56 protein-coding genes, 1 tRNA gene and 2 pseudogenes (1 of these 59 cut by a window edge) are annotated in these 55,414 nt (G+C 68.2%); 41 read left to right on the top strand and 18 right to left on the bottom strand.

Going from position 1 to position 55,414, the window contains the following annotated elements:
* The 4 genes from CHC08_RS35295 to CHC08_RS35280 all read right to left on the bottom strand — a co-directional run.
* Positions 1-115: the start of a helix-turn-helix domain-containing protein gene (locus tag CHC08_RS35295; protein WP_089211720.1), read on the bottom strand. The gene continues 413 nt to the left of window position 1, outside the view; the window shows 115 of its 528 coding nt (coding positions 1-115); the start codon lies at positions 113-115; the stop codon falls past the left edge of the window.
* 212 nt (positions 116-327) lie between these two features.
* The gene (locus CHC08_RS35290; protein WP_089211719.1) at positions 328-1,248 is read right to left on the bottom strand and encodes a M56 family metallopeptidase; all 921 of its coding nucleotides are present in this window, start codon (positions 1,246-1,248) and stop codon (positions 328-330) included.
* Positions 1,245-1,613, bottom strand: coding sequence for a BlaI/MecI/CopY family transcriptional regulator (locus CHC08_RS35285; protein ID WP_089211718.1), 369 nt, complete (start codon positions 1,611-1,613; stop codon positions 1,245-1,247). Before CHC08_RS35285 ends, CHC08_RS35290 begins: the two co-directional genes overlap by 4 nt.
* Before the next feature lie 61 nt (positions 1,614-1,674).
* On the bottom strand, positions 1,675-2,193 hold the full coding sequence (locus CHC08_RS35280) for a GNAT family N-acetyltransferase (protein WP_089211717.1): 519 nt from the start codon (positions 2,191-2,193) through the stop codon (positions 1,675-1,677).
* Here CHC08_RS35280 and CHC08_RS35275 point away from each other — a divergent pair.
* On the top strand, positions 2,192-2,416 hold the full coding sequence (locus tag CHC08_RS35275) for a hypothetical protein (RefSeq protein WP_089211716.1): 225 nt from the start codon (positions 2,192-2,194) through the stop codon (positions 2,414-2,416). The genes CHC08_RS35280 and CHC08_RS35275 overlap by 2 nt on opposite strands.
* Here the strand turns inward: CHC08_RS35275 and CHC08_RS35270 are convergent.
* Together CHC08_RS35270 and CHC08_RS35265 are read right to left on the bottom strand one after the other, a co-directional pair.
* Positions 2,403-3,194, bottom strand: a complete 792-nt coding sequence (locus tag CHC08_RS35270; RefSeq protein ID WP_179282389.1) for a class I SAM-dependent methyltransferase — start codon at positions 3,192-3,194, stop codon at positions 2,403-2,405. The genes CHC08_RS35275 and CHC08_RS35270 overlap by 14 nt on opposite strands.
* Positions 3,195-3,196: 2 nt before the next feature.
* Positions 3,197-3,934 (bottom strand): SDR family oxidoreductase, encoded by a 738-nt coding sequence (locus CHC08_RS35265; RefSeq protein ID WP_089211715.1) that lies wholly within the window; start codon positions 3,932-3,934, stop codon positions 3,197-3,199.
* A gap of 98 nt (positions 3,935-4,032) precedes the next feature.
* On the opposite strand from CHC08_RS35265, the gene mshA reads away from it, so the two are divergent.
* The 3 genes from mshA (at position 4,033) to CHC08_RS35250 (ending at position 6,937) form a co-directional block, all read left to right on the top strand.
* Positions 4,033-5,316, top strand: a complete 1,284-nt coding sequence (gene mshA, locus CHC08_RS35260) for a D-inositol-3-phosphate glycosyltransferase (RefSeq protein ID WP_179282388.1) — start codon at positions 4,033-4,035, stop codon at positions 5,314-5,316.
* 260 nt (positions 5,317-5,576) lie between these two features.
* Entirely contained in the window at positions 5,577-6,056 is a 480-nt protein-coding gene (locus CHC08_RS35255; protein ID WP_089211736.1) for a type III secretion system chaperone family protein, read from the top strand.
* Positions 6,057-6,193: 137 nt separating this feature from the next.
* Entirely contained in the window at positions 6,194-6,937 is a 744-nt protein-coding gene (locus CHC08_RS35250; protein ID WP_089211713.1) for a phosphoglyceromutase, read from the top strand.
* Between the two features lie 140 nt (positions 6,938-7,077).
* Here the strand turns inward: CHC08_RS35250 and phoU are convergent, their stop codons facing one another.
* On the bottom strand, positions 7,078-7,737 hold the full coding sequence (gene phoU, locus CHC08_RS35245; RefSeq protein WP_089211712.1) for a phosphate signaling complex protein PhoU: 660 nt from the start codon (positions 7,735-7,737) through the stop codon (positions 7,078-7,080).
* Positions 7,738-7,895: 158 nt separating this feature from the next.
* On the opposite strand from phoU, the gene CHC08_RS35240 reads away from it, so the two are divergent.
* Positions 7,896-9,077 carry a sensor histidine kinase gene (locus tag CHC08_RS35240; protein ID WP_089211735.1) on the top strand — a complete coding sequence of 394 codons (1,182 nt, stop codon included), beginning with the start codon at positions 7,896-7,898 and terminating at the stop codon, positions 9,075-9,077.
* Entirely contained in the window at positions 9,074-9,763 is a 690-nt protein-coding gene (locus CHC08_RS35235; protein WP_089211711.1) for a response regulator transcription factor, read from the top strand. The genes CHC08_RS35240 and CHC08_RS35235 overlap by 4 nt, the downstream gene beginning before the upstream one ends.
* A gap of 229 nt (positions 9,764-9,992) precedes the next feature.
* On the opposite strand, the gene CHC08_RS35230 is transcribed toward CHC08_RS35235, so the two are convergent.
* Positions 9,993-10,610 carry a copper chaperone PCu(A)C domain-containing protein gene (locus CHC08_RS35230; RefSeq protein WP_089211710.1) on the bottom strand — a complete coding sequence of 206 codons (618 nt, stop codon included), beginning with the start codon at positions 10,608-10,610 and terminating at the stop codon, positions 9,993-9,995.
* A gap of 261 nt (positions 10,611-10,871) precedes the next feature.
* Here CHC08_RS35230 and CHC08_RS35225 point away from each other — a divergent pair, with 261 nt between their 5' ends.
* The 4 genes from CHC08_RS35225 to CHC08_RS35210 all read left to right on the top strand — a co-directional run bounded on the left by CHC08_RS35225 (position 10,872) and on the right by CHC08_RS35210 (position 12,644).
* Positions 10,872-11,354 (top strand): CarD family transcriptional regulator, encoded by a 483-nt coding sequence (locus CHC08_RS35225; protein ID WP_030924410.1) that lies wholly within the window; start codon positions 10,872-10,874, stop codon positions 11,352-11,354.
* Between the two features lie 2 nt (positions 11,355-11,356).
* Positions 11,357-11,851, top strand: a complete 495-nt coding sequence (ispF, locus tag CHC08_RS35220) for a 2-C-methyl-D-erythritol 2,4-cyclodiphosphate synthase (protein WP_179282387.1) — start codon at positions 11,357-11,359, stop codon at positions 11,849-11,851.
* Between the two features lie 166 nt (positions 11,852-12,017).
* Positions 12,018-12,284: a GlsB/YeaQ/YmgE family stress response membrane protein gene (locus CHC08_RS35215; protein WP_089211708.1), complete on the top strand. Its 267-nt coding sequence runs from the start codon at positions 12,018-12,020 to the stop codon at positions 12,282-12,284.
* A 93-nt stretch (positions 12,285-12,377) separates the two neighbouring features.
* Positions 12,378-12,644 carry a GlsB/YeaQ/YmgE family stress response membrane protein gene (locus CHC08_RS35210; RefSeq protein WP_089211707.1) on the top strand — a complete coding sequence of 89 codons (267 nt, stop codon included), beginning with the start codon at positions 12,378-12,380 and terminating at the stop codon, positions 12,642-12,644.
* Between the two features lie 539 nt (positions 12,645-13,183).
* Here the strand turns inward: CHC08_RS35210 and CHC08_RS35205 are convergent.
* Positions 13,184-14,752 carry a DUF2637 domain-containing protein gene (locus CHC08_RS35205; protein WP_089211706.1) on the bottom strand — a complete coding sequence of 523 codons (1,569 nt, stop codon included), beginning with the start codon at positions 14,750-14,752 and terminating at the stop codon, positions 13,184-13,186.
* Positions 14,753-15,142: 390 nt separating this feature from the next.
* On the opposite strand from CHC08_RS35205, the gene cysS reads away from it, so the two are divergent.
* From cysS to CHC08_RS35190, 3 genes are all read left to right on the top strand, one after another.
* A complete protein-coding gene (cysS, locus tag CHC08_RS35200; protein WP_089211705.1) occupies positions 15,143-16,537 on the top strand; it encodes a cysteine--tRNA ligase in 1,395 nt (464 codons plus the stop codon).
* A gap of 23 nt (positions 16,538-16,560) precedes the next feature.
* Positions 16,561-17,553, top strand: coding sequence for a 23S rRNA (guanosine(2251)-2'-O)-methyltransferase RlmB (gene rlmB, locus CHC08_RS35195; RefSeq protein WP_089211704.1), 993 nt, complete (start codon positions 16,561-16,563; stop codon positions 17,551-17,553).
* 70 nt (positions 17,554-17,623) lie between these two features.
* Positions 17,624-17,696, top strand: a tRNA-Thr gene (locus CHC08_RS35190).
* Between the two features lie 179 nt (positions 17,697-17,875).
* On the opposite strand, the pseudogene CHC08_RS53045 reads toward CHC08_RS35190, so the two are convergent.
* Positions 17,876-18,124, bottom strand: a pseudogene (locus CHC08_RS53045) (tyrosine-type recombinase/integrase); the annotation flags it as partial.
* A gap of 8 nt (positions 18,125-18,132) precedes the next feature.
* Here CHC08_RS53045 and CHC08_RS48710 point away from each other — a divergent pair.
* The gene (locus tag CHC08_RS48710) at positions 18,133-18,378 is read left to right on the top strand and encodes a hypothetical protein (RefSeq protein WP_143653466.1); all 246 of its coding nucleotides are present in this window, start codon (positions 18,133-18,135) and stop codon (positions 18,376-18,378) included.
* 165 nt (positions 18,379-18,543) lie between these two features.
* Here CHC08_RS48710 and CHC08_RS35175 read toward each other — a convergent pair whose 3' ends face one another.
* On the bottom strand, positions 18,544-18,759 hold the full coding sequence (locus CHC08_RS35175; protein ID WP_089211702.1) for a hypothetical protein: 216 nt from the start codon (positions 18,757-18,759) through the stop codon (positions 18,544-18,546).
* Positions 18,760-19,041: 282 nt separating this feature from the next.
* Positions 19,042-19,605, bottom strand: coding sequence for a GNAT family N-acetyltransferase (locus tag CHC08_RS35170; RefSeq protein ID WP_089211701.1), 564 nt, complete (start codon positions 19,603-19,605; stop codon positions 19,042-19,044).
* A 66-nt stretch (positions 19,606-19,671) separates the two neighbouring features.
* Here CHC08_RS35170 and CHC08_RS35165 point away from each other — a divergent pair, with 66 nt between their 5' ends.
* Positions 19,672-20,451 carry a methylenetetrahydrofolate reductase gene (locus tag CHC08_RS35165; RefSeq protein WP_089211700.1) on the top strand — a complete coding sequence of 260 codons (780 nt, stop codon included), beginning with the start codon at positions 19,672-19,674 and terminating at the stop codon, positions 20,449-20,451.
* 28 nt (positions 20,452-20,479) lie between these two features.
* Here the strand turns inward: CHC08_RS35165 and CHC08_RS35160 are convergent, their stop codons facing one another.
* A complete protein-coding gene (locus CHC08_RS35160) occupies positions 20,480-21,385 on the bottom strand; it encodes an SDR family oxidoreductase (RefSeq protein ID WP_089211699.1) in 906 nt (301 codons plus the stop codon).
* Between the two features lie 192 nt (positions 21,386-21,577).
* Between CHC08_RS35160 and CHC08_RS35155 the strand changes: the two genes are divergently transcribed.
* From CHC08_RS35155 to CHC08_RS35135, 5 genes are all read left to right on the top strand, one after another.
* A complete protein-coding gene (locus CHC08_RS35155) occupies positions 21,578-22,516 on the top strand; it encodes a LysR family transcriptional regulator (protein WP_089211698.1) in 939 nt (312 codons plus the stop codon).
* Positions 22,517-22,689: 173 nt separating this feature from the next.
* Positions 22,690-23,019, top strand: a complete 330-nt coding sequence (locus CHC08_RS35150) for a hypothetical protein (protein WP_143653465.1) — start codon at positions 22,690-22,692, stop codon at positions 23,017-23,019.
* A 91-nt stretch (positions 23,020-23,110) separates the two neighbouring features.
* Positions 23,111-24,049: an aldo/keto reductase gene (locus CHC08_RS35145; protein ID WP_089211696.1), complete on the top strand. Its 939-nt coding sequence runs from the start codon at positions 23,111-23,113 to the stop codon at positions 24,047-24,049.
* Positions 24,050-24,199: 150 nt separating this feature from the next.
* A complete protein-coding gene (locus CHC08_RS35140) occupies positions 24,200-25,039 on the top strand; it encodes a helix-turn-helix transcriptional regulator (RefSeq protein ID WP_089211695.1) in 840 nt (279 codons plus the stop codon).
* 276 nt (positions 25,040-25,315) lie between these two features.
* Positions 25,316-26,143: a helix-turn-helix transcriptional regulator gene (locus CHC08_RS35135; RefSeq protein WP_089211694.1), complete on the top strand. Its 828-nt coding sequence runs from the start codon at positions 25,316-25,318 to the stop codon at positions 26,141-26,143.
* 3 nt (positions 26,144-26,146) lie between these two features.
* On the opposite strand, the gene CHC08_RS35130 is transcribed toward CHC08_RS35135, so the two are convergent.
* Positions 26,147-27,058, bottom strand: coding sequence for a helix-turn-helix transcriptional regulator (locus CHC08_RS35130; RefSeq protein WP_089211693.1), 912 nt, complete (start codon positions 27,056-27,058; stop codon positions 26,147-26,149).
* Between the two features lie 185 nt (positions 27,059-27,243).
* Between CHC08_RS35130 and CHC08_RS35125 the strand changes: the two genes are divergently transcribed.
* From CHC08_RS35125 to CHC08_RS35070, 12 genes are all read left to right on the top strand, one after another.
* Entirely contained in the window at positions 27,244-28,080 is an 837-nt protein-coding gene (locus CHC08_RS35125) for a helix-turn-helix transcriptional regulator (RefSeq protein ID WP_089211692.1), read from the top strand.
* Between the two features lie 484 nt (positions 28,081-28,564).
* Positions 28,565-29,065, top strand: a complete 501-nt coding sequence (locus CHC08_RS35120; RefSeq protein WP_218825645.1) for a hypothetical protein — start codon at positions 28,565-28,567, stop codon at positions 29,063-29,065.
* 57 nt (positions 29,066-29,122) lie between these two features.
* On the top strand, positions 29,123-30,064 hold the full coding sequence (locus tag CHC08_RS35115; RefSeq protein ID WP_143653464.1) for a fimbrial biogenesis chaperone: 942 nt from the start codon (positions 29,123-29,125) through the stop codon (positions 30,062-30,064).
* 209 nt (positions 30,065-30,273) lie between these two features.
* The gene (locus tag CHC08_RS35110; protein ID WP_089211690.1) at positions 30,274-32,190 is read left to right on the top strand and encodes a glycosyltransferase family 2 protein; all 1,917 of its coding nucleotides are present in this window, start codon (positions 30,274-30,276) and stop codon (positions 32,188-32,190) included.
* 91 nt (positions 32,191-32,281) lie between these two features.
* Positions 32,282-33,298, top strand: coding sequence for an energy-coupling factor ABC transporter permease (locus CHC08_RS35105; RefSeq protein WP_089211689.1), 1,017 nt, complete (start codon positions 32,282-32,284; stop codon positions 33,296-33,298).
* The gene (gene cbiQ / locus CHC08_RS35100; protein WP_089211688.1) at positions 33,298-34,065 is read left to right on the top strand and encodes a cobalt ECF transporter T component CbiQ; all 768 of its coding nucleotides are present in this window, start codon (positions 33,298-33,300) and stop codon (positions 34,063-34,065) included. Before CHC08_RS35105 ends, cbiQ begins: the two co-directional genes overlap by 1 nt.
* Positions 34,062-34,793, top strand: a complete 732-nt coding sequence (locus CHC08_RS35095; RefSeq protein ID WP_089211687.1) for an energy-coupling factor ABC transporter ATP-binding protein — start codon at positions 34,062-34,064, stop codon at positions 34,791-34,793. Before cbiQ ends, CHC08_RS35095 begins: the two co-directional genes overlap by 4 nt.
* Before the next feature lie 104 nt (positions 34,794-34,897).
* Entirely contained in the window at positions 34,898-35,251 is a 354-nt protein-coding gene (locus tag CHC08_RS35090) for an STAS domain-containing protein (RefSeq protein ID WP_089211686.1), read from the top strand.
* A gap of 33 nt (positions 35,252-35,284) precedes the next feature.
* Positions 35,285-36,058 carry an SDR family NAD(P)-dependent oxidoreductase gene (locus CHC08_RS35085; RefSeq protein ID WP_089211685.1) on the top strand — a complete coding sequence of 258 codons (774 nt, stop codon included), beginning with the start codon at positions 35,285-35,287 and terminating at the stop codon, positions 36,056-36,058.
* Positions 36,059-36,149: 91 nt separating this feature from the next.
* The gene (locus CHC08_RS35080) at positions 36,150-36,914 is read left to right on the top strand and encodes a crotonase/enoyl-CoA hydratase family protein (protein WP_089211733.1); all 765 of its coding nucleotides are present in this window, start codon (positions 36,150-36,152) and stop codon (positions 36,912-36,914) included.
* A 341-nt stretch (positions 36,915-37,255) separates the two neighbouring features.
* Positions 37,256-37,900 (top strand): rhomboid family intramembrane serine protease, encoded by a 645-nt coding sequence (locus CHC08_RS35075; protein WP_089211684.1) that lies wholly within the window; start codon positions 37,256-37,258, stop codon positions 37,898-37,900.
* Between the two features lie 65 nt (positions 37,901-37,965).
* Complete coding sequence (locus CHC08_RS35070; RefSeq protein ID WP_245878753.1) at positions 37,966-38,619, top strand: GntR family transcriptional regulator; 654 nt, start codon at positions 37,966-37,968, stop codon at positions 38,617-38,619.
* 507 nt (positions 38,620-39,126) lie between these two features.
* Here the strand turns inward: CHC08_RS35070 and CHC08_RS35065 are convergent.
* Positions 39,127-39,387 carry a hypothetical protein gene (locus CHC08_RS35065; protein WP_089211683.1) on the bottom strand — a complete coding sequence of 87 codons (261 nt, stop codon included), beginning with the start codon at positions 39,385-39,387 and terminating at the stop codon, positions 39,127-39,129.
* 560 nt (positions 39,388-39,947) lie between these two features.
* On the opposite strand from CHC08_RS35065, the gene CHC08_RS35060 reads away from it, so the two are divergent.
* Positions 39,948-40,370, top strand: a complete 423-nt coding sequence (locus CHC08_RS35060; RefSeq protein ID WP_143653463.1) for a BlaI/MecI/CopY family transcriptional regulator — start codon at positions 39,948-39,950, stop codon at positions 40,368-40,370.
* A 158-nt stretch (positions 40,371-40,528) separates the two neighbouring features.
* Positions 40,529-41,866, top strand: a complete 1,338-nt coding sequence (locus tag CHC08_RS35055; protein ID WP_089211681.1) for a serine hydroxymethyltransferase — start codon at positions 40,529-40,531, stop codon at positions 41,864-41,866.
* A 205-nt stretch (positions 41,867-42,071) separates the two neighbouring features.
* Here the strand turns inward: CHC08_RS35055 and serC are convergent, their stop codons facing one another.
* On the bottom strand, positions 42,072-43,181 hold the full coding sequence (serC, locus tag CHC08_RS35050; RefSeq protein WP_089211680.1) for a phosphoserine transaminase: 1,110 nt from the start codon (positions 43,179-43,181) through the stop codon (positions 42,072-42,074).
* Positions 43,182-43,461: 280 nt separating this feature from the next.
* On the bottom strand, positions 43,462-44,568 hold the full coding sequence (locus tag CHC08_RS35045) for a citrate synthase 2 (protein ID WP_089211679.1): 1,107 nt from the start codon (positions 44,566-44,568) through the stop codon (positions 43,462-43,464).
* A 169-nt stretch (positions 44,569-44,737) separates the two neighbouring features.
* Between CHC08_RS35045 and pdxH the strand changes: the two genes are divergently transcribed.
* The 7 genes from pdxH (at position 44,738) to CHC08_RS35010 (ending at position 53,894) form a co-directional block, all read left to right on the top strand.
* Positions 44,738-45,391 carry a pyridoxamine 5'-phosphate oxidase gene (pdxH, locus tag CHC08_RS35040; protein WP_089211678.1) on the top strand — a complete coding sequence of 218 codons (654 nt, stop codon included), beginning with the start codon at positions 44,738-44,740 and terminating at the stop codon, positions 45,389-45,391.
* A gap of 96 nt (positions 45,392-45,487) precedes the next feature.
* On the top strand, positions 45,488-46,702 hold the full coding sequence (locus CHC08_RS35035; RefSeq protein ID WP_245878752.1) for an MFS transporter: 1,215 nt from the start codon (positions 45,488-45,490) through the stop codon (positions 46,700-46,702).
* A 159-nt stretch (positions 46,703-46,861) separates the two neighbouring features.
* Positions 46,862-47,566 (top strand): iron-dependent transcriptional repressor DtxR, encoded by a 705-nt coding sequence (locus CHC08_RS35030; RefSeq protein WP_089211676.1) that lies wholly within the window; start codon positions 46,862-46,864, stop codon positions 47,564-47,566.
* A gap of 120 nt (positions 47,567-47,686) precedes the next feature.
* A complete protein-coding gene (locus CHC08_RS35025; protein WP_089211675.1) occupies positions 47,687-49,927 on the top strand; it encodes an ATP-binding SpoIIE family protein phosphatase in 2,241 nt (746 codons plus the stop codon).
* A 274-nt stretch (positions 49,928-50,201) separates the two neighbouring features.
* Positions 50,202-50,975 (top strand): alpha/beta fold hydrolase, encoded by a 774-nt coding sequence (locus CHC08_RS35020; RefSeq protein ID WP_089211674.1) that lies wholly within the window; start codon positions 50,202-50,204, stop codon positions 50,973-50,975.
* 268 nt (positions 50,976-51,243) lie between these two features.
* Positions 51,244-51,834, top strand: a complete 591-nt coding sequence (locus CHC08_RS35015; RefSeq protein ID WP_089211673.1) for a TetR/AcrR family transcriptional regulator — start codon at positions 51,244-51,246, stop codon at positions 51,832-51,834.
* 929 nt (positions 51,835-52,763) lie between these two features.
* Positions 52,764-53,894 (top strand): ice-binding family protein, encoded by a 1,131-nt coding sequence (locus CHC08_RS35010; protein ID WP_218825644.1) that lies wholly within the window; start codon positions 52,764-52,766, stop codon positions 53,892-53,894.
* 600 nt (positions 53,895-54,494) lie between these two features.
* Here CHC08_RS35010 and CHC08_RS52570 read toward each other — a convergent pair.
* Positions 54,495-55,414: pseudogene (locus tag CHC08_RS52570) on the bottom strand (hypothetical protein); the annotation flags it as partial.

Here is a 55,414-nt window from a genome sequence, read left to right as displayed (position 1 = left end):
TGAGGTAGGGGTTGGAGACCCCCGCCGTGGCGGCGAGCTGGCGCAGAGAGATCTTCGCCACCGTGCGCTGCTCGCGGATGTACTCGCCGATCGAGCCGACCTTGGGTAGTGCCATGTCTTCAGTCTGCACGACGGTGCTTGCAATTGCAAACACAATAGCTAACAGTTGCAAGCATTTGGGAGTGAGATTAACGAGGGATCTGCTGGTCAAAGAGGGATTGGTACGGTGACCGTGAAATTTGACCGGGTTTCCGGTCGCTGCCCTGCCGAAGCCGCCGCCGCGAGGCGGCGAAACCGGCGATCGCAGGCGGTCGGCGCGTTGGCCGGCTAGTGAGGGATCAGCCAGAGCAGCGGGGCGGAGGAGGTCAGCGTGATGGAGAAGACGACGATGCTGTAGCGGACGCCGACGGGCAGGGCGGGGCCGGGGGTGATGAGGCGCTCGACCCTGGCCATCACCGCGGAGGAGCCGGTGGCGCCCAGGGCCCCGTGCGGGGCCGGCACGGAGCCCGCCGTACCGAAGCGGAGGAGGGCGGTGGCCAGGCGGCGCGGGGAGCAGTAGCGGCGGGCGACGTCGTCGGCGGCCATCTCCACCAGCAGGCTGACCTCGCTCTGGGCATCCCTGACCACCCGCGACCAGGGCAGAGCCCTGCGCAGCGCGGCGAACGGCAACAGCACCAGGTCGTGCCGCTCGCGGACGTGGGCGGCCTCGTGCGCGAGCACCGCGGTCAGCTCGGCCGAGGAGAGCAGCTTCAGGGTGCCCTCGCTGACCACGACCTGGGACCGCAGGCCGGGCACGCAGTAGGCGGCGGCGCCCGGGTGGTCGAGCACCCGCACACCGGGGACCACGGGATCCTCGCGGGCGATCAGGGCGAGAAGGGCACGGTGGCGGTGCCGGGCGCGGGACGTCTGCGCGCCCGCGGCGAGGAGAACCACGATCAGTACGGCGAGTGCGGCCAGACCGGTGACGAGGGCGAGGATTCTCGGGGGGCCGTACGGCTCGGGCGGGCCGTGCCCGCCGAGCACCGAGGTGACGAATGCGTGGAGCCCGTTCAGCACGCCCAGGCCATAGGGCGAGAGGGCGTAGGCGAGCAGCGCGCCGGTCCCGGCCAGACCCCAGGTCACCCCCAGCGCCTGCCACAGGACGATGGCCACGTGCGGAGCGCGGTAGGGCCAGCGCGCCCGGGTGAGCCGCCAGGCTCCGACCGTGCAGACCAGGGCGAGGGTCGCCAGGGCTGCAGCGGTCATCACTCGTCCTCCAGCTCCGTCTCCAAGCCCGTCAGGGCCTTGCGCAGGATCTCGGCCTCGGTGCCGGTGACGGCCTGGGCGAACCGGGTGAGGGCCGCCGACCGATCACCGGTCAAATCCAGTGCTCCCAGCATAAGCTCCGCGATGTACGCGTCGCGGCTCTCCGCCGGTTCGTACCGCCATGCGCGGCCGTCGCGAGTGCGGACCAGGAAGCCCTTGCGGGTCAGCCGGTCGAGCACCGTCATCACCGTGGTGGGCGCGAGGTCCCGGTCGGCGATCAGGCGCCCGACCTCCCGCGCCGTCACAGGGGATGGCTGTGCCCAGATGACGTCCATAATGCTGCGTTCCAGCTCGCCCAGACCTTTCACACACCCAAGCCTAACTCCCGCACCACGAGGGGTAGTACTACGGGTTGTCGAGTGATATGCGTCACAAATGTTTCACCATGTAGATGCTGTCTCGTTCGTCACCGTCGGCGAGGCGGATCGACCGGGGGATACGGCCGACCTCGATGTAGCCCTGACGAGCGTAGAAACCCTCGGTTCCGGTGCCGCCGCGAACGGTCAGGTGCAGTGCGTCGAGGCCCAGATCGCGGGCGGCGACGTCGGCGGCACGGAGGAGGTCGGCCCCGTAACCCCTGCCCTGGTGCTTGGGGTGGACCATCACACGCAGGAGCCAGCGCCAGTGCGCGTGCAGCCACGACCCGGTGTCGGACAGGATCAGCCAGCAGGCGACCCGGTCCTCCGCGTCGAAACCGACCAGCAGGTGGTCGGGGCCGCCGCAGCGTTCGAACGAGGAGACCGCCGTCTTCCTGATGTCGTCGGCGGTGACCGGTGGCACGAACCCCACGGCTCCACCCGCGTTGGTCACGTCGGCCCAGCAGTCGATGAGTTCGTCGGTCAGCTCGGTGGTGAGTTCGGGGCTCACCACAAAGCGCAGTTCGGCCATGCGGGGGATTTTATCCGGGGGCTCGGAAGAGGCGGCGGCCGGGGACGAGGCGCGGGGAAACGGCGGCTGGGAGCTGGGACGCGAGGGAAACGGCGGCTGCGACCGGGGCACGTCCGAGATGGCGGCCGGGAGATGCCGGGGACGAGGCCTCGAGGAGACGGCGGACGGGGACCGGGGCGTGGTGGAGACGGCGGGGATCGAGGTCCGGATCATCTGGGGGTGATGGCGGACCACGGGAGGGTGATCTCGCCGAGTCGCCACCGGGACCGCCCGCCCGACGGGGGATGCTCCGCCACCGGCCAGGTCCCGGCGAGCGTCTCCGCGGAGGCGATCCAGCGCTGGCGTGAGCCGTAGGAGCCGAGGGGGGCGTTGACCGCCCAGGCGTGGTCGAAATCGCGGAGAAAGGCGTGGATGGGCTCGCCGGGGACGTTGCGGTGGATCAACGTTTTGGGCAGGCGTTCCGCGAGGTCGGACGGGCGGGTGAAACCGTCGAACCGGGCGGAGAGGGTGAGGGTCCGGGGGCCTGAGCGGTCCAGCGCGGCCCAGACCGCGCGATGGCCCACCTCCGAGCAGGTGCCCTCGACGATCACCCCGTCCGGGGCGACCCGCTCCCTGAGCATCGCCCAGTAGCCCCACGCCTCGGCCTCGCCGTACTGCCTGAGCACGTTGAACGCCCTGATCACCAGCGGAGGCCGGTCCACCGGCAGCTCGAAACCGCCCAGCGCGAAGGACAGCCCCGGGCGTTCGTACGGCTTGGCCGCCGCCACCCTGGCCGGGTCGATCTCGATGCCGACGACCTCGACCGACGGGCAGACGCCGCGCAGCCGCAGGAACATCTCCAGCGTCGTGGTGTGTGAGGCGCCGTAGCCGAGGTCGACCACCAGCGGGCGGTTCGCGCCGCGCAGGAGCCGGCCGTGGACGCCCGCGATCCATCGATCGGCGCGCCGCAGCCGGTTGTGTCCCGTCGTCCCCCTGGTGATCTCCCCGATCGGCTTCGGCACGATCAGACGCGGTGGATCTTGTGCTGCGCGGCCTGGGCGCGGGGGCGGATGACCAGGCGGTCGATGTTCACGTGGGCGGGGCGGGTCACGCACCAGGAGATGGCGTCGGCCACGTCGTCGGCGGAGAGCGGGTCGGGAACGCCCTGGTAGACGCGGTCGGCGGCGGAGGAGTCGCCGCGGAAGCGGTTGAGGGAGAACTCCTCGGTGTGGACCATGCCGGGGGCGACCTCGACGATCCGGACCGGCTTGCCGACCAGTTCCAGCCTGAGCACCTCGGTCATCGAGGTCTGGGCGTGCTTGGCCGCGTTGTAGCCGCCGCCGCCCTCGTAGGAGACCAGCCCGGCCACCGAGGTCAGCATCAGCAGCACGCCGTCCCCCGAGTCGATGAGGCGGGGCAGCAGCGCCTGGGTGACCCGCAGCGTGCCGAGCACGTTGACGTCGTACATCTGCTGCCAGTCGGCCACGTCCCCGCTCGCCACCGGCTCCAGGCCGACCGCGCCGCCGGCGTTGTTGATCAGCACGTCGCAGCGGTCCAGCGAGGCGGCGAACGCGTCCACCGACTCCTGGGAGGTCACGTCCAGGGTCGCCGCACGGATTCCTGGCACCTCGGCGGCCAGCCTGTCCAGCCGTTCCCGGCGCCTGGCCGCCGCCACCACGTCGAAACCCTCGGCGGCCAGACGGCGTGCCGTCGCCTCCCCGATGCCACTGCTGGCCCCTGTCACCACTGCTGTCCTGTTCATGGCACCCAATCCTGCCAGGGCCACGGGGTATTAGACCCGTGTGTCCGGATGGCGGGAATGCCGCGAACAAGTGGTTGGTTGTAGCCCGTTCGGAGGTGGTGTCGGTGAGGCGACGGCGGGTCAGCCGAGTCGCGACGATCAGTATGCACACGTCCCCCCTGGATCAACCCGGGACGGGAGACGCGGGCGGCATGAACGTCTATATCGTCGAGGTGGCCAAACGTCTGGCCGAGCTTGGAGTGGAGATCGAGATCTTCACCCGGCAGACCGCACGTGATTTACCACCGGTCGCCGAGATCGTTCCCGGCGTCTGGGTCCGCCACATCACCGCAGGTCCGTACGAGGAGCTCGACAAGGGCGACCTGCCCGGTCAGCTCTGCGGGTTCCTCTCGGGCGTGCTGCGCACCGAGGCCATGTACGAGCCGGGCCGGTACGACGTGATCCACTCTCACTACTGGCTGTCCGGCCAGGTGGGCTGGCTGGCCAAGGAGCGCTGGGGCGTGCCGCTGGTGCACACCATGCACACCATGGCCAAGGTGAAGAACCTCCTGCTGGCCGAGGACGACAAGCCCGAGCCGACCGCCCGCGTGCTGGGCGAGCAGCAGGTCGTGGAGGTCGCCGACAGGCTGGTGGCCAACACCCCGACCGAGGCCCAGGAGCTCGTCGATCTGTACGGCGCCGCCCCCGCCCTCGTCGAGGTCGTCAACCCCGGGGTGAGCCTCAGGGTCTTCCAGCCCGCGTCCAAGGGCGCGGCCCGTCACCGGCTCGATCTGCCGCAGGACGCCCACGTGCTGCTGTTCGTCGGCCGCGTGCAGCCGCTGAAGGCCCCGGACGTGCTGTTGCGCGCCGCGGCCCGGATGCTCATCGACGATCCCTCGCTCCGGTCGAGGCTCGTCGTCGCCTGCGTCGGCGGCCCCAGTGGCAACGGCCTGGCCCGTCCCTCCTACCTCACCGACCTGGCCGCCTCGCTGGGCATCTCGGACGTGGTCAGGATCGTTCCCCCGGCGCCCCAGTACGAGCTGGCCGACTGGTACCGCGCCGCCGACGTGACCGTCGTCCCCTCGCACAGCGAGTCGTTCGGCCTGGTCGCGCTGGAGTCGCAGGCCTGCGGCACCCCGGTCGTCGCGGCCTCCGTGGGCGGGCTGCGCACCGCCGTACGCGACGGGGTGTCCGGCGTGCTCGTCGAGGGGCACGATCCTCAGGACTGGGCACAGGTGCTCACCAATTTCATCCAGCGGCCCGCCTGGCGGGAGACGCTGGCGACGGGGGCGGTGGCCCACGCCGCGGCCTTCGGCTGGTCGGCCACCGCGGCACGGCTCGCCGAGGTCTACGCCGGGGCGATGGCGAACCTGCACCGGGTCCCCATCGCGGTCAACTCGTAAAACGCGTCCCGATCGCGGCCGGTTCGTGAAGCGCGTCCTGGCCGCGGCCGGTCCGTGAAGCGTCCCGATCATGATCGGGACGCGTGGCGCGTCCCGGCCGCGGCCGGCTCGTGATCGGGTTCTTCGTCGCGGCCGACTCGTAAGCTGTGGGCATGGGTGAGGCGGCTGTGGGCATGGGGATGAAGAGCCGGTCCCCGAGCGGCGATCGAGAGCTCGTCCACGAGGAGCGAGAGCCGGTCCACTATCGAGAGGTCGGTCCCGTGAGTGAAGCGATCGAGGCGGCGCTGAAGGGCGCGGAGGTCTCCTTCGAGCAGCCCAGGCCCGGAGCCTTCCTGGTCAAGCTCCCCGGCCAGCACAAACTCGCGACCATGGTCTGGCTGATCGTCGGAGACCAGGTCCTGCACGTGGAGGCGTTCTTCTGCCGCCAGCCCGATGAGAACCACGCGGAGTTCTACCGCTGGCTGCTGACCAAGAACGGCTCCATGTACGGCGTGCACTTCGCCCTCGATCCGGTCGGCGACGTCTACCTCGTGGGCCGGATCCCGCTCGCGGCGATCTCCGAGGAGGAGATCGACCGGCTCCTCGGGTGCGTCCTCACCTACTCGGACGAGGGATTCGACCGCGCTCTGGAGCTGGGCTTCGCCTCCTCGATCCGGCGGGAGTGGGAGTGGCGGGCCAAACGGGGCGAGTCACTCGCCAACCTCCAGGCGTTCGCCCGATTCGCCGACCCCGAGCGTTGAGCCGACCTGAGGGTTGAACCACCCCGGGCGTTGAGGCCGTCCCCGCGGGTTGAACCAACCCTGAGCGTATGAGCCGTCCCGGGGGATTGAGCCGACCCCGGGCGTTGAACGGCCGCGCACTAAGCTAGCTTGCTTCCATGTCGACTTTGGTGCTGTTGCGGCACGGTGAGAGCGAATGGAACGCAAAGGGCCTGTTCACCGGCTGGGTGGATGTGGGGCTCTCGGCCAAGGGCGAGGAGGAGGCGCGGCGCGGCGGGCGGCTGCTGGTCGACGCCGGAGTGCGGCCCGACGTGGTTCACACCTCCGTGATGACCCGGGCGATCCAGACCGCCAATCTCGCACTGGGCGCCGCCGATCTGCTCTGGCTGCCGGTCTCCAGGTCCTGGCGGCTCAACGAACGTCACTACGGTGCGCTCCAGGGCAAGGACAAGGCGCAGACGCGCGCCGAGTTCGGCGACGAGCAGTTCATGCTCTGGCGTCGTTCGTACGACGTCCCCCCGCCCCCGATCGCTGACGACGACGAGTTCTCCCAGGCCGGTGACCCTCGCTACGCGTTGCTGCCGGGCGAGCTGCTGCCGAGGACCGAGTGCCTCAAGGACGTCGTCGGGCGCATGCTGCCGTACTGGTACGACCAGATCGTGCCGGAGCTCGCGGCGGGCAGGACCGTTCTGGTCGTCGCGCACGGCAACTCGCTCCGGGCCCTGGTCAAGCACCTGGACGGAGTCAGCGACGAGGACATCGCCGGGCTCAACATCCCCACGGGCATCCCGCTCCAGTACGAGCTGGACGGCGATTTTTGCCCGACCACCAAGGGCGGCCGGTATCTCGACCCCGACGCCGCCGAGGCCGCCATCGAGGCCGTGGCCAACCAGGGCAAGTAGGTCCCGCCGGCCTCGGGCGGATCCCAGCGGGGAAAACGGAAGCAGAAAAGGAGAAGGGCCCGCCGGCTTGGCGGGCCCTTCTCCTTCGCGACCCCGAGAGGCTCAAGGCTCCAGATGTTCACGGCACCCGAGGGGCCGCTCTAAACGGTGGTGACGTCCTGCGGCCGGGAGCCCGTCACCAGGTAGACCACGTCGTGGGCGACGCGGACCGCGTGGTCGGCGTAACGCTCGTAGTAGCGGCCGATCAGCGTCACATCGATGGCCGGCTCGACGCCGTACTTCCAGTCCTTGGCCATCAGGACCTTGAACAGCCTGCGGTGCAGCTTGTCCATCGCGTCGTCGTCCGCCTCAAGCTCCATGGCCGTGTCCACGTCGCGCGAGGCGATGCAGCTGCCGGTCTTGGTGATGAGGCGCTCGGCGATCTGACCCATCTCCAGGATGGTGTCGCGGATCTCCGGCGGGATCGCCGACTCGGGGTGGCGCAGCCTGGCCACCTTCGCCACGTGCTCGGCGAGGTCGCCCATGCGCTCGAGGTCGGTGCCCATACGCAGGGCGGCGATGACCATTCGGAGGTCCACCGCCACCGGCTGCTGCCTGGCCATCAGTTCGAAGATCGACGTCTCGATCTCCGCGAAGATCCTGTTGACCTCTTCGTCCTGGGAGATGACGCTTTCGGCAAGGTGGAGGTCGGCGTCCAGGAGGGCGGTGGTGGCCCGTGAGATCGCCGACCTGACGAGGCGGGTCATCTCAACCAGTTGTTCGGTGAGGGCATCAAGTTCGTCGTGATAGGCATCGCGCATGAAAGCCACCGTATGTGCGAAACAATGAACGAACCTCGACCATAAAGTGAACTTTATGGGAAAGGCCTTGGTCATAGCCCCTGAGCTGCCCCGAAACTGAAAACACCCACCTACCATCAGGGACGTGAAGCCTACAGGAGGACCACGTGAGTGAGCTGATGGCGAGCCTGGCCGCGCTGGCCGGTTTTGTCGTGGGAGCACTGGCCGTGATGGTCGTCCGCCAGAACGTGGGACAGAGGCAGGTCATGACACCGACAGACGATGTCGAGCCCGGCGCGTTGCCCCAGGGCGTCGCCTCGGTGCTGGCCGTGCTGCCGTCCTCGGCGGTCGTGCTCGACAAGGAGGACCGGGTGCTGCGGGCCAGTTCGGCCGCACGCGCGTTCGGGCTGGTCAAAGGCGACCACCTGATGGCGGCCGAGTTGCTCGCGATGGCCAGGCAGGTACGCAGGGACGGCGAGATCCGCGAGAGCGAGATCGAGGTGGCCGGGCACAAGTTCGGCCAGGAGTCGACCAACTTCGCGGTGCGGGTCGCACCGCTGGGTTCGTACGGCCAGGTGCTCGTGCTCGCCGAGGACCAGACCGAGCACCGGCGGGTCGAGGCGGTCCGCCGCGACTTCGTGGCCAACGTGAGCCACGAGCTCAAGACGCCGGTGGGCGCCCTGTCCCTCCTGGCCGAGACCATTCAGGACGCCGCCGACGACCCCGAGGCGGTCACCCGGTTCGCCGGGCGTATGCAACACGAGGCCGCACGACTCACCTACCTCGTCCAGGACCTCATCACCCTCTCCCGGATCCAGGGAGCCGAGCCCATCCCCACCCCGGGTCCGGTCCCGATCGACGAGGTGGTGCACGAGGCCATCGACCGCTGCAACACCACGGCGGCGGCCAAGGACATCACCCTGGTCGCGGGGGGTGTCGAGGGCCTGCAGATCTGGGGCGACGACGAGCTCCTCGTCACCGCGTTGCGAAACCTCATCGACAACGCGGTCGCCTACAGCCCCGAGCACACCCGGGTCGTGGTCAGCGCACGCGCGGCGGGCGCTCACACCGAATCGGTCGAGATCAGCGTGAGCGATCAGGGGATCGGCATCCCCGAGAGCGCTCAGGAACGGATCTTCGAACGGTTCTTCCGCGTCGACGCCGCCCGTTCGCGGGCGACCGGTGGCACGGGCCTCGGCCTGGCCATCGTCAAACACGTGGCCGCCTCTCACAACGGCGCGGTCACGGTGTGGAGCAAGGAAGGCTCCGGCTCCACTTTCACCCTCCGCCTGCCCGCCTTCGGCGGCATGGCGGTAGCCGCACCTGGCACTACTACGATCCCCCTGGAGGCCGCGCAGTGACTCGCGTGCTTGTTGTCGAGGACGAAGAATCGTTCTCCGACGCCCTGTCATACATGCTGCGCAAGGAGGGCTTCGAGGTCGTGGTGGCCGGCACCGGCCCCGAGGCGCTGGAGACCTTCGACCGTACCGGCGCCGACCTGGTGCTGCTCGACCTGATGCTTCCCGGCCTGCCCGGGACCGAGGTGTGCCGTTCTCTCCGCCAGCGCTCGAACGTGCCGGTCATCATGCTGACCGCCAAGGACAGCGAGATCGACAAGGTCGTCGGGCTGGAGCTCGGCGCGGACGACTACGTGACCAAGCCCTTCTCCTCCAGGGAGCTGGTGGCCCGCATCCGCGCGGTGCTGCGCCGCCAGGGTGACGTGGAGGAGCTGGAGACGGCCGTACTGGCCGCGGGACCGGTCCGGATGGACGTCGACCGGCACATCGTCGCCGTCCGCGGTGAGCAGGTGCAGCTCCCGCTCAAGGAGTTCGAGCTGCTGGAAGTACTGCTGCGCAACGCCGGCCGTGTGCTCACCCGGGGCCAGCTCATCGACCGGGTCTGGGGCGCCGACTACGTGGGCGACACCAAGACCCTGGACGTCCACGTCAAGCGGCTGCGCGCCAAGGTCGAGGCCGATCCCTCCAACCCCCGCTGCATCCTGACCGTCCGGGGCCTGGGCTACAAGTTCGACCCCGCCGAGGCCTGAGACCCGCGGCGGGCCGCGGTCCCGTTACTCGCCACCTTTATCGGGCCCGGCGGCCTTCTGACGACCCCTCAGGCGGGTCCGGCCCCGAAGCAGGCCCGGGCGCGTCCGCGCCCGAGGCCTGAGCCCCGGGCCCGCGGTGGTTCTGACAGACCGAAGTCGGCGACTCTTTTGAAGAGCCGCCGGCTTCGGCGTTTCTGCTCTGGCGGGGTGTGCTCTGGAGGGGTGCGCCCTACCCGTCCGTGCCTTCCGTGGAGTGCCCCATGTCCTCCATGGAGTCCGTGGAGGCAGAGGCGGAGGCGGTGGGCGTGGGCGTCGGCGTGGGAGCCGCACTGACGCCCGGAGCCTGCGGCAGGCTGGTGAACTCGCGGCTACGGGTGATGACCGGAATCGTGAGGGGGACGAGCCCCGCGTTGGCGAACTGCAGCTGCACCTGGATGCTCTCGCCGCCCCTGAGAGGCTTCTTCAGCCCCTCGATCAGGATGGAGGGGGTGGGGTTGCCGATGCTCACCCGCGTCTGAACGGGAAGCGTCACCGGAGAGCTCACCTTCGCGGTGCCCAGGGCGGAGTCGACCCCGACGCCGACGAGCTGGTCCGGGGCTTGGTTGGTGTTCACCACGGACAGGTAGAGCGGCGTCGCCGCGCCCGGGGCGATCGTCGCGCCGGAGTCCGGGCCCAGGAAGAAGGCCTGGGAGATGTTGATCCCGTTCACCTGCTTCGTCAGAGCCTCGGTCGGGGTGTAGGGCTGGTTGGTGATCGCGTCGGATCCGGCACCGCAGCCGGCCAAGGCCGGGGCGGCTGCGAGGAACGCGGCGGCGGCGATCACCCGGTGACGGCTGATGCGGGTCACGGTGCGAGTTCTCCTTGTCACACATGAGGTAGGGCAAGGGCAACCCTATCCGTCGCGATTCCCGGGTTTTCCGGTGGCCCACCTGATCGCCGGAAGACGAGGAACGCAGGTCATAGGTGCTTTTTAGACCTTTGATTCATACTGTTGAGCGCTTGTCAAGCCATAAGATGCGGCTTTGACCTGCAGTTATGGTGATTTCACTGTTCCGGGAGGCTGTGGATACGTGGTACTCTTGAGTACAGCGGAAGGGGTACTTGTCACATGACTTTCCAGGTCGGCGACACTGTCGTCTACCCCCACCACGGGGCTGCTCGGATCGAGGCGATCACGACCCGAACCATCAAGGGTGAGGAAAGGACCTACCTGGTTCTTAAGGTCGACAAGGGCGACCTTACCGTCCAGGTGCCGGCAGACAACGCCGAACTCGTCGGTGTTCGCGATGTCGTCGGACAAGAGGGCCTTGAGCGCGTTTTTGACGTGCTTCGCATGCCTCACACCGAAGAGCCTACGAACTGGTCCCGCCGCTATAAGGCCAACCTTGAGAAGCTGGCGTCCGGTGACGTCAATAAGGTGGCCGAGGTCGTTCGTGACCTATGGCGACGAGACAGGGAACGCGGACTCTCCGCAGGAGAGAAGCGCATGCTGGCAAAAGCACGGCAGATCCTGGTTAGCGAGCTCGCGCTCGCCGAGAAGACCAACGAGGACAAGGCCGAGGCTTTGCTGGATGAGGTTCTCAACTCCTGAACATGACATTTCCACGGGTGGGCGTCGGAGTCGACGTCCACCCGTTCGCATCCGGACGCGAGCTGCATCTCGCGGGCCTTCACTGGCCGGGCGAAATCGGCCTGGACGGTCACTCCGACGGTGACGCGGCCGCTCACGCCGCTTGTGACGCGCTGCTGTCCGCGGCGGGTCTCGGCGATCTGGGCGGGCTGTTCGGCACTTCCGATCCCCGCTGGGCGGGAGCCTCCGGCGTCACCCTGTTGCGGGAGGCCGCCGGCAAGGTGCGCGCCGCAGGCTTTGAGATCGGCAATGTGGCCATCCAGGTGATCGGCAACCGGCCCAAGGTGTCACCCCGCCGTGCGGAGGCCGAGAAGGCGCTCAGTGACGCCGTGGGCGCTCCGGTGAGCGTCATCGCCACCACGACCGACGGGCTGGGGCTCACCGGGCGTGGCGAAGGTGTGGCGGCCGTCGCCACCGCGATCGTGGTGAACCTGAACCCGGAGTCAGGCGTCTCTTAGTACAGAGCGTGAAAACGCTCCGGCGGGCGGTGCGGAATGCTCGTCGTACGTCCGAGGCGGTGGCCCGTTTCCTGGCGCGGTACGGGCCACCCCCTTTTTCCGGATGATCTGTGAATGTCCTGGGTAGCCCCCTATTGACCATGTCTCGTAACAGGGGGAGCTGGACATGATTGGATCGATTATTTCGGCGATCATCATCGGGGCCATCATCGGGGCGTTGGCACGACTCATCGTTCCCGGGCGGCAGAACTTCAGCTGGGGCCTGACACTCGTCGTCGGCATCGTCGCGGCGCTCATCGGCACCCTCATCGCGAGCGCGCTCGGTTTCGCCAACACGCGGGGGATCGACTGGTGGGAACACATCCTCCAGCTCGCGCTCGCGGTGCTGGGAGTGTTGCTCGTGGTCCAGATGGGGGCGAGGAAAACCCGCTGATCAGGAATTTTTCCATCGACAGGAATAACCTTGACCTGGGGGGTATCCACCTTCTTGTGAGAGTGAAGGGATCACGCTCACTGGGAGGTTGTAATGACTATCGCGTCAATCCTTGGGGCCATCGTCATCGGCGCTGTCATCGGCGCCCTCGGGCGGCTGCTGCTTCCCGGTAGGCAGCCGATCGGCTGGATCCTGACCATCGTCGTCGGCATCGTCGCAGCGCTCATCGGTACCGCGATCGCGCAGGTCCTCGGCGTGGCGACCACGAACGGCATCGACTGGATCGAGCTCGTCATGCAGGTCGTCCTCGCCATCGTCGGTGTCGGCCTGGTCGCCGGCCTGAAGCGATCCAGAGTCTAAAAACGGGATGGACCATCCCGGCCACCTCACCGAGGCATAACTGGACACCCTCCGGTCCGGAGGTGCCCGCGGTGACGCGCACGATGTCACCGCTTTCCAGGAGAACCCGCTCGGTCCCATCTGCACCGAGCGGGTCTCGGCCGTTTCATGCAGGTTCGAGGAGTATTCCGAACCGGCTTCCGGCCACTCCTGAAACGGGCACGGAGGTGAGCAATCGCCGGTCCGCAGCGGGGCGCCGCTCACCAACGTGTGAGCGAATAGCTGCGGGCCGGTCCACCATCGCGCGGAAGCCGCCGCCGAGCAGATCCAAAACCGTACGGAAGCCGCGGCCGGGTAAGTCCGACACCGCGTGGAAGCCGTCGGCGGACAGATCCAACATCGCGTGGAAGCCGTAGCCGGATAGATCTCACACCGTGTGAAAGCCGCCCTCGGGCAGGCTCCACGGGGGAGAAGCCGCCCTTGCCCGCGGCCTCTCCCCGGAGGTCACCACGCCCGGCTGTCCCTTCGGATCAGGCCGGGGACGCCGGAGACCGGGGTTTTCATTCGACCGGGGGGATCGGGGTGCTGCGCATCCGCCCGGAAGGCGGAGCCACGGTGTCCTTCTCGCGTGATCCGATTCCGAAGTCATCCTCGGGATCGGCGGCCTCGACACCGTGTGCGGGATCCGGGGACGATCCGTCGGCCGGCTCATCCTCATCGGCCGTCTCGCCCGCCGCGCGATCGGTCGTCTGATCGGGCATCGTGCGGATGGGCTGCGTGTCGGCGTCGCGGTCGTCCACCTGGGCGGCCTCCTCCGGGGCGTCGGTGCCGGAGTCCCAGGTCCTCACCCGCTCGCTGACCCTGCTGTCGGACCCGGACTCTTCTTCCCGCTTCTCCTCCCGTTTCCGTACGGCGTCCTGTGCGGTCTGCTTCCGCCCGGCCTCGGACGCGGCCTGCTCCTGTACGGCCTCCGGCGCGGTGCGGGGCGGATGGACGAGCATGTCGCCCTGGCGGGGCCGTACCAGGTCACCCCAGCGCATGGGCTTGGCCGGCGGGGGGACCTGGGGGGTCGGGAGGTCCGGGGGAAACTCGGTCACCTCGGGCGTCTCCGGGGCAGGGGTGGGGCCGACCACCGGGACGCTCGCCGGAAGATCGTGGTGCGGGGCGGACTCCAGCGGAGGGGCGGCCTGCGGGTCGAGCATGATCTCGGCCGCGGGATGGTGAACCAGCTGGCCGGGGCGGACGGACGGGGCCTGCCGATCGCGCTGGACGGGCAGGTCGTGCTGGTCCCGCTGGACCGGCTGGTCGTGCCGGAGCGGACGGTCCGGCTCGTCGCGGTGGACCGGAGGGACAGGCTCGTCATGCCGGGCCGAATGGACCGGCTGGTCGCGCCGGACCGGCTCGTCGTGCTGAGTCGGATGGACCGGTTCGTCGTGCTGAGCCGGATAGACAGGCTGGTCGCGCCGGACCGGGCGGTCGTGCTGAAGCGGGTCCGGATGGACCTGGAGGTCAGGGCGGCTCGGACGGGTCCTCCACTCCGGCTGGGCCGGGTGTTCCGCGGTCGGCAGGTCCGCGTCGGGGAACGGCACGATGTCGCGCTCGTGGTCGGCCGACGCCTCGTCGACGGCGCTCCGGCGCGCGGCGGCATGCTTGATCAGCAGGAGCCAGAGCCACAGGGCCACGACCAGGATCACCCAGGGGGCGACGGCGACCACGACGGCCGCCTGCCGTACGTCCATCGCCGCCGTGGTCCGCATGGCGGTCGTCACCTCGGCGGTGGCCGCGGCGGCGAACAGCAGCACCAGGATCACGCCTGCCTGAAGGCGGACCAGCCACCGACCGCCTCTCAGCAGGAGCACGCCGATCATCGCGATGACGAGCAGCGCGTCGAAGGCCGCCGGGTAGAGATAGGCGAGGTTGGGGCGGGCCTCGCCGATGATGGCGAGGTCACGCAGATCCTCGAAGGAGAGCACGCAGGCGGCGGCGGTGAGGGCGGCTACGCCGACTCCGGCGACGGCGATCCCGGCGCGGCGCAGGGCAACGGTCACTCGGCTCGGTTCGGCGGGTGCGGACAGGGTTGAGGACGGGCGGGAGATCGAGTCTGCCGCCGCGGGAGATTTCACGTCCATGGCGTCCCGAGCCTACAGAATCAGCACGCGGAGTGATCGACGGAGTCGATCAGGAAGATCGGGAAAGTTGCCCGGGGGAGAAACCGGCCCGGGGACGGGCCGCGGAGCCGTCCGATGGCGTGCGGGTGGGGTGGCCGATCTTCAAGAACGCCGTGCAGGGCGGGGACGGGGGAACTGCCCAGGCGGGGTGCGCTCCGATTCGCGAGAGCCGGCCGTATGGGTGTGGCGACCGGTCTGGTGTGTCATTTCTCAGTGGGTCGATCTATCCGGTGGATCTTTAAGTGGGTATGACCGGCATTCGCCACTTAATGTCCACAAAAGACTCTGCAAGGAGGCTTCAACGTCGCGCAACCCGGCTTGTGAGGGGAGGTGAGGCATTAACCTGGCCTCGTGAGTCTGCACCTATACGACACCAGCGTACGTACGGTCCGTGAATTCGTTCCGGTCGAACCCGGCCGGGCCTCTATCTACCTGTGTGGTGCCACCGTGCAGGCCCCGCCGCATATCGGGCACATCCGCTCCGGCGTCAACTTTGACGTGCTCCGGCGCTGGATGACCCGGTCAGGCTACGAGGTCAACTTCTGCCGGAACGTCACCGACATCGACGACAAGATCATTCGAGTCGCGGCGACCGAGGAGGTGCCGTGGTTCGTCATCGCCGAGCGTAACCAGCGCGCCTTCACCTGGGCCTACGAGGTGCTCGGCTGCCTTCCTCCGACGGTCGAGCCGCGAGCCACCGGCCACGTGCCCGAGATGATCGAGCTGATGGAGCGGTTGATCGCCGCCGGTCACGCCTACGCCGCCGATGGAGACGTCTACTTCGACGTCATGTCCTACGCGGACCAGTACGGCTCGCTGTCCAACCAGAAGCTCGAGAACATGCGGGCGGCGGGTGACACCGAGGCCGACTGCAAGCGTGATTCGCGTGACTTCGCACTCTGGAAGGGCGAGAAGCCGGGCGAGCCGACCTGGCCGACCCCGTGGGGCCGCGGCCGTCCCGGCTGGCACCTGGAGTGCTCCGCCATGGCGACGAAGTATCTCGGGTCGACCTTCGACATTCACGGCGGCGGCGTCGACCTGATCTTCCCGCACCACGAGAACGAGCTGACCCAGTCCCAGGCGGCCGGTGACGGCTTCGCGCGCTACTGGATGCACAACGGCATGCTCAAGATCGGCGCGGAGAAGATGAGCAAGTCGCTCGGCAACTCCCTGCTGATCCCCGAGGTCATCAAGAAGGTCCGCCCGGTCGAGCTCCGCTACTACCTGGCCGCCCCGCACTACCGGTCCCCGATCGAATACTCGGAGGAGGCGCTGTTCGAGGCCGCGACGGCCTACCAGCGCATCGAGGGTTTCGTCACCAGGGCGGCCGAGGTCATCCACGACGTCGACGCGCATGCGCCGCTGCCCCAGGCGTTCTCCGACGCGCTCGACGACGACCTGGCCACCTCACAGGCGCTCGCCGTGGTGCACGAGGTGGTCCGTGAGGGCAACGTCGCACTGGCTCAGGGCAACAAGGAGCAGGTGGCCAGGTTGCTGGCCGAGACACAGAACATGCTCGACGTGCTCGGTCTCGACCCGCGCTCGGAGCAGTGGCGCTCCTCAAGCCGCGACACCGGCATGCGCGCGACCGTTGACGCGCTGGTCACCGTGGCTTTGGAGCAGCGGCAGGCGGCCCGTGCCCGAAAGGACTTCGCGGCGGCGGACAGCATCCGTGACCAGCTTGCCGACGCCGGGATTCACGTGGAGGACACCCCCCAAGGTCCGCGTTGGGAACTGTCGCGGTAAAAGCAGGCCGTACTCTAGTCAGCATGGCTGGTGGGGGTAATAAGGGGTCCGGGCGACCCGCGAAGAAGAAGAGTCCGAGCAAGGGCACCGGCGGCAATGTCCGCCGTGGTCTGGAAGGCAAGGGGGCTACCCCGCCGGCGCACCTGCGGCACTGGCACAAGGACAAGGCGCGCAGCGAGCGGATCGATCGCGAGGAGAAGGGCGGCGGCGGATCTTCCTCCGCCCGCCCCTCGATCTCCTCTCGCACCACGGTCCGCACGAGGCGGAGTGAGGACGCGCCGGAATACATCGGCGGTCGTAACCCCGTCGTCGAGGCGCTCAGGGCGGGTGTGCCCGCGAGCACGCTCTACGTCGCCATGCGCATCGACAACGACGACCGCGTCAGGGAGTCGATCCGGCTCGCCGCCAACAACGGCATCGCCATGTTGGAGGTCGGCAGGGACAAGCTCGACCGCATCACCGAGGGCGCGATCCACCAGGGCATGGCCCTGCAGATCCCGGCGTACGACTACGCCCACCCCGAGGACCTGGTCCGCATCGCCCAGGACGCCGGTGAGGCGCCCCTGATCGTGGCCCTCGACAGTGTGACCGACCCGCGCAACCTCGGCGCCATCGCCCGTTCGGCCACCGCCTTCGGTGCTCACGGCATGGTCATTCCCTCCCGTCGTTCGGCCGGAGTGACGGGAGGCGCCTGGAAGACCTCGGCGGGCACGCTGGCCACCATGACGGTCGCCCGTGCGGCCAACCTCACCGCCGCGCTGCGCGAATACCGCGACGCCGGCCTGTTCGTGATCGGCCTGGACGGCGAGGGCACGGTGGACATCGGCGACAGCGATCTCCTCGACGGCCCGCTGGTCGTCGTCGTGGGCTCGGAGGGCAAGGGCCTGTCCCGCCTGATCCGCGAGTCCTGCGACATGATCGTCCGTATCCCCATGCAGGGTGCGGCCGAGTCCCTCAACGCGGGCGTCGCCGCGGGCATCGCCCTTTACGAGGTGGCCCGCCAGCGTCGTCGCTAGCTTTTCCGGTTCGCCGCCCTGTCCCGGTGACGTGCGGGGCGCGAGCCGACTACACTCGTCTGGCGACCATGCCGACGTAGCTCAATCGGCAGAGCAACAGTCTTGTAAACTGTAGGTCAGGGGTTCGATTCCCCTCGTCGGCTCGCAACAAAGGCCAGGTCAACCGATATTCGGTGACCTGGCCTTTTGCTGTTCGCTGAAACTTTGTGATCTTCCGTGCCCCTTGCGTGCCCGATGGCTTCTCGTGCCCTCCTGCCCGCGCCTTCTTGAATGCCTGCCCGAGTGCCCGAGCGATGACCTTGTCCCGGTCCTGGCTGGCGTGCTGGTAGATCAGCGCCGCCCGTGTAGAGGAGTGCCCCATACGGGACATCAACTCTTTGAGGCTCGCCCCACTGGAGGCCGCCAGGGTGTTGCCGATGTGGCGGAGATCATGAAAATGGAGATCGGGGAGCTCGACAGCCGCACGGACCTTGTCCCATGTCCGGCGGAATCCCGAGTGCTTCAACGGCCCATCGTTGGGACCGGTGAAGACGCGTCCGTCTGGCGGCCTATCGTCGTCATGGCTTACGATCGCTCATCATGTTTGGCCCCCGAATTTTTCTGATACTGGGTTCGCTCGCGCTTCTCATCGGTGGGTGCCAAGCCGCAGGCAGCGCCGCAAGATACGCTCCTGGACGGCCCATCGTTTTCGCCCTGGTCGGCATCGGCCTGATGCTTGGCGCGCTCGCCCTGGCCATCATCGAACAGCAAGAAAAAAAGCAAGAGCCTCCGGCGGGGGCACTCCGGCTCCAGGATGATCGTCAGGAGCAAGAGCCAGGTTCGTAGTGGCTGGAGGCTGGAAGATCCGGCGGGCGGGGTATATGCGTCCGCACGAGGTTCTCAGGGACCGTGACCGCCCTCGATGGAGTGGCGACCACGCCCTGCGCCTGGATCGACGCGCAGGCCGGACCGCCCTTTTGTGGCCGCCGAGCCCAGGACGAGGAGGCCGCGTCAGACGGTCGGCGAAGCGGCGCCGCCTGCACCCTCGACGCGGCGGGTGCGGCCGAGCTGGTAGAGGACCACGACCAGCGCGACGAGGACCAGGCCACCGAGGCCGTAGCGGACGGCGTCGCCGAGGTCACTGGCGATCACCACGGTCTCCGCGCCGATCAGGACGGGGAGGAGCGCGGGGAGCCGGACGGTGGAGCGGGAGGCGGGGGCGGCCATGGTCTTCTCCTTGGCGGGTGGCGGATATCGGTCGTTCGAGGGCTTGGCTGCAGGAGAGCCCGTCCCCGGCCCGCGCGAGATGCCTGTCTGCCGAGAGACGGCGGTTCGTGCGGCGCTGTCTAAAGGTAACGCTACCTAGTTAGGATTACAACCTAGGTAGGTGCGGCTACCTACCCGGCCACACGGAGGCTCCAAGGTCTGCGGGTGCGGAACCTCCCGCATTCGCTCTACAGATACCTGTGGCGTTCGGCAGGCCGTGCCGCTCCACCAAGCGGCGGTTGCTCACAGGGCGAGATCGCGGCGCCACCTGTGCAGAGTGATGTCATGGCCCTTGCGTTCAAAGGTCATCGGTTCCTCGTCGGTCAGGTGAAAGCCGGTAGCCCGCGCTACGGCGACGCTTGCCGCGTTTGCCGGATCAATCCGTAGAACCAGCCCGCGCATCCCGAGCGAGGTGCGGGCGTAGCCGGCCATCAGCTCAACAGCACGAGCCGCCAACCGCTCTCTCCGGTGCTGAGCGCCGATCGCGTAGGCAAGTTCGGCCACCCCGGGCTCATCGGCCGTACGGAAGAGCAGAATCTCCCCTTGTGCTTCACCATCATCCCTAGTGATCGCGAGTTGCATGCCGCGATCGGCGGCACGCGCTCTACGCGACTGAGACAGGTACTCCTGAGCGGCGTCGAAGTCGAACGGCGAACGTAGCGGGGTCCAGCGATCGACCTGCGGTTCGTCGAAAAGGGCGACCATGACAGGAAGGTCTTCGTCGGTCCACTCGCGGAGGTGAATCCCGAGGTCCGACAGCCGGACATCGGGAGGAAACTGACCTTCAGCACTATCTGGCGCCATCATGACGTTGATTATGCTTGGAAACGCTCTGGCGGCTTTACCCTGGCGTGTTTTCGGTAGGGTCCCAGCATGTCTGATCATCGTTTCGAGTTGGTTTGTGAGATCGAACCGCCTACCCGGCCGGACCTGACGCGGGTGCGCCATCAGATCGGCGTGCTGAGCGCGGTGGCCGACTCGTTCCTGATCCCTGACAACCACATCGGGCGGGCGACGGTGTCGAGCGTGGCGGTCGCCCACGAGGTGCAGGCGATGGGTGCCCGCGGCATCGCCTGCCTGAACTCCCGTGACCGCAACCTGCTCGGACTCCGCAGGGACCTGCTGACGGCCTCCGCGTACGGGGTGGAGCGGTTCCTGTTCGTCTACGGCGACAAGCCCACCGTCGGCGGGCGCACCAGCGAGTTGACGGTGCGGGGCATGATCGAGGAAGCGCGGGGCACGGCCGAGGACCCGGCGTTCGCCGGCCGTAGGCCCTTCCAGGTCGGCGTCACGTCCGGCCTGCGCCCGGTTCCGACGTGGAAGAGCGCGGCGGACTTCGTGTTCGTTCAGGTCAGCTACTCGGTCGATGCTCTGCTGCGCTGGCGCGAGAGCGTCTCCCTGCAGGTTCCCGTCTACGCCGGGGTGATGGTGCTGGCCAGCGCGGGTATGGCCCGTAACCTGGCGGCCACCATCCCGGACATCGACATCCCCGACCGGTTGATCGACGACGTCGAGCGTGACCGCAATGCCGGGGTGGACGCGGCGTGCGAGCAGATTCTGGCCATTCGCGACAGCGGCGCCTTCGACGGCGTGCACCTGGTGCCGGTCAGCCGGTATCGGGAGGTCGCGGCGCGTCTCGAACGCGAATTGTGAACGCCTGGCAGCCAACACGGCTCCCGGGCTAGTCGTTGAAGTAGTGGCCTTCGTCGATGTCCGGGATCAGCGCGGACCCCTCCGGCTTCCATCCCAGCCGGTCACGGGTCAGTGCGCTCGACGCCGGGTTGTCGATCGCCACCAGGCGGCTGAGGAAGGCGAAATGGTCGTCGGCGTCCTCGGGGGTGATGCTGACGGCCGGCAGCCTCAGCCGGCGGCCGATCGCCTCCGCGATGTCTCGGAACGGCACGCCCTCCTCGTCGATCGCGTGCAGGCGTGAGCCGGCCGGGGCGGCTTCCACGGCCAGCCGGAACAGGCGCGCCGCGTCGAGCCGGTGCACGGCGGGCCAGCGGTTCGCCCCGTCGCCGACATAGGCGGACACTCCCTTCGCCCGGGCGATGTCGATCAGAGTCGGAACGAAGCCCTTGAGGTCTCCCTCGCCGTGCACCAGCGGCGCGAGCCGTACCGCGGACGAGCGCACGCCGCGCTCGCCCATCGCGATCACCGCGAGTTCGGTCGGAAGCCGTAGCGCCCCCAATCCTTGGAGATCGCCGGTGTCCGCCTCCGTGCTCAGGTGCCCGGGCGTGAGGCCCAAGATTCCCGAGGTGAACGCGAAGGGTTTGCCGGAGCCTTCGAGCGCCGCGCCGATCGCCTCGACCGCGCCGCGTTCTACCTGGGCGCGAGCGGCCGGGTCCGTGGTCTCGGAGATGTGCTTGTTGGCCGCGTGAACGACCCCGTCCGCCGCGGCGGCGCCGGCGCGCAAGCTGCCGAGGTCTTCCAGATCGCCGCGGTGCGCCTCCACGCCGATCGCCGACAGTACGGCGGCGGCCGCGTCTGAGCGGGCCAGGCCGAGAACCTGATGCCCTGCGTCGAGCAGCTCGCGGACGACCGCGGATCCGACGTATCCCGTCGCGCCCGTAACAAAAACACGCACAGTGAGAATCCCTTGGATGATTTCGAGTCGATCCGGCACCGGAAGGCGACGGGCTGGTAGCTCCACGCTAGGAACGACCCGGAACGTGTGTCCAAGGCCTGTTTCGAATCGGGTGATACGCAGAAAACATCACCGCAGGTCACAGCGATCTCCCGAGGGTCGGTCGGCGAGCCACGTAACTACACTGAGGGCATGCCCGACTCGCCGACCCCTCCGGCGGACCTCGACCTGCGCCTGGTGCGGTATTTCACCGTCGTCGCCGACCACCTGCATTTCGGCCGCGCCGCCACCGCCCTCCGCATCGCCCAGCCGTCCCTGAGCCGGCAGATCCGCCGCCTCGAACAGCAACTGGGCGCCCGCCTGCTGGACCGCACCCCGCAGGGCAGCAGGCTCACCGAGGCCGGAGAGATCTTCCTCCCGCTCGCCAGGGCGCTGCTGCGATCCGCTGCCCAGGCCGCGGCCCTCACCCGTGCCGCAGCCGACCCCACTCGGATCACCATCGGCTACACCAGCAACCTCATCGTCACCCCGGCAGTGCGCGAACTGCGCCGTCGGCACCCCGACGCCGACGTGCACACCCTGCATCTGGCCTGGAACGACGCCCGCGCGGCACTGCTCGATCACCGAGTGGACGCGGTGGTGACCCGGCTGCCGATCCGCACCGACCAGCTGCACGTGACGGTCCTTCGCGACGAGCCCCGAGCGCTCCTGATCCCCCTCGGCCACCGCCTGGCCGGCAAGGAGTCCGTCACCCTCGACGACATCGCCGACGAGCCCCTTCCCCGGGTGCCGGACCCGGCCTGGAACGCCTTCTGGCGCGTCGACCCCCGACCCGACGGAAGCCCGGCGCCCGACGGTCCCATCGTCGAAGGCGTCGAGGACAAATTCGAACTCATCGCCAGTGGGCAGGCCATATCCATCATCCCGGCCGGCAGCCTCCACGGCAGCCCCCGCCCCGACCTCACCACGGTCCCCCTGCACGGTGTCGAGCCGTGCCACGTCGTGCTGGCCACCCGTGCAGGCGATCGCGACCGCCTCGTGGCCGCCTTCCGCAAATACGCCCAAGCCCACCTCACCGGTCCCGATCCGGTCGAACCGGCAAGCGCCACTTCCGTACGCGCCGAGGGATGACCGGCCGTATCAGCGGCTTGGATCGGACACGGCCTGGCTGAAGGGTCATAGGAAGGGTCACAGCGGGGCGTTGGGCGCGGCGATCATTGCCCTTCGTGGATGGATCGCTACTTTGTGTATGCAGCCTGTCGATGCGCAAAATCGGAATCGCCCCGACTGACCGGAAGAAGGACATGCACAGTAACCGCCGACCTGGCTCCCTTGTCATGCTCGTCTCGGCATTGGCGATCGCCACCGCCTGCGCCCTCACCTCCGCGGCGGCGGCCGCGGCTCCTCCCATCGACGGCGTCGCCGCGGCCAAGAAGAAGGCCGAACAGTGCTCTTCGGGGGCGAAGCGGTGTGCCGAGAACCCTGACGGCCGTAAGGGCAAGGACGAGGCCAGGCAGGCGCCGGACGACGCCGCGTCGGTCACGGGTGGAACGTGCGAGGTGAAGCTGCCGCCCAAGCCCAAGGCCTCTGACGTCTCCGCCCCGGTGACCGGTATCTGCAAGCTGGGCTCGTGACCTCCCTGAACATCCGTACACGGTGAATCCGGCGCATTCTCGCGTGGCACGACTTGACCTGGAGTGAACTCCAGCCTGCATCGTGGCTTCCATGACACACATCCCCCTCGCCCTGGGCACCATCCCGTTCGGCACCGTCCTCGACGACAGGGCCGTGTTCGCGATCCTCGACCGGTTCGCCGAGGCCGGTGGCGCCCTGCTGGACACCGCGAACAACTATCCGTTCTGGAACGAGGGGGCCACCGGCGACGAGAGCGAGCTGGCCATCGGCCGCTGGCTGGCCGCCCGGGGCAACCGCGACCGGGTGGTGCTGAGCACCAAGTGCGGCGGACGGCCGACCGTTCCCGGCGATCGGACCCTGGACTCCGCCGAGGGTCTGTCCGCCACGGCGATCGCCGCGGCCGCCGAGGGCAGCCTGAGGCGGCTGGGCGTCGATCACGTCGACGTGTACTGGGCTCACATCGAGGACCGCTCCGTCCCCCTGGAGGAGACCCTGGGCGCCTTCGCCGAGCTGGCGCGGGCGGGCAAGGTCCGCGAGATCGGCGCGAGCAACGTGCCGGCCTGGCGCCTGGAGCGCGCCCGTGCCACCTCGCGGGCAGGCGGCTGGCCGCTCTACACCAACGTGCAGCTCCGCCACACCTACCTGCGGCCCCGGCCCGGAGTACGGCTGCCCGAGTCGGGCCACGTCCTGGTCCAGGACGACATGCTCGACTACCTGCGCTCGGAGCCCGGCCTGACCCTGTGGGCGTACAACACGCTCATGTTCGGCGCCTACACCCGCGAGGATCGTCCGATCCAGGAGATCTACGACCACCCGGGCACCACGCGCGGGCTCGCCGTACTGCGAGAGATCGCGGGCGAGCTGGGCGTGACCGTCAACCAGGTGGTGCTGGCCTGGCTGATCGGCGGAGACGTCACGACGGTCCCGATCGTCGGCGTGAGCTCCATCGCCCAGCTGGAGGAGGCCCTGGGCGCCCTGGACCTCAAGCTCGACGGCGAGCATCGCGCCCGTCTGGACGCCGCCCGGTGACGCGGCCCGGCGGGCCGGGCCGCTGAAAGAACGGTTCGATCCCGAACCGTCAGGTCGTTCGAACGCGGAGGGGGACCGGTAGGGGGCAGTTTCTTACCCTGGGTGCGGTACTGCCACCCTCCCAATGGATTCCCGACATACCATTACGAAATGGACAGCGACAAGCTCCTTGGGGAGTTCTTGCGCGCTCGGCGCGAGGCCACCACACCGGTACAGGTGGGGCCGCTGAGCTCTGGTCCCCGTCGGACGGCGGGACTGAGCCGGGAAGAGCTGGCGATGCTGGCCGGCGTCAGCCTCGACTACTACACCTGTCTGGAAGAGGGATACGAAGGCCACCCGTCCAAGCGCGTGCTCGGTGCCCTGGTGCGGGTGCTGGCCCTCGATCCCGAAGCCGCGGCGCACCTGCACGAACTCGCGAACCCGGGAACATCGCAGGGCAGGACGATCGGCCAGTCGCAGCGGGTCAGCCCGGAGCTGCTGCGGCTGATGCGCGGCTGGCCGCGGACCCCGGCGATGGTGTGCGGCCTCCGGATGGAGGTGCTGGCCGTCAACCCGGTGTCCGCCGTGCTCTACCGCGGAATGAAGTACATGGACAACCTGCTGCGGATGATCTTCCTGGATCCTGCCGCGCGCGAGTTCTACCGGGATTGGGAGCAGGTCGCCAACGCCAGGGTGGCCCACCTGCGCACCGCCGTGGGGCCGGACCTCGACGATCCGTACCTGACCGAGCTGATCGGCGAACTCTCGGCGGAAAGCGCGGACTTCCGCCGGATGTGGGCCCGCCCCGACCCACCCGTCGTCCCCTGTGAGACCCGTGAGACCAAGCACTTCTACCGTCATCGCGAGGTCGGCAACCTGACCCTGACCTGCGAGGTGTTCAACGTCAACAGTGCTCCCGGCCAGCAACTGATCACCCTTCACGCCGAGGCCGGCAGTTCTTCCGAGCACGCGCTGTCTCTGCTGGGCAACCTGGCCGCCACGACGCCATGACGGTCGTCTCGGGTGGGACGTTCGAGACGCCGTAGCGGGACCGGCCTGCTCTCCCTGACCGGCCATCGGCGTGACGCCGCGCGGCATCACATGCGTGGTCGCCGCACAAGAGGAGCCTGTCCGCTGTCCCTTTGGGTCTCACCCGTGGCGGGGCCTGGGGCCGCCTCGCCTGCCCTGTCCCCGAGGTCCCCGGGCAGGAATCCAGCGTCTCGACCGGACCGTTCCTGGGAGCGATGCTGCCACCTTTTTGTCTGATACCAGGCGTACGGTGACAAAATGGACAGCGACAAGCTCCTCGGTGAGTTCCTGCGCGCCCGGCGCGAGGTCACCACTCCCGAGCAGGTGGGACTGCTGGACGTCGGTCTCCGCCGTACGCCGGGGTTGCGCCGGGAGGAGGTGGCGATGCTGGCCGGGGTCAGCACCGACTACTACGTCCGCCTGGAACAGGGGCGTGAACGCCGTCCGTCCGAACAGGTGCTGACCGCCCTCGCCCGGGTCCTGTGTCTCGGTCCCGACGCGACCGACTACCTCTACGAACTCGCACACCCCCTGGCACGACCGCACAAGCAGGGAAGCCAGATGGAGCAGGTCAGTCCGGAGCTGCTGCGGCTGATGCGCGGCTGGTCGCACATCCCGGCGTTCGTGACCGGCCGCCGGCTGGACGTGCTGGCCAGGAACCCCCTGGGCAGCGTCCTCCACGATGGACTGGAGTACGCGGACAACCTGCTGCGGCTGGTCTTCCTGGATCCCGCCGCGCGCGAGTTCTACCCGGACTGGGAGCAGGTCGCCAGGGTCAGGGTGGCTCACCTGCGGGGAGTCGCGGGAACGGACCTCGACCACCCGTACCTGATCGAGCTGGTCGGTGAACTCTCCCTCAAAAGCGCGGACTTCCGTCGCCTGTGGGCACGCCATGACGTGTCCGGCATAGTCAGCGAGGACAGGCGCTTCCGCCATCGCAAGGTCGGCGAGCTGGACCTGACCAGCGAGGTGCTCAGCGTCGCCAGTGCCCCCGGTCAGCAACTGGCCATCTTTCATGCCAAGCCCGGCAGCTCCTCCGAACGGGCACTGGCCCTGCTGGCCGACCTCGCCGCCCTGACGCGATGAGGGTCACAACGTGACCGGTGGGCTGTGATCGGCGGCGTCGGACGAGAGCTCGGGTGAAGGTTGTGAAGGCTGAGACGGGGAGTCGAGGCCGGCGTCCTGGGCGGCGATGCGGCCCAGAGCCTTCAGAGCGTGTTCGGAAGAGCTTCCCGGCTCGGCGGACATGATGATGAGTTGCTGACCGGGAGCGCCGTTGACGGTCAACGCCTCCCAGGAAAGAGACAGCTCGCCGACCTCGTCGTGGCGAAGCCGCTTGACCTCGCTGAGTCTGGTCCGCACATCATGGCGTGCCCACAGGCGACGGAAATGCTCGCTGTGAGTGGAGAGTTCCTCGACCAGCCGGGGCAGGAACGGGTCATGGGGGTTCGCTCCCACCGCGATGCGCAGCTGGGCCGTCTTGGCGCAGGCGGCCTTCTCCCAGTCCGCGTAGAAGTCCTTCGCCTGTGGGCTGAGAAAGATCGTCCGCAGGCAGTTGTCCTTGTGGGTCAGCCCCTTGTAGAGGGCCTCGGTCAGGGGATTGGTGGCCAGCACGTCCAGCCGGCGGCCGATCACGAATGCCGGCGTGTGGTTCCAGCTTTTCAGGAGCCGCCGCAGGCCCGGACTGACCTGCTCCATCCGTTTGCCCTGCTTGTGCGGTCGCGCCAGAGGGTGGGTGAGTTCGTAGAGGTAGTCGGTGGCGTCGGAGTCGAGACGCAGGACTCGCGCGAGGGCGGTCAGCACCTGGTCGGACGGACGGCGTTCACGCCCCTGTTCCAGGCGGACGTAGTAGTCGGTGCTGACCCCGGCCAGCATCGCCACCTCTTCACGGCGCAACCCGGGCGTCCGGCGGCGTCCGGAATGCTTCAGACCGACGTCGTCAAGGGTCGTGGCTTCGCGCCGGGCGCGGAAGAAGTCGCCAAGAAACTTGTCACTGTCCATCGCAACACGGTATGGGGGAATCGTGTCAGGAAGGTGGCCGTATTACTCCCACGCAGCGTGCTCCCGTCGAAAGACGGTCCCGTTTGGCACTCCATGACGTGCCAGGACCGGCCTTGAAGGTAGACGGCGGAACCTGGGAGTAGCACGACCACCCTGTTAACGAATAAATGACATACCGTTACGAAATGGGCAGTGACAAGCTTCTGGGCGAGTTCCTGCGCGCTCGGCGCGAGGTCACCTCGCCGGAACGTGTGGGGGTGCTGCGTTCCGGTCCCTCCCGGACGCCGGGACTGCGCCGGCAAGAGGTGGCGATGCTGGCCGGGGTCAGCACCGACTACTACGTCCGCCTGGAACAGGGACGCGAACACCGTCCTTCCGATCGGGTGCTCGACGCCCTGGTACGGGTGTTGGACCTCGGCCCCGACGCGGCGGCGCACCTGTACGAACTCGCCCACCCCGGGTCGCGGCAGCGCGGGACGACCCGCCGGACGGAGCGGGTCGACCCGCACCTGCTGCGACTGATGCACAGCTGGCCGCACACCCCGGCGTTCGTGTTCGACCGCTGGCAGGACGTGCTGGCCAGGAACCCGCTGGCCGCGGCCCTCCACAGCGGGCTGAAATACACGGACAACATGCTCTCGCTGCTCTTCCTGGATCCCGCCGCGCGCGACTTCTACCGGGACTGGGAGCAGATCGCCCGCCTCAGGGTGGCCCAGCTGCGCGCCGCCACGGGAGCGGATCTCGACAATCCGTACCTGACCGAGCTCGTCGGCGAGCTCTCCCGGGGAAGTGCGGATTTCTGCCGGATTTGGGCGCGTCATGACGTATGCGGCGTGTCCCGGGAGCTCAGGCGCTTCCGCCACCACGAGGTCGGCGAGCTGGAGCTTGTCTGCGAGTTGTTCGACATCGCCACCGCCCCCGGCCAGCAGCTGGTCATCTTTCATGCCGAACCCGCCAGCCCTTCCGAGCAGGCCCTGGCCCAGCTGGGCAACCTCGCAACCATGGCGTCGTGCGACCCCTGAACTTCGGGGGCGTGCGACCGGCCGTCGGTGACGGGCCCGGAAAGCCGGTGACGCCTTCACGGTCGAGAGCCGGTGACACCTTTACGGCCGCCTGACGCCGGCTGATCTTTCGCTCCCGGAGAGGGCGGGCAGGCCAGGAGTCGCCGGCCGAGCCTCGTTGCCCAACCGGATCGGTGGAAACGGGGAGATCTCGCCCGTAGGCGCGCTCATATACGCGCGCGGGATGTCCAGGGCGATGCGCGTATGCGCGCGCCGATCGTGACGTCCTGTGCGATGCGCGTATGCGCGCGCCGATCGTGACGTCCTGTGCGATGCGCGTATGCGTTGATCGCGACGTTCTGTGTGATCGGTCGGATTTATGACCTTCAGTGAAGTGGCGACACGACCTCTAGATGCTTGCACGTTTTGTGATTGTCTGACTACTGTGAGCGAAAAGATCTTGGGGGTTTTCATGTCAACGGTATCTAAAGCCCGTTTAATACTTATGAGTCTCATGATGACGGGCGTCACGGTCGGGCAGATGTCCGGCCAGATGACGACGGCCCAGGCGGACACCAGCACCGACACCACCGTCGCGAACGTGGAGGTCGGACTGGCGATCACGCTGACCGAGCTGACCCCCACTTTCACCCTGAGCGGCAATCCCGGTGACACGGTGACCGACGCGGACGCCGTCACCATGAGGGTGACGACGAACAACTTCGCCGGTTACAGCGTCACGGTCCAGCCGACGTCTCCGAATCTCACCCCCTCGATCGGGTCCAACACCGACGTCATCCCGATGAACCTGCTGGAGGTCAGCGGACCGATCCAGGCGGGCGCCTACGTTCCGCTGAATCCCGCCGTCCCGGTGCAGGTGGCACGGAAGGACGAGCGGTCGGTGGACGACGGCGACGTCATCACCAACGGCTACCGGATCACCATCCCGGCCGTCCGTCCGGACACCTACAGCGGCACGCTCCTCTACTCCGCGATCACCCTGTAGAGCACTCGCCAAACGACCGTATTAGGGGGCTGCGCAGTGGTCCGAACGTTTCAGCGCGTGATCGCCGCATTCCTGATGGCAGGCGGCGTCGCGTCGGTGGCGTATCCGGCGGCATCTGGGATGTCGGGCGCGGCCCCTGATCCGGACTTCTCACTGATGGTGAGTCCGACGAGACTCGTCATCGAACCCAAGGCGATCGGCGATCCTCAGTCGTTCATGGTCACGAACAAGGGACGGTTGCCGGTCGACATCATCGTCAACCGGACCGACTTCACCACGGACCGGAACGGAAAGGTGATTTTCCAGCCGAGTTCCCCTCATTCGGCGGCCGACTGGCTGAAGGTCGGGCCCAGCGACTTCCGGCTGGCTCCCGGTGGGCAGCAGCGGGTGGCCGTACGGATCGACCTTCCGGCGAAGCCCGAGAACGGGGAGCACCAGGTCGCCCTGCTCTTCGTGGCGCCTGCCGGTCCCGGCGGCGGCAACATCAAGCTCAATCGGGCGATCGGCACGCCGCTCTACATCACGGTGCCGGGGCCGATCGACACCTCGGTACGGGTCCACGGACTACGCGTGCCGGAGTTCGCGATGGGCGGGCCCGTGGAGTTCGGGGCCACCGTCGACAACCTCGGAACCGTGCACCGGGACTTCTTCGGGAAGAAGAGCCTGAACGTCCGTGTGGACGGGCGCGACATCCCGTTCCCTGACTTCACCGTGCTCCGCGGGACCAGCCGGGAGGTCGCCGTCACGTGGGATGACCCGCCGTTCATGTGCATCTGTCACGTGACGGTGTCGGCCTCCGGCACCGACGGGACGTCCAGCCAGGCCAGAACCCTGATCATTTTCCCGGTCCACCTCCTCGCGCTGCTGGCCGGAACGGCGGTGGCGTTCTATGTCCTCGTGCGGCTGGTACGGCGGCGCTACCGGAGACATCTGCTCGGGGCCGCGCGGGCCCTGCACGAGCAGAACCGCGACGATCTCGACCAGAACGAGAAGGTGTAGGCCCGGGGCCAAGGATGCCCGGGTTGGAGGGGCAAGCCGCACGAACCGGGTGCTTTTCACCAGGTACGGCGACCTCGGCGTGCGAGTGGGAGGACCAACAAAATAGACAGCGGGAAGGACCAACAAAGTAGATCGGCCGCCTGCACGCCACTCTTCGTCACATACTGAGACGCTACATAAGCGCTATGTGACCGACGAGGGGCCCGGCGGTGACGAGAACGATTCTCCAGCGAGTCAGCGTGGGGCGCGGCAGCGAGATCGCGAAGGAAGAGACCGGTCAGTCTGACGTGGACGTCAGCGTGATCGTGCCTGTCCACAACTGCAGGCCCTATCTGGACCGGTGCCTGACGTCCCTGCTGATCCAGCGGGTCAGCCTGGAGGTCGTCGTCGTGGACGACGGTTCCACCGACGGCAGCGCCGAACTGCTCGACCTCTACGCCTCCTGCCACCGCGGCGTCGTCCGCGTCATCCGGCAGGCGCATTCCGGCGGCGCCGGCCGCCCGCGCAACGTCGGGCTCTCCCATGCTCGCGGCAGATACGTGTTCTTCTGCGACGCGGACGACTACCTCGGTTCCGAGGCGCTGGAGCGGATGCTCGCGATGGCCGACCGCAACGGCTCGGACATGGTCCTCGGGAAGATCGTCGGACATGGCCGCAAGGCGCCGATCTCGATGTTCCGCGAGAGCGCGGACCAGGTGCCGCTTGAGGACAGCACGGTCTACAACAGCCTGAGCTGCTTCAAGCTGTTCCGCAGGGAGATGCTGGAGCGGCATGCCATCGCCTTCGACGAGACCATGCTCGTGGGCGAGGACCTCATCTTCACCACCCACGCCTACTGCCACGCGGACGTGATCTCGGTGGTCGCCGACTACGACTGCTACCACTTGGTCGCCCGGCCCGACGGCACCAGCATCATGCAGCGGAAGGAGAGCCGCGACCCGGTCTCCTGGCTACAGATGATCAAGCGGCCGATCGAGCTGATGGTCGATCACATACAGCCCGGCACGCTCCGTGACCACCTCCTGCGGCGCCACTTCCGGATGGACGCCTTCGGCAGCCTCGGCAGGCCCTTCCTGGCGGCGGAGTCCGTCCAGCGCAAGGAGATCGTCGCCGAGGTGACCGACATGTGCGAGCGGTGGCTGACCGACGGGGTCCGCGCCCGGCTCCCCGCGATCGACCGGAGCCGCATCGCCGCGCTCGAGGACATCGACCGGCTGGTACGGCTGGCGCACATCGAGTCGGCGGCGGTCCGCCGGGAGCTCACCGGGCTTCGCTGGGAGCGCGAGGGCCGGCTGACCGTCTCCGGCAGGGTCGCGCTGAGCACGCTGGAGCAGGACGGACGTCCGGAGATCGTCGGGGGCGCCCTCGCCCTGGTGCTGCGGCGCAGACCCGGGGGCGCCGGGCCGCTCGCCGACCTCGTGGTCTCGGTGACCGACATCGTGGTCCCCGTGACGGGCGACTGCGAGGAGTTCACCGGGCTCGTCGATGTCGCGGAGCTGTCCTCCGGCGTCTGGGACGTTTATGTGAGCGTCGAGTTCGAGGGCGTTCCCCGTCTCGCCCGGCTCGGCGCCGACCGGGACGGGCGGATCGCCCAGCCGGTGGCCCACATGGTCGGCGACGTGGTCGCCCTGCCCTACTTCACCCGGCCCTACGGCAATCTCAGCCTCGACATCGGCGGTTACGTGGTCGGCGTCCCCGGGGGCGTGCGGTTGGCGCGCACCCGCTGGACGGCCGGAAACAGGCTGGTGCTCGACGGCAAGGTCACCGTGGGCACCGCCACTCCGGCGACGCGCGCCGTACGGCATCTGGTGTGGCGCGAGCGGGAGTCGGGGCGGGAGCGGCGCGTGCCGGTCACGGTCAGGGCGGGCGGTGCGTTCACCATCCGGCAGGCGATGGGCCGCCTGGGGCCCGGCACCTGGGACGCCTACCTGGAGCTTGACCTGGGAGGGCCGCCCGCGCGCTTCCGGATCGAGGCGACGGCGGAGACGATCGTGCCGCCGCGCACGTGGTGGAGGGGGCTGGCCAGGTGGAGCGTCAGGCCCTATGCCACGGCGGGAAAGGGACGGCTCAGCACGGTGGTCCGCACTTTCGGCCCCAGAACGCTGATCCGGCGGCTGCTCCGTTAACCTTTCGGCCATCGATGCGTTAATGCCAGTCTGTTGCAACTACAACCCCATGGCCTAAAGTAAGGGACGATTCCGCACTTGGGGGCTTGTCGTGCACGTACCAGATGGCTTTTTCAACGTAGCCGTGTCGCTCTCGGCGGGAGTCGTCGCGGCGGCCGGTGTCGCGGTCTGCCTGCGCGGTGCACGACGCGAGCTCGACGATCGGACCGCCCCCATGGCGGGCCTGGTCGCCGCCTTCATCTTCGCCGTCCAGATGCTCAACTTCCCGGTGGCCGCGGGCACGAGCGGCCACCTCCTCGGCGGCACGCTCGCCGCCATACTCGTCGGACCCTATACGGCCGTGTTATGCGTGGCCGTGGTCCTGCTCGTGCAGGGTTTCTTCTTCGCCGACGGCGGTCTGACCGCGCTCGGCATCAACATCACGCTCATGGGCATCGTCGCGATCCTGGTCGGATGGTTCGTCTTCCGCCTGATCACCCGGACCCTGAGCAGCAGGACCGCCGTCGTGGCGGCCTCGTTCGTCGCCGCGCTGATCTCGGTGCCCGCCGCGGCCCTGGCGTTCAGCCTGCTGTTCTGGATCGGCGGCACCGCGCCCATCGACGTCGGCACGGTCGCGATGGCCATGGGCGGCGTGCACGTGCTCATCGGCATCGGCGAGGGGCTGATCACGGCGGTCACCGTCAGCACCGTGCTGGCGATCCGGCCCGACCTCGTGTACGGCGCGCGCGGGCTGGCCGTGCCGCTGGTCCTGCGCGGCGCCGGCGGCGACGTCACGGTGACCCGGGAGTCCCCGGTGCCGGTGTCCTCGCGCCGTCCCGGCTGGTTCCTGCCGGCGGGTCTCGCGGTGGTGGCGCTGCTCGCGGGCATCGTCAGCTTCTACGCCTCCTCCTCACCCGACGGCCTGGAGCGGGTCGCCCAGGACAAGGGCTTCATCGGCCAGGCCACCGATCACTCGCTGGCCGAGCAGCCGCTCGCCGACTACGGCGACGCGGGAGGCATCCCGGTCGGCGTGGCCGGTCTGATCGGTGCCGGGGTGACCCTGGCGGCGGGTGGCGGGTTGTTCTTCGCGGTGCGTCGCCGTACCCGCAAAGAAGAGGTATCCGTCTAGTGGGTGCGGGTCATCATCATCAGCTCTACCGGGCCGGCGACACGCTGATCCACCGGTTGCCGCCCCAGTGCAAGCTGGCGGCGGTGGCCGGGTTCGCCCTGGTGGTGGTGGCCACCCCGCGCGAATGGTTCTGGGCCTTCGGGCTCTACGTCCTGCTCCTGGCCGCCGTGGCGCTGGCCGCGCGGGTCCCGGCCGGCTTCGTGCTGCGGCGGATGGTGGTCGAGATCCCGTTTGTGGTCTTCGCGGTGGCGATCCCCTTCATCGGGCTCGGCGAGCGGGTGTCCTTCATGGGGCTGTCGCTCAGCGTCGCGGGACTGTGGGCCGCCTGGAACATCCTGGCCAAGGCCACCCTGGGCGTGATCGCGAGCGTCCTGCTGGCCGCCACCACCGAGCCCCGGCTGATGTTGCTGGGCGCGCAGCGGCTGAAGCTGCCGCCGCTGCTGGTGCAGATCGCGATGTTCATGCTGCGCTACATGGACGTGATCCTGGAGGAGATGCGCCGGATGCGGGTGGCCAGGGAGTCACGGGGATTCGTGGCCAGGGACGTACGGCACATCCCGGTGATCGCCAGATCGGCCGGGGCGCTGTTCATCCGTTCCTATGAGCGGGGCGAGCGGGTGCACCTGGCGATGCTCAGCCGCGGCTACACCGGCTCGTTACCGATCATCCAGGATCTGTCCGCCTCGTCGCGGCAGTGGCTCATTGCCGGTATGTTGCCGGGCGCGGCGCTCGTGACGCTGCTCGGGACCTGGGGGTTGCTGGCATGACACCTTCTCTGGAGGTGAGCCGTCTCGCGTATGCCTATCCGGACGGCACGCAGGCGTTGTTCGGCGTGGACTTCGCGATCGGGCGCGGGGAGCGGGTCGCGCTGCTCGGCCCGAACGGCGCGGGCAAGACGACGCTGGTGATGCATCTCAACGGCATCCTGACCGCGGGACACGGCACGGTGACCGTGGCCGGGCTGCCGGTCGCCAAGAATTCACTCAAGGAGATCCGCAGGCGGGTCGGGCTCGTCTTCCAGGACCCCGACGACCAGCTCTTCATGCCGACCGTCCGCGAGGACGTGGCCTTCGGCCCGGCCAACCTCGGGATCACGGGCGAGGAGCTGGAACGCCGGGTCAAGGACGCGCTGGATCGCGTGGGCATGCTGGAGACGATCGACCGGCCGCCGCACCACCTGTCCTTCGGCCAGCGCCGCCGGGTGGCGGTGGCGACCGTACTGGCCATGGAACCGGAGATCCTGGTGCTGGACGAGCCGTCGTCGAACCTCGACCCGGCCTCCAGGCGTGAGCTCGCCGAGGTCCTGAGGGGTCTCGACGTGACCGTCCTGATGGTCACCCACGATCTGCCCTACGCGCTGGAGCTGTGTGATCGCGCTCTCATCCTCTCCGGCGGGGTGATCGCCGCAGACGGGCCGACCAGGGAGATCCTCTCCGACGCGGACCTTCTCGCCGCCCACAGGCTCGAACTGCCGTACGGCTTCGCTCCGCCCTGAGGGATTTTCTAGTAAAGGATCATGAATGATCGTAGAGTTGCATGACCTCGCGCGCCGTGTCGGCGAAGTAAAGTAGGTCTGCCCCATGGGCGCGAGGAGGACTGATGAAACTACGGTTGGCTCGCCGCGCTGTTGGTGACGCCGTGGTGGTGGCCATCGAGGGTGAGCTTGACCTCTTCACCGCTCCCTTCCTGCGAGACGAGGTCCGCGACGCCATCAAGCTCGACGGCGCCTGGCTGGTCCTCGATCTCACGGCCCTGTCCTTCATGGACTCCAGTGGCCTGTCCGTGCTGATCGAGGCATGGAGGCTGGCCACGGGGGAGGGCGGCGGGGTCTCCCTAGCCGCGCCCCAGGCGCCGGTCGCGCGGATTCTGCGCACGACAGGGCTTGACCGGCGGATAAAGGTCTATCCCGATGTCGGCAGCGCCATCGGCGGAAATTTAGCCCACCCCGAGTAGAACTTCATTCGGTCTCCGCGTTAAAGTCCGCTCATGGACCTGAACGGAGCAGCAGCAATCATCTCGGGCGGTGCCAGTGGCCTCGGCGAGGCCACGGCCCGCGACCTCGCCGCGCACGGTGTCACCGTCGTCATCGCCGACCTCAACGAGGAGCGCGGCAAGTCCCTCGCCGACGAGCTCGGCGGGGTCTTCGTCAGGACCGACGTGTCCGACGAGAACCAGGTGCAGGCGGCCGTGGACGCGGCGGTGGCGATCGGCAAGCCGCTGCGCGTCGTGGTGAACAGCGCGGGCATCGGCTGGGCCACCCGGACGGTGAACCGCGACGGCTCGCCCCACGACCTGGCCTCCTACCGCAAGGTCATCGAGGTCAACCTGATCGGCACCTTCAACCTCATGCGCATCGGTGCGGCGGCCGTCGCCAAGACCGAGCCGGTCGACGCTGACGGCCAGCGCGGCGTAGTGATCAACACCGCGTCGGTGGCGGCGCTGGAGGGCCAGGTCGGCCAGGTGGCTTACTCGGCGTCCAAGGGCGGCATCGTCGGCATGACCCTGCCGGCCGCGCGTGACCTGGCCGCCGTCGGCATCCGCGTCAACACCATCTGCCCGGGCATCATCGACACCCCGATCTACGGCTTCTCGCCCAACGCCGAGGAGTTCAAGGCCAAGCTCGTGGCCCCGGTGGTCTTCCCCAAGCGCATGGGGCAGGCCGCGGAGTTCGCACAGCTGGTGCGCTCGCTGATCGAGAACGACTACATGAACGCCGAGACGATCCGTTTCGACGGCGGCATCCGCTTCCAGCCCAAGTAGGAGTCATCCGGTGTCTGACGCGTCCGGCAATTCCACGCACCCCTCAGAGGCCACTGACGCCACTGAGGCCACCGCAGCCACCGCGGCCGCCGTGTCCGAAGAAGTCCTGGTCGAGGTAGAGGACGGCGTCGCCGTCATCACGATCAACCGCCCCCGGGCCAGAAACGCGGTCAACGGCGCGGTCGCCCGGGGCATCGCGGCGGCACTGGACGAGCTGGAGGAGCGCAAGGACGTCGCCGCCTACGTCCTCACCGGGGCCGGCGGCACGTTCTCCTCGGGTATGGACCTGAAGGGGTTCATGACCGGGGACTTCCCGGTTCTCGCGGGCAGGGGTTTCGGCGGCATCGTCGAGGCGCCGCCGAAGAAGCCGATCATCGCCGCCATCGAGGGCTACGCCCTGGCCGGCGGCTGCGAGCTGGCCCTGGCCTGCGACATCATCGTCGCCTCCGAGGAGGCCAAGTTCGGGCTGCCCGAGCCCAAGCGAGGCCTGGTCGCGGGGGCCGGTGGCGTGATGCGGCTGCCGCAGCGCATCCCGTACCACATCGCGATGGAGATCGCCCTGACCGGCGACCACTTCCCGGCCTCCCGACTGTACGAGCTCGGCCTGGTCAATCACGTCACGCCCGCGGGCGGGGCGCTGGCCAAGGCGCTCGAACTGGCGAAGAAGATCGCAGGCAACGCTCCGCTGGCCCTCGCCGCCACCAAGCGCGTGATGGTCGAGTCCGCCGACTGGAGCAGGGACGAGATGTTCAAGAGGCAAGGAGAGATCATCAACCCGGTGTTCGGCTCCAAGGACGCGATGGAGGGCGCGGCGGCCTTCGCCGAGAAGCGCGCCCCCCAGTGGAAGGGCGAGTAGCCCTTCGGGTCCGTTCCGTCCGCTCTCCGCGCCGCCGGGCGCGATCCGTGGGACCGTTGGGTCCGTGGGATCGCGCCCGTCGCGTTCATGATCACCTGGACCGAGTGGGTCTGCCGGGTCGCGCCCGGCGCGATTGTGACCATTTGGATCGGTTTAGGGCCGCCGGATTCGCAGGGTTGTGCCCGGTGCGTTCATGGCCTGTTGGGTTGGTTTGGGATCCATCGGGTTCATGAGGTCGTGTCCGGCGCGTTCATGGCCAGGAGTGCGTACGGTAAAGGTGTGGGCGAGCGCGGCAAGGGCATTTGACGTCCACGTGCCGACTCCGAAGGCCAGGAGAGTAAATGAACGATCATGTGACCGGCACGCCCCCCGCAGGCCGGTCCTCCGGCGAGCGCTTCAAGCGCAGGGCCGGCAGCCTGGCCGCGGGCGCCGCGGGAGCCGCGATGCTCATCATCGCGCTGGTCGCCGTCATGTGGGCGGTCGAGGTCGCCGACTACGTGCTGCCCGGAGAGTTCGACGCCTACGGCATCAGGGCCTGGAACCCGGAAGGGCTGGGCGGCATCTTTCTCGCCCCCTTCCTGCACGCGGGCTTCGGCCACCTGATGGCCAACTCCGTGCCCCTCCTCATCCTCGGTTTCCTCGCCGCGCTGCGCGGGATCGCCCGGTTCCTGGGCGCCAGCCTGATCATCATCGTGGTCAGCGGCCTGGGCATCTGGTTCATCAGCACGCCGGGAAGCCTGACGGTCGGCGCGAGCGGGCTGGTGTTCGGCTACTTCGGCTTTGTCGTCGCCCGTGGCCTGTTCGACCACCGCGCCCTCGACATCGTGATCGGCATCGGCGTCGCGATCGCCTACTACTCGATCATCTGGGGCGTGCTCCCCGGTGAGTCCGGCATCTCCTGGCAGGGGCATCTGTTCGGGCTGTTCGGCGGAGTGATCGCGGCCTGGATCGTGCGCCGCAGGCGCAGGGCGGAGCTCCTCGTCTGACCGCTGGGCAGGTCCAGGGATTAGGGTCGGTCTGGAGGATTATTCTCCAGGGGGGACCGATACGCGTGGGCGACGAGATTCTGACTGACGGCACGGCGACCGGCATCGTGGCGGCGAGCACCACGACAGCCTCCGAGGAGGCCGCAGGCGAGCCTTCAGGGCCGCGCAAGGGGCCCCGCGTGGTGGTCAGGCGCACGCTTCCCACCGAGCCGGCCGTACGAGCGTCGGCGTCGCTCTTCATGACCGAGGCGGAGAAACAAGGTGTCCGCCCGGCTCGCCGCATGCTCTACGTCGGCTCCGAACCGGCCACCGACGACGTCGCCTCCGCCCTCCGCGTCGAACCCGGTACGGAGGTCCTCGCCCGCAGGAAGATGCTGCTCGCCGACGACGTGCCCGTGCGGATCGCCACCAGTTACTTCCGCCTCGACATCTTCGGCGGCACCCCGCTCTCCGCCCCGGATTTTGTGAAGCCGAGTCTGCAGGCCGGGATCGAGGCCCTCGGCCACCGCTTCGGTCACGCGGAGGAACACCTCGTCGCCCGCCCTCCCACCGAGTTCGAGGCGGAGACCCTGCTGCTCGATTCCGGCGAGTGGGTCGTGCAGATCCTGCGTGCCGGCTACTCCGACGACGGCACTCCCGTGCACACCCTCGAAACGATCTGCGCCGCCTCCCGCCACATCTTCCCCATCGTCCAGGTCACCGGCGCCGACGAGTTCTGAGAGACCAAGCCCGCGCGCAGGACCGGCCACGGCCACCACCGTGGTGGGTGAGATGCCAGCCGGTGGGTGCGGCATCCGCTCACAGCCCGTTTCTGCCCAGGAAGTCACGGACGGAGGCCGCCGTGCCGAGCGGGCCTTACCGGGTGGAGCGGGTGGCAGGGGTTTCTTTCATCGGTGCGGGGTTGAAGGTCAAGGGCGCGGACGTCTGCCCGGTAGAGGCAGGTGAGAAACCGCTCTTACCGGGCAGGAATAGGGTCGAGTGAATGAGATTTCGCGTCCGCGTGGGAAGTGAAATTTCAGAGATCTTGTTCTGAGTGCCCGTGTTCGCTGCGTGATCGTGATTCTTTCGCGAAGAGTCATGATCTCAGTGAGCGCGGGCACTCTCGCCTCCGTCGTGGGCCGGGAGTTTTCGCAATCCCGGGTTCCGCCGCATGTGGTCGACATACTTCGACCACATGCCGTCCCCAAGCCGGAAGATGACCCTTGGTTGGTGATTAACCGGGAACCTTAGGCGTTGTTGTTGTTATTGGTGTTGTTGGTGCCGCCGCCGTGGTGGCGGTCACGGTCACGGTCACGGTCACGGTCACGGTCACAGTCACGGTCACGGCCGCCGTCACCGTCGCCCCAGGCGGTGAAGCCCGTGCCCGCGGTGACCGTGGTGGCGGCGGTAACGGTGGCGGCGGTGGCCATCGAGCCCAGGCTGACGATTCCGCCGGCCAGGGCCACGCTGATTGCGAGCCCTGCTACGACGCTTTTGACATTGGACATTGCATTTCCCCCTTGAAAGGATCGGCCGTCTTGATTTAGACATTTCCAGCGTGCTTTGGAAGATGTCCGGGATGGCCGCTGGCAGACTATCCCTGTTTGCCATAATTTCCTCATGTATGGTGCGACAAACAGAGATTGACGACTTTTGCCACCTCTCTACCGCTTTGTCGATAACATTCAACGCTTATTGATGGATTTGCTGTGAAATGTCTTTGATGTCAGATTTATCACGTAATTCGTAGAGGGATGTGCGACCGGATCGGAAGGCGGGAATGGGAGGACGGGGAGACGCGAGAGAATCCCGGAGGTAGGCCAACCCGTTTGATCGCTTTCGCCGGATCAATCGGCGTGGCCGGCGGCCCTACGGGAGGGAGATGCGGCGGGATGGTGGGTGCGACGGCGCGGGCGGTGGTTCCCGGACCGAGATCACCTATGGCCGCATCGAGGTATTTAAGTGACAATGTGATCAAAACTGATGGTGTGAACCTGCCTGGCCTCGTGCCCGTACACGTTCCGCAAGGGCCACCACCGCCGGGCGCGACCCTCGAAAGGTGGCGCAGGTGAACCTGGGATCCCTGGAACGCGCGATCATGGACGTCCTGTGGGGTTGTGAGGAGCCGGTGCTGGTCCGCCAGTTGCAGGTCATGCTGAACGAGCGCGTCGAGCGTCCGCTCGCCTACACCACGGTCCAGACGGTCGCCGAGCGACTGGTCAGGAAGGGTCTGCTGAGCAGGGCGTCCTCGAAGAACGCCTTCCGTAACGCCTTCCGCTACACCGCCAGTCACTCCCGTGACGAGCACGTCGCCGGGCTGATGATCGACGCCCTGGCCGGCAGCCCCGATCGGGCTCCCGTGCTCTCCACGTTCGCGCAGAAAGTGGACCTGGACGACGCCCTGCGGCTGCTGCACGAGCTCGCGCGCCGTGCCGGAGAGCAGGCCGTGCCCGACCAGGATCAGGGCAGGCAGCCGCAGCCCCTGTCCTGATTCCTACAGATGTAGGAAAGGGCGCCGGAAGTCTCGTCTCTCACCCGGTGTACCGGGCGTCGTTTGCGACCTAACGTCGTATTGCAGATACCGCCGACGACACACGACGGCGAGCGGGAATCCGACCGCCGCCTGCCCGTCCACCAGGAGATTCACTGATGCCCCGTGCCCTTGCGCCCCGCCCGTGGGTTCCTCCCGTCACCGAAGATCGAATCCGGTTCGTCTCGAAGGCCGTGACCGGTCAGGCCGTTTCCTCGATCGAGACCGAGATCGAACGACTGGTGGTCGAGAACCACCGGATCCACGATGTCGAGTCCATCAACCTGAACCCCGCCACGAACGTCATGAACCCGAGGGCCGAGGCACTGCTGTCGGCGAATCTCGGCTCGCGGCCGTCGCTGGGCTATCCGGGTGAGAAGTACGAGATGGGCCTGGAGGCGATCGAGCAGATCGAGATCATCGCCGCCGAGCTGGCGGGAGAGGTGTTCGGCGCGAGCTACGTCGAGGTACGTGTCGGCTCGGGGGCGCTCGCCAACCTCTACGCGTTCATGGCCACCTGCAAGCCCGGTGACACGATCATCGCCCCGCCGGCGAGCATCGGCGGCCACGTGACCCACCACGGGCAGGGCGCGGCCGGCATGTACGGGCTGAACACCGTCGCCGCCCCGGTCGAGGCGGACGGATACACGGTGGACGTCGACGCCCTGCGATCGCTCGCGGAGGAGACGCGGCCGAAGTTGATCACGATCGGCGGCAGCCTCAACCTCTTCCACCACCCCATCGCGCGGATTCGGGAGATCGCCGACTCCGTCGGCGCGCTTGTGCTCTTCGACGCCGCGCACCTGTGCGGAATGATCGCCGGCAAGGCCTGGCCGCAGCCGCTCGACGAGGGTGCGCACCTGATCAGCATGAGCACGTACAAGAGCCTGGGGGGACCGGCGGGCGGGCTCATCGTCACCAACGACGCCGGGCTGGCCGAGCGCCTCGACGCGATCGCCTATCCCGGTCTGACGGCCAACTTCGACGCGGGCAAGACCGCGGCGCTCGCCATGACCATGCTCGACTGGAAGGCCGCGGGACCGGCCTACGCGCAGATGATGATCGCCACGGCTCAGCGGCTGGCGGCCGAGCTGCTCGCCCTCGACGTCCCGATCTTCGCCGCCGATCGCGGCTGCACCCGGTCCCACCAGTTCGCGGTCATGGCCCACGGGTACGGCGGAGGCCAGCGAGCCGCCCGGCGGCTGCGGCGGGCGAACCTGCTCACCTGCGGCATCGGCCTGCCCGCGGAGTCGATCGACGGTGACGTGAACGGGCTGCGCATCGGCACCCCCGAGATCGTCCGGCTCGGGATGACCGAGGCGGACATGCCCGCCCTGGCCTCGTTCGTCGCCCGCGGGCTGGATCCGTCCGTCGACCCGGAGACCGTGGCGCCCGAGGTGACCGAGTGGCGGCGGCGGTTCTCCGGCGTGCACTTCATCGCCGATCAGCCCGCCTGAGCCGGATCGGGGCGACGCCTCGCCCCCGGGCCGGGCGACGTGCGGCAACCCGGGGGTGACACGCGGAGGCCCGGCCTGAGATGCGGAGACCCAGGGGTGAGGTCGTGCCTCACCCCTGGGTCGGGGCCGCGTACGGCAGGCGTACGGGAGGAGCGGTGCTTCCGGCTCCCGGGTCCCGGCTGAGGGCCCGGGGAACCGCCGAGGACTAGAGCCGCTCGACCACGTAGTCGACGCAGTGCGTCAGTGCCTCGACGTCACTCGGGTCGATGGCCGGGAACATCGCGACGCGCAGCTGGTTGCGGCCGAGCTTGCGGTAGGGCTCGGTGTCCACGATGCCGTTGGCGCGCAGGACCTTGGAGACCTGGGCGGCGTCCACGCTGTCGACGAGGTCGATCGTGCCGACCACGTTGGAGCGGAACTCCGGTCCGGCGAACGGTGTGGCGTAGGAGCTCTTCTCCGCCCACGTGTAGAGGCGCTGGGCCGAGTCGGCGGTGCGGGCGGTGGTCCAGGCCAGGCCGCCGTTGCCGTTCATCCACTCGATCTGGTCGGCGAGCAGGAACAGCGTCGCGACGGACGGGGTGTTGTAGGTCTGGTCCTTGCTGGAGTTGTCGATCGCCACCGGCAGGCTGAAGAACTCGGGAACGTAGCGCCCGCTCGCGGCGATCTCGTCGACCCTGGCCAGCGCGGCCGGGGACATCAGGGCGATCCACAGGCCGCCGTCGGAGGCGAAGCTCTTCTGCGGGGCGAAGTAGTAGACGTCGAACTCGGAGGCCTCCACAGCCAGGCCTCCGGCGCCGGAGGTGGCGTCGACCAGGACGAGCGAGCCCTCCTCGCCGACGCGCCTGATCGGCATCGCGACGCCGGTCGAGGTCTCGTTGTGGGTGAGCGCGTAGACGTCGACGCCCTCCTCCGGACGGGCCTCGGGGTGAGCGCCGACCTCGGACTTGATCACGGTCGGGTCGCCGAGCCACGGGGCCTTCGCCGCCACGGAGGCGAACTTGGAGGAGAACTCGCCGAAGTGCAGGTGCTGCGACCTCTCACGGATGAGCCCGAAGGCGGCGATGTCCCAGAAGGCGGTGGTGCCGCCGTTGCCGAGGACGACCTCATACCCCTCGGGAAGCGAGAAGAGCTCTGACAGCCCCGCGCGGACGCGCCCGACGAGCGATTTCACCGGCTTCTGGCGGTGGGACGTGCCCAGCACGCTGGATCCGGAGGCCGCGAGAGCCGCGAGCTGCTCCGGGCGCACCTTCGAGGGCCCGCAGCCGAAACGGCCGTCGACGGGCTTGATGTCAGAGGGAATCACGATGTCAGCCACTTGACCAGCCTACTGAGCTTGCGGATTGGTCCAGGACTGGGTCCGGATTTTGAGATGAAATCTGTGACGGGACTTGACATCGGGCAGGTCCAGGACGCGAAAAGGCTGTCGCCCACCGGGGTGCCGGGACACGAAAAGACCGCCACGCACCAGGGCTCGGGACGCGAAAGACTGCCGCACATCGGGGGCCGGGGTGCGAAAAGGCCGCCGTACGGCCAGGGCCCGGGACGCAAAACGGCTGCCGCGCGAGAAGATCGCGCGACAGCCGTACAGGACACGATCAGACTGCGTCGAGGACCTCGGCGGCGCCGGGGACCTCGTTGACCGAACGCTGCGGCGGGCCCACGTAGTCTGCGCTGGGGCGGACGAGCCTGCCCGTGCGCTTCTGCTCGAGAATGTGGGCTGCCCAGCCCGCGGTGCGAGCGCAGGTGAACATCGAAGTGAACATGTGCGGGGGAACCTCTGCGAAATCCAGAATGACCGCGGCCCAGTACTCGACGTTGGTGGCGAGCACCCGGTCGGGCTTACGGGCGTGCAGCTCTTCCAGTGCGGCCTGCTCCAGCGCCGCGGCGACCTCGTAGCGGGGTGCGTCGAGCTCCTTGGCCGTACGGCGGAGCACCCGTGCCCGGGGGTCTTCCGCACGGTAGACGCGGTGGCCGAAGCCCATGAGGCGCTGGCCTTTGTCGAGCTCCGTCTGGACGTACCGCTTGGCGTCGCCCATCTTCTCGACGCCTTCGATCATGTGCAGCACGCGGGCGGGGGCGCCACCGTGCAGCGGTCCGGACATGGCGCCGACCGCACCGCTCATCGCCGCGGCGACGTCGGCGCCGGTGGAGGCGATGACCCGGGCGGTGAAGGTGGAGGCGTTCATGCCGTGCTCGGCCGCGGAGGTCCAGTAGGCGTCGATGGCCCTGACGTGCTTGGGATCGGGCTCGCCCCGCCATCGGACCATGAACCGCTCGACGATGCTGTCGGCCTTGTCGACCTGGCTCTGCGAGACCATCGGCAGGCCGAGGCCGCGCGCCGACTGGGCCACGAAACTGAGTGCGGTCACGCTGGCGCGCGCCAGATCGGCGCGGGCCTGGTCCTCGTCGATGTCGTGCAGCTGGCCGAAGCCGTACGCGGGGGCCAGCATGGCCAGTGCGCTCTGCACGTCGACGCGGATGTCACCTGAGTGGACAGGAATGGGGTAAGGCTCGGCCGGGGGGAGCCCCGGCTGGAACTTGTTGTCGACGAGCAGGCCCCACACGTGTCCGTACGAGACACGGCCGACCAGCTCTTCGATGTCGACACCCCGATACCGAAGGGCGCCCCCTTCTTTGTCCGGTTCTGCGATCTCCGTCTCGAAAGCGACTACGCCTTCGAGCCCGGGTTTGAAGTCGGACATTCTCGGCCGCCTCCCTTTCTTGAAGTCAAAGCCTTGATGTCGAGATACCGGCGGGTCTTATTCAACCCCCTGGGTCGCGACGGTGTGCCGCCGGACCCGCCGAAGCGCGATCGCCCCAGGTAGGGGCCGCCGCGTATGTTTTCAGCCGGGCACGGGAGAATACCTTCCCGTGGACGCCACATCGAGACCGCCCTCGCTGGCGGGACTTCGCCGCACCTATCAGGGTCTGCCTCTCCTCGAAGCAGATCTCGCGCCCAACCCCGTGTCACAGTTCGCCGAATGGTTCGGCGACGCCGTGGATGCGGGGCTCCCGGAGCCGAACGCGATGGTGGTCGCGACCAGCTCCGCGGGCGGGCGCCCGACGGCCAGAACCGTGTTGCTCAAGGGCTACGACGAGAACGGGTTCGTCTTCTACACCAACTACGAGTCGCGCAAGGGCCGTGATCTCGCGGAGAATCCGCGGGCCAGTCTGCTGTTCCCCTGGCACTCCATCCGGCGCCAGGTCCGGGTGGAGGGTTCGGTGGTACGGCTGTCGCGCGAGGAGTCGGCCGCCTACTTCAGGTCCCGCCCGTACGGCTCTCAGATCGGGGCGTGGGCGTCACGGCAGTCCGCGGTCGTGCACTCCAGGGAGGAGCTGGACGACCGCTACGCGGAGCTGGCGGAGCGCTGGCCGGAGGACCCGCCCGTGCCGGAGTTCTGGGGCGGATTCCGGGTTGTGCCCACGGAAGTGGAGTTCTGGCAGGGTCAGCTCGACCGGATGCACGACCGTCTCCGCTACCGCCGTTCCGGCACCTACTGGATCATCGAGCGCCTGGCCCCATGACATCTGAACCGCTCTTTTAGTGATATATCCACATATGTCTTATACGTAGGTGGAGGGAGCGGCGTGGGGTTCGGGGAGCTCGTCCGGAGGCATGGGGTGGACACGCGTCCGCTCGGCGTTCTGGCCTACCGGCGGCTCTGGGCCGGCCAGGGTGTGTCGTTCATCGGCTTTCAGCTCACCTCGGTGGCGGTCAGCGCGCAGATCTACGACATCACCAAGTCGTCCTTCTGGGTCGGCATGCTCGGCCCGGCCAACCTGATCCCCCTGATCGTCTTCGGGCTCTGGGGCGGGGCGATCGCCGACGCGGTCGACCGGCGGAGGCTGCTGCTGGTCGGCGCGTTGATCGCCTGGAGCGCGACACTCGCACTCCTGCTCCAGGCGGCCCTGGGGATGACGAACATCGGCCTGCTGATGGCGACCGTGGCCGTGCACGCCACCGGTTTCGCCATCACCGGGCCGACCAGGGGAGCGATCATCCCCAGGCTGATCCCCGTCGACCTCGTGCCGGCGGCCAACACGCTCAACTACCTGGTGAGCGGGGTCGGCAGCGCCCTCGGCCCGCTGATCGCCGGGGTCGTGCTCGCCCAGGGCGGTTTCACCTTCGCCTACCTGATCGACGCGGTGCTGTTCGGCGCGGGTTTCTACGCCGCGGTACGGCTGCCGCAGCTCAAGCCGATCGGCGAGATAACCCGACCCGGCCTGCGGTCGGTCGTGGACGGCCTGCGCTACGTGTCCGGGCACCCGATCGTGATGATGTCGTTCGTCGTGGACATCATCGCCATGGCGTTCGCGCTGCCCAGGGCGCTGTTCCCCGAGGTCGTGGCCGAGCGGTTCGGCGGCTCGCTGATCGCGTTCGGCTGGCTGTCGGCGAGCATGGCCATCGGCTCGGTGCTCGGCGGCCTGATGTCGGGCTGGGTGGGCCGGGTCCAGCGCCAGGGCGTGGCGCTCACCTATGTGATCGCCATCTGGGGGCTCACCGTCGCCGCCGCGGGGCTCGTGGGCCAGTTGTGGCTGATGGTGGCGCTGCTCGCGTTCGGCGGAGCCGCCGACCTGGTCTCCTCGGTGTGGCGGCAGACGATCCTGCAGACCCACGCGCCCGACGACATGCGCGGACGGATGCAGGGTGTGTTCATGGTGGTGGTCGCCGGCGGTCCCCGCCTGGGAGATCTGCGGGCGGGAGGCACGGCCGCCTGGTTCGGGGCCACGGGGGCTTGGGTGGGCGGCGGAATCGCGTGCGCGGTCGTGGTGATCGCCGTCGGGATGAGCGTGCCGACCTTCAGAAAATACCGTCCCGCGGTCCGGAGCCTTTGAGGAGCTTGGGAAGGATTCGGGGGGCCCGGATGTTGCCTTCTTTTGTCATCACAGGTGCTTCTCGCAATAGGGTACGGGGTCCGAGATCTTTCAGTTCAGCGCCGCCCCCTCGGGAACGTCGCGCGATGGACGTAGCATCGAGAGAGGACGGGAGGAACCTTGACCGCACACGGCTTGATAGACACCACCGAGATGTACCTCCGGACGATTTTCGAATTGGAAGAAGAGGGCATCGTCCCCCTGCGAGCACGAATCGCCGAGCGGCTTCAGCAGAGCGGTCCCACCGTCAGTCAGACGGTCGCGCGCATGGAGCGCGACGGCCTGGTCCGGGTCGAGGGTGACAGGCACCTGACCATGACCGATCTGGGACGGACACTCGCGACGCGCGTCATGCGCAAGCACCGCCTCGCCGAATGCCTGCTCACCGACGTGATCGGCCTGCCCTGGGAAGACGTGCACATCGAGGCGTGCCGCTGGGAGCACGTCATGTCCGAATCCGTGGAGGCGAGGCTGGTCAGCCTGCTCAACAATCCCACGGAGGACCCGCACGGCAACCCGATTCCCGGCCTTGAGGAGCTCGGCGTCACGAGCGTTCCCGACGGCCGCTGGGAGACCCTGCCGTCGATGGCGGCCTTGGCCGGACCCAGGGATATACCCGTTGTCGTTCGGCGAATTAGCGAACAAGTGCAAAGTGATCCGGCTGTGATGCTTAAACTCAAGCAAGTTGGGATACAACCCGGACGCGAGGTAATGCTCGCGGCGAGCGACGATGGTGTGCGGGTGACAGGTGACGACAAAGCGGACAACCTTCTTGCGGATCTCCCGCGAGACGTCGCCGCCCATGTCTTCGTCTCCACACGCTGATCCAGGCCCCTCCGCTTGGTTGAATCCCCTGCGGGAGACCCTCCACTCCCCGGCCGAGACTGCAGCAGGAGCAACCGTGGTTCGCTTTGCGCATACCCGCCCGCGAGGGGCGGTCACCGGATGAAGCGGTGGGGGGATCTATCCCAGGACGCCGCCGATCATCTGACGGCTGGTTCTGTCCTGGATCATGCCGAAATGGCGGTGGTTGTCACCGACAGATTCAGCAATCTGCTTTATTGGAATCCGTTCGCCGAGAAGCTGTTCGGCCGCCCCGGCACCTCGGGGCCCCGCGACCAGTCACTCTCCCTGGGCATCATGGAGAAGGATCACCCACTCGCCGTCGAGCTCTCCAAGCACGTGCTCAAGGGCGGCGTCTGGGAGGGCACGTTCGACGTCAGGCGCGGCGACGGGACGATCATCTACGTCCGCGCGCAGGCCGTGCCGCTGCGGCACCCCTCGGGGTCGGTGACGGGCATCGTCATCACCGCCCGTGAGGCGATGCGCAGCAACGAGCGGGAGAAGGACCGGTTCGGTCTGCTGGAGCGGATCGGCGAGCGACTCGCCGGCTCGCTCTACGTCGAGGAGACGCTCAAGCGCGTCGCCGAGATGCTCGTCCCGCAGTTCGCCGATCACTGCTTCATCGAGCTGATGGAGAACGGGCGGCTGTTCCGCAAGGTCTCCACCCACGTCCCGGGCTGGACACCTCCGCCCAACACGTGGGCGCCGATCGGCGCCGAGATCTTCTACCCGACGGGGCACTACGCGGACATCGCGCTGCGCCGCCAGGAGACGATCCTCGTGGAGGACTTCTCCCAGACGAACTATCCCAGCCCCGGCGAGTCCCAGACCCGCCTCTCCGCCGAGATCGGGCTGACCTCGGCCATCGTGGCGCCGCTGTGCGTGCGCGGTGAGACCCTCGGGCTGCTGTATCTGGGACTGTCCAATCTCACCGACCGGCGCAGCCCGCACTACGACGCCTTCGACCGCGACTTCGTCGGAGCCATCGCCACCCGGGTGGCACTGGCCGTGGACAACGCGCTGCTGTTCGAGGAGGAGCGGCACACCGCCGAGTCCTTCCAGAAATATCTGCTGCCCCGCGCGCTCCCGCAGCTCGACGGGCTGGAGATCGCGGTCCGCTACTTTCCCGCCGCACCCCTGGCCAGTCACGGGCAGGGCATCCAGACCCAGGTCGGCGGCGACTGGTACGACGTCATCCCGCTGTCGGCGGGCCGGGTCGGCATCGTCATCGGCGACGTCGAGGGCCGGGGCGCCAAGGCCGCGGCCGTCATGGGGCAGCTCCGCGCCGCCCTGAGGGCCTTCGCCCAGGACGACAAGCCGCCCGCGGAGATCCTCGCCAGGCTCGACGAGTGGACGCGCATCATCGCCACCCCCGAGCAGGACGAGAGCGGTACGGACATCAGCATCCCGCCCATCGTCACCTGCCAGTACCTCGTCTACGACGCGTGGTCGCGGCAGCTGTCGTTCGCCAACGCGGGCCATGCCCCGCCGCTGCTCCTCATCAACGGCGTCTGCACCGAACTCGACATCAAGGAGGTCGGCCAGCCGCTGGGCGTGCGCGCCAAGGGCCTCCACGCCGACCTGGTCTACAAGGAGGAGACGCGGACGCTGCCTCCCGGCGCCGCGCTGCTCCTCTACACCGACGGTCTCGTGGACCGTCGTCCCGTGCGCGACGCCGACGGCAGGCATCCCAACGACGAGGAGACCCTCGCGCTGCTCTGCGGCAAGCTCGTCGAGATCACCGACGCCGCGGCGGGGGACATCTCGGTGGAGGGCATCGCGGACGCCGCGACGACCGCCGTGCCCGGCGAGATCGACGACGACATGGCCATCCTGGTGGTCAGGTCCGCCTCCGACGATCTCCAGGTCGAGGAGCGCACCTTCCCCGCTCAGCCGATCATGGTCGGTGAGGCCCGCCGGATGGCGGCGGAGGCGTTCACGGACTGGGACGTCTCCGAGGAGCGCGCCGAGCTCGCCTGCCTGCTGGTCTCCGAGGTGGTCACGAACGTCGTGCTCCACGCCGCCGCCGCCAGCATCCCGCGCCGGGAGCTGGCGATGGACGGCCCGCCGCTGCCGTTCGAGGAGTCCTGGGACGTCCCGGGCTTCGACGACGAGATCGCCAACGAGAAGGAGTTCACGCTCCGGATCCGCCGGGGCGGGGAGTCCGTCTGGGTGGAGGTCTTCGACCAGGACCTCCGGCTTCCCCGCATCCGCAGCGCGGGGGAGAACGACGAGGGCGGACGAGGCCTCTACCTCGTCGACCAGCTCGCCAAGCGCTGGGGCTCCCGTCCGACCAAGGAGGGCAAGGCCGTCTGGTTCGAGATTCCCACCAAATCGCGCTGAGCCCGGCGCGGCGGGTGGGAAGCCGTCTCCACTGGGTCGCGCTGAGCCCGGCAAGGTCGGAGATCGTCCCCGTCAGGTCGCGCTGAGCCCGGCGCGGCGGGTCGGAAATTGATTTCGTCAGGCCGTGCTGAGCCCGGTGCGGCGGGCCGAAAGTCGTTTTCGCAGCGTTGTGTTGGGTTTGGCGCGGCAGGTGGGAAACCGTCTCCGATAAATCGCGCCGAGCGGGGCGGGACAGGGCTGGAAGCCGTCTCCGATCGGTGCTTGACTCGGTGATATGGAGCTGGCCTTCGAACGACGCGGGATCGGGGCTCCCCTGGTTCTGCTGCACGGCATCGGGCATCACTGGCAGGCATGGCTGCCAGTGCTCGACCGGCTCGCCGCCAAGCGGGACGTGATCGCCGTGGACTTCCCCGGCTTCGGCGTCTCACCACCGCTGCCGCCCGGCACGCCGTACACGGCGGAGAGCCTCGCGGACGCGATCGAGTCCTTCTTCGCCCTGCTCGGCCTGCGCGAACCTCACGTGGCGGGAAACTCCCTGGGCGGCTACGTCGCCCTGGAGCTGGCCTCGCGCGGAGCGGTCCGTACGGCCACCGCCCTGTCTCCCGCCGGGTTCTGGAACCGGACCGAGCTGGCGTACGCCCGAGCCGTCCTCCGGGCGGCCCATGCCTCGACCCGCACGATCACTCCTGAGCAGGCGCTCGCCGCCGCGTCGAACCCGCTGGGCAGGATCGCCTTCTCGGGCCTCCTGGTGGCCCACCCCTCCAAGCTCTCCCCGGAGGCGCTGCTCGCGGCCTGCCAGGCGCTCAGGGACGCCCAGGGATTCGACGACACCCTCGACTCGTTCGACTGGCTGATGCCCCCCGGCCCGCCGAAGGTGCCGATCACGATCGCCTGGGGCGAGCACGACCGCCTGCTGCTCCGGCGGCAGGCCGTACGGGCCGCCAAATGGTCGGGGCAGCGGGCGAAGCTGCTCAAGGGATGCGGGCACGTGCCGATGAGCGACGATCCGGAGCTGGTCGCGAGCGTCCTTCTGGCCGCGTCGGAGTGAGGCGACGCGGACCGGGCCGGGCTTCGGCGGTGGCCTGACGACGCTGGTGACCGCGTGCCGGGCAGGTGCATGTGATCGGGTACCGAGCAGGTATTCGCGATCGGGTGCTGGGTAGATGCTCGTGACCGGATGCCGGGCAGGCGCTTGTGATCGGGTGCCGGGTAGGCGCTCGTGACCGGGTGTCTGGCCGGTGGTCGGCGGCGACCTTCGGCGGCGCTCGGGGGCCATGGGCGGGGCTAAAAGACAGAACGTTCCGTACCCTAGGAACATGACGACGACGCCATCCGCCAGGAAAGTGCCCGCGCGAGCGTCCGAGGCGCGGGCCCGGCTGCTGGCCACCGCGGGGCGGTTGTTCTACGCCGAGGGGATCCGCGCGGTGGGTGTCGACCGGGTGATCGAGGAGGCCAAGGTAACCCGGGCGACCTTCTACCGCCACTTCCCGGGCAAGGAGGACCTGGTGTGCGCCTATCTGGAGGACACGGACCAGTCCATCCGTGCCCGCGTCGCGGCCGGCGCCCAGCAGATCTCCAGCCCCGCGGGCCTGCTGGACCTCCTCGTGGAGGGCATCGGCCAGGAGATGTGCAGTCCCGGGTTCCGAGGCTGTCCGTTCATCAACGCGGCCGCGGAGTATCCCGACAGGGAGAGCCCGGTCCATCAGGCCGTCCTCAGACACCGGGCGTGGTTCCGCGAGACCCTCGCCGAAACGTTCAGGGGCAGCGGGCATCCCGACCCCGAGCAGGCGGCCGACATCATGCTCGCGCTCCGCGACGGGGCCATGGTGGCCGGTTACCTCGGCGACCCCGAGGCGGCCCGCCTCACACTGGCCCGCGCGGTCGGGACCCTCGCCACCGCGCGCTGACCTGCCGCCGGTTCGCAGTTCGACGCCGCCGTGTTAAGCCACGATCTTGGAGGCTTTCCACCTGCCGGTGCGCGGGGTGCCTTGGCCAACGCCACGGTCGCTGGTGGATACCTCGTACAGGCCACCGACCGGCCCCCGGCATCGGCGGTGTCCAAAAACGGCCCCTCCAGTCGTCGTAGCCGTTGAGGAAGTACTGGACATCGCCCTCGCGCACCTTTGAGTCGGCGGGGGTCGAGCCTTCGGCGAATACGCGCCACCTGCCGGTTCCGGGGGGCGAGCAGAGCGAGTGCGCAGGCGGCGAGGCCGGCGGCCGTGAGCGTCCGGCAGGTGGTGAGAGGCACGGGAGCCCCTTCCAAGTGGCTGCTGAGAGTAGCTGTCGATCATGGATCGTGGCTGTTCCCGATGCGGTGTACGCGGAGGCTGCGAACGACACCTTCGGCCTCCTGGCAGCCCTGGCCGAAAAGCTGTCAATGCAGGACCGGCCTTTGGCGATGTCCGGGGTTGAGGAACAGCGGGACAGTTGTCGGCGATGAGAAAGATCTTGTTTCTCGTTGTGGCGGTGCACTGGTCGAATGTGAAAGGGCCAGGCGGTCAGAGTCCGCTGAAGCAAGGGCGCGGCCCCAGAAGACACCGCCCCGACGCCCCGCACAGTCTTCTGCGACCTGAGGCGCAGCGGTTTACCGCCAATGGCCGTCCCACTGTTCCTCAACCCCGGGCACCATGGCGAACCCATCTTTTACCCAGAAATGACATCCGGTGTTTTTCTCCCGCATGTCGGATGACAAGGAACCAAACTGCTGATTAGTAAGGTTGGAGGATATGACGCGTCATCGGTAATGCGCCTGGGCTGAGCCGCACTAAAGGAAAAGAGCAGTTTGATGACAGACGCCGGTGGCCCCCGCCTTGTAACAAAAAATACCGTTCGCTCCTTGTTGGCGTGGGTCCTCACGGTCCTGATCGCGACAGGAAGCATCGCCGTGAAACCTTGTGCCGCGAACGCATTGGCGGTACCGGTCGGGCTGGGCACAGCCGCGGACTTCGCAGTTCTGGGCGGGGCCTCCGTCACGAATACCGGCCCCACCATCGTCACCGGAGATCTGGGGACCAGCCCGGGCTCCGCGGTGAGCGGCTTCCCGCCCGGCATCTTGATCGGGGCTCTCCACGTCGCCGACACCGTCGCCGCACAGGCTCAGACGGATTTGGCCACCGCCTACAACGACGCCGCCTCCCGTATTCCTGACGCCACCATCCCGACACAGCTGGGTGGAACCACCGTGACCCCCGGTGTCTACAACTCCGCCGCGGGCACATTCCAGATCACGGGAAACCTGACCCTCGACGCCCAGGACGACCCCGATGCGGTCTTCATCTTCCAGGCCGCCTCCACCCTCATCACCGCGGCCGCCAGCACGGTGACCCTCACCGGGGGGGCACAGGCATGCAACGTCTTCTGGCAGGTAGGCAGCTCGGCCACGCTGGGAGCCACTACCGACTTCGTCGGCGACATTCTCGCGTTGACCTCGATCACGGTGGTCAGCGGTGTGACCGTGAATGGTCGAACCCTGGCTCGCAACGGCAGCGTCACGCTGGACACGGACACCATCACCCTGTCTACCTGCGCGGGTCCTTCCGGCAGGTCCACCACCACCACGGTGAACTCGTCGTGCGCCATCAGCCAGCAAAGCCCGATCACCTTCACCGCGACGGTGAGGTCTCCGAGCGGGATCGTTCCCACCGGCCCGGTCGAATTCTTCAGCGACGGAGTGAGTCTGGGCACAGCCCCGCTCGATGGCACAGGCCACGCCGAGTTGACCGTCGCCCCCCTCTCCGAAGGCGTACATGAGATCGTCGCCGTCTTCCCCGGCACACTCGAACTGGACGGCAGCACGTCACCGGCCTTCATCCAGGCCGTCGACTCCCAGGGCTTCTGCCTGCTAGAGGAATGCGGACCAACGTGTGGCAGTGAGCCTCCAGCCAAGCTGCTGTCCACGACAGCGGAGCGCATGACCTGCCCGCCGCGCCAACCCTCCGCGAGCGCGATGGCCGCCGACAAGCCCTAAGAGTTCCCGGCATTCATCCGCAAAATGCACAAAACACCTTAACTATGAATTCAATGCCACACAGGCCGAAGATTGCAACATAAAGTCCTTATGTGCATAAATATAAATCTCGACGGGCTGTCCTCCCTCGTTTTCCTATCACATTACTTTTAATTTATGACTTAGTGGTCAGGCCGATGCATTTTAGAATATTTATCGGGTATTCCTTGATCACTATCCATGCGTCACAGAGGCCCCCCTCAGGACCACAAACGACACGGAATGATATGAATTTCACCAGTAGCAGGCGTATCATGATCCTGCGGTCCAGCAGGCGCGCCCGAAATCGAAGCGCCATGGTGATTCTCGTCGGCATTTTTTTAGCCGTATCATTCCAAATGCAGGAAAATGCACTCAAGGAAAAAATGGGCAACATTCTCCTGATTGCACACGTTGAGGAGGGTAAGTCGGCTCTGGCCTGCCCTCCTGGCGACACCTCCCGAAAGCCGCACGTCTATCCAAGGGGCCATTGCCGGAAGAGGTGCTGCAAGCCATGTGGGTGCAGGAACAGGTTTTGTGTATGCCTGCATGGCCCGCGCGGACTGAAAGGTAGGAAAGGATCTAGGGGCACAACGGGTCGAACCGGTCCATACGGCCCTCAGGGTCCAGAAGGCTCCGTAGGCGAGACCGGCGCGACGGGACCGGCCGGCGCGACTGGACCGGCCGGGCCGGCAGGAACTCAGGGGGAGACGGGACCGGCCGGGCCGGCCGGTGCGACCGGACCGGCAGGGGCGACGGGTGCAACTGGCGCGGCAGGGCCGGCAGGGGCGACCGGGCCGGCGGGGGCGACTGGCGCAACCGGCACAACCGGGGCGACCGGCGCGACCGGACCGGCTGGCGCGACGGGCGTAACCGGTGCGGCAGGACCAGCAGGGGCGAACGGCGCGGTAGGACCGGCAGGACCGGTCGGTGCGACCGGACCCGCGGGACCGGTAGGGGCGACGGGCGCAACTGGCGCAACTGGCGCGACGGGCGCGACGGGCGCGACTGGCGCAGCAGGACCGGCCGGGCCGGCTGGTGCGACCGGACCGGCAGGAACTCAGGGGGAGACGGGACCGGCCGGGGCGACCGGTGCAACCGGTGCGACCGGGCCCGCGGGACCGGTAGGGGCGACCGGTGCGGCAGGACCGGCAGGTGCGGCTGGCGCAGCAGGACCAGCAGGGGAGACGGGCGCGACTGGCGCGGCCGGGCCAACCGGTGCGACCGGGGCGGCGGGACCCGCAGGGGCGGCAGGAACTCAGGGGGAGACGGGACCAGCCGGACCAGCCGGACCGGCAGGTGCGACTGGCGCAGCAGGACCGGCAGGGGCGACGGGCGCAACTGGCGCAGCAGGACCGGCAGGTGCGGCTGGACCGGCCGGGGCAAACGGGGCGACCGGACCGGCCGGGGCGACTGGCGCGGCGGGACCGGCTGGACCGGCCGGGGCAAACGGCGCGACCGGGCCAACCGGCGCGACCGGGGCGGCGGGACCCGCAGGGGCG

The sequence above is a fragment of the Streptosporangium subroseum genome, from assembly GCF_900188345.1.
GTDB classification, from domain to species: Bacteria; Actinomycetota; Actinomycetes; order Streptosporangiales; family Streptosporangiaceae; genus Streptosporangium; species Streptosporangium subroseum.
This window is presented reverse-complemented; position numbering and strand designations above follow the sequence as displayed.

Excerpts from the sequence above, each read along its gene's own strand:
- CHC08_RS35275 (WP_089211716.1), top strand. The coding sequence starts at position 2,192 with ATGCGGGGGATTTTATCCGGGGGCTCGGAAGAGGCGGCGGCCGGGGAC.
- CHC08_RS35280 (WP_089211717.1), bottom strand. The coding sequence starts at position 2,193 with ATGGCCGAACTGCGCTTTGTGGTGAGCCCCGAACTCACCACCGAGCTG.
- CHC08_RS35265 (WP_089211715.1), bottom strand. The coding sequence starts at position 3,934 with ATGAACAGGACAGCAGTGGTGACAGGGGCCAGCAGTGGCATCGGGGAG.
- CHC08_RS35250 (WP_089211713.1), top strand. The coding sequence starts at position 6,194 with ATGTCGACTTTGGTGCTGTTGCGGCACGGTGAGAGCGAATGGAACGCA.
- phoU (WP_089211712.1), bottom strand. The coding sequence starts at position 7,737 with ATGCGCGATGCCTATCACGACGAACTTGATGCCCTCACCGAACAACTG.
- CHC08_RS35240 (WP_089211735.1), top strand. The coding sequence starts at position 7,896 with ATGGCGAGCCTGGCCGCGCTGGCCGGTTTTGTCGTGGGAGCACTGGCC.
- CHC08_RS35225 (WP_030924410.1), top strand. The coding sequence starts at position 10,872 with ATGACTTTCCAGGTCGGCGACACTGTCGTCTACCCCCACCACGGGGCT.
- ispF (WP_179282387.1), top strand. The coding sequence starts at position 11,357 with ATGACATTTCCACGGGTGGGCGTCGGAGTCGACGTCCACCCGTTCGCA.
- CHC08_RS35215 (WP_089211708.1), top strand. The coding sequence starts at position 12,018 with ATGATTGGATCGATTATTTCGGCGATCATCATCGGGGCCATCATCGGG.
- CHC08_RS35210 (WP_089211707.1), top strand. The coding sequence starts at position 12,378 with ATGACTATCGCGTCAATCCTTGGGGCCATCGTCATCGGCGCTGTCATC.
- CHC08_RS35205 (WP_089211706.1), bottom strand. The coding sequence starts at position 14,752 with ATGGACGTGAAATCTCCCGCGGCGGCAGACTCGATCTCCCGCCCGTCC.
- rlmB (WP_089211704.1), top strand. The coding sequence starts at position 16,561 with ATGGCTGGTGGGGGTAATAAGGGGTCCGGGCGACCCGCGAAGAAGAAG.
- CHC08_RS48710 (WP_143653466.1), top strand. The coding sequence starts at position 18,133 with ATGTTTGGCCCCCGAATTTTTCTGATACTGGGTTCGCTCGCGCTTCTC.
- CHC08_RS35175 (WP_089211702.1), bottom strand. The coding sequence starts at position 18,759 with ATGGCCGCCCCCGCCTCCCGCTCCACCGTCCGGCTCCCCGCGCTCCTC.
- CHC08_RS35170 (WP_089211701.1), bottom strand. The coding sequence starts at position 19,605 with ATGATGGCGCCAGATAGTGCTGAAGGTCAGTTTCCTCCCGATGTCCGG.
- CHC08_RS35165 (WP_089211700.1), top strand. The coding sequence starts at position 19,672 with ATGTCTGATCATCGTTTCGAGTTGGTTTGTGAGATCGAACCGCCTACC.
- CHC08_RS35155 (WP_089211698.1), top strand. The coding sequence starts at position 21,578 with ATGCCCGACTCGCCGACCCCTCCGGCGGACCTCGACCTGCGCCTGGTG.
- CHC08_RS35150 (WP_143653465.1), top strand. The coding sequence starts at position 22,690 with ATGCACAGTAACCGCCGACCTGGCTCCCTTGTCATGCTCGTCTCGGCA.
- CHC08_RS35145 (WP_089211696.1), top strand. The coding sequence starts at position 23,111 with ATGACACACATCCCCCTCGCCCTGGGCACCATCCCGTTCGGCACCGTC.
- CHC08_RS35140 (WP_089211695.1), top strand. The coding sequence starts at position 24,200 with ATGGACAGCGACAAGCTCCTTGGGGAGTTCTTGCGCGCTCGGCGCGAG.
- CHC08_RS35135 (WP_089211694.1), top strand. The coding sequence starts at position 25,316 with ATGGACAGCGACAAGCTCCTCGGTGAGTTCCTGCGCGCCCGGCGCGAG.
- CHC08_RS35130 (WP_089211693.1), bottom strand. The coding sequence starts at position 27,058 with ATGGACAGTGACAAGTTTCTTGGCGACTTCTTCCGCGCCCGGCGCGAA.
- CHC08_RS35125 (WP_089211692.1), top strand. The coding sequence starts at position 27,244 with ATGGGCAGTGACAAGCTTCTGGGCGAGTTCCTGCGCGCTCGGCGCGAG.
- CHC08_RS35120 (WP_218825645.1), top strand. The coding sequence starts at position 28,565 with ATGAGTCTCATGATGACGGGCGTCACGGTCGGGCAGATGTCCGGCCAG.
- CHC08_RS35095 (WP_089211687.1), top strand. The coding sequence starts at position 34,062 with ATGACACCTTCTCTGGAGGTGAGCCGTCTCGCGTATGCCTATCCGGAC.
- CHC08_RS35090 (WP_089211686.1), top strand. The coding sequence starts at position 34,898 with ATGAAACTACGGTTGGCTCGCCGCGCTGTTGGTGACGCCGTGGTGGTG.
- CHC08_RS35085 (WP_089211685.1), top strand. The coding sequence starts at position 35,285 with ATGGACCTGAACGGAGCAGCAGCAATCATCTCGGGCGGTGCCAGTGGC.
- CHC08_RS35075 (WP_089211684.1), top strand. The coding sequence starts at position 37,256 with ATGAACGATCATGTGACCGGCACGCCCCCCGCAGGCCGGTCCTCCGGC.
- CHC08_RS35065 (WP_089211683.1), bottom strand. The coding sequence starts at position 39,387 with ATGTCCAATGTCAAAAGCGTCGTAGCAGGGCTCGCAATCAGCGTGGCC.
- CHC08_RS35055 (WP_089211681.1), top strand. The coding sequence starts at position 40,529 with ATGCCCCGTGCCCTTGCGCCCCGCCCGTGGGTTCCTCCCGTCACCGAA.
- CHC08_RS35045 (WP_089211679.1), bottom strand. The coding sequence starts at position 44,568 with ATGTCCGACTTCAAACCCGGGCTCGAAGGCGTAGTCGCTTTCGAGACG.
- CHC08_RS35025 (WP_089211675.1), top strand. The coding sequence starts at position 47,687 with ATGAAGCGGTGGGGGGATCTATCCCAGGACGCCGCCGATCATCTGACG.
- CHC08_RS35020 (WP_089211674.1), top strand. The coding sequence starts at position 50,202 with ATGGAGCTGGCCTTCGAACGACGCGGGATCGGGGCTCCCCTGGTTCTG.
- CHC08_RS35015 (WP_089211673.1), top strand. The coding sequence starts at position 51,244 with ATGACGACGACGCCATCCGCCAGGAAAGTGCCCGCGCGAGCGTCCGAG.